The sequence below is a fragment of the Corynebacterium spheniscorum genome (assembly GCF_900113445.1).
Classification (GTDB): Bacteria; Actinomycetota; Actinomycetes; order Mycobacteriales; family Mycobacteriaceae; genus Corynebacterium; species Corynebacterium spheniscorum.
Genome location: NZ_FOPJ01000017.1, coordinates 1 through 47,616, shown reverse-complemented (window position 1 = coordinate 47,616; position 47,616 = coordinate 1). Strand labels below are relative to the sequence as shown.

Sequence of the window (47,616 nt, the reverse complement as noted above, 5' to 3'; positions counted from 1 at the left end):
TGTAGGTGGGTGTCTAGGGGTATGACGAAAACATTTTCCTTAACCGAACAACACATCACAACGAGATAAAACCCCAGCTCAGAGGCTGTGGATAACGCCAACTTATCCACAGGGCAAAGGAAAAGGGCCCAGTCTGGCGACTGGGCCCTAGGAGTGTAGAAGGTTACATAACCGCGGAGAGGCTCTGGGCAGCAGAACCAATATTGGCGATAGCGGAGCCAAGGGCCGGGAGGTTACCGGTGGCCAGTGCGGCAGCGGCAGCGGCAATATTGTGAACCAGGCCGATGGCGGGGGTCAGGAAGTTCAAAGCAGCCAGGATTGCGTCCATGAAGTTAGCTCCTCAGGTTAAGAATTGGGGGGTTAGGTACGACTAAAGATTATAGGGAAAACACACAGTTGGGGACAGAGAAGGGTTAAATACATTTCTATGAGCACCCTGATCCGTGAAGCTACGCCCGAAGACATCCCTCAAATTCTGGAATTGATCCGTCTACTCGCAGAGTATGAACGCGAACCGGATGCGGTGGAGGCGACCGAAGAAGGGTTGAGAAAACTTTTCTTCGGGGAGAATCCGGCGACGTTCGCTCACGTGATTGATGATCCTGAGGCGGAAAGCGGCCGCTTAGCGGGGATGGCCATCTGGTTTTTGAACTTTTCCACCTGGACCGGACGGCACGGTATCTGGCTCGAGGATCTTTATGTCCGCGAAGAGCTACGGGGGCGTGGCTACGGTCTGGCGCTGATGCGGCATCTAGCGAAGATCTGCGTGGAGCGTGGTTATGGCCGCCTGGAGTGGACGGCCCTGGATTGGAATGCGCCGGCGCTTGGTTTTTATCACTCCTTGGGGGCGGTTCGGATGGAAGAGTGGACGACCCTGCGCCTCGCTGGCCAGGCGTTGGAGGATCAAGCAAAATAGCACCATAGGAGACATATTGAACAGCGTTCAATAATGCGGCTATGCTGAGGCCCAAGAAACATTTTTCTTGTGGGCCTCGTCCCGCATGCACTAAGGAAGGCAGCCCCCTCACCTTGAACACCACTGAACTCCCCGAAGTATTTGAACGCGCACGCCAGCTGGCTCTGGAGAAGGGCGAAGGCCTCAAGGAAGCGGATCTCATCGAGATTATGAAGCTCGAGGAGCGCTTCATCCCGGAGATCCTGAAGCTTGCCCATGAAGTTCGTCTGCGCTGGTGCGGCGAAGAAGTAGAAGTTGAAGGCATTATCTCTTTAAAGACCGGGGGATGCCCAGAAGACTGCCATTTTTGCTCGCAGTCGGGGCGCTTTGAATCACCGGTTCGTTCGGTGAACCTGGACATTGCGGAGTTGATTGAAGCTGCGAAGCAAACGGCAAAAACCGGTGCGACGGAGTTTTGTATCGTCGCGGCGGTTAAGGGCCCGGATGAGCGGTTGATGCGCCAGGTGGAAGATGCGATTGCAGCCATCCAGGCTGAAGTGGATATTAATGTGGCGGTCTCGATTGGCATCCTTACCTGGGAGCAGGTCAAGCGCCTCAAAGCTGCTGGAGCGCACCGCTATAACCACAACCTGGAGACCGCGCGATCCTACTTCCCGAAGGTGGTGAGCACGCACTCTTGGGAGTCCCGCCGAGAAACCTTGGAGCTGATTCGCGAAGCAGGGTTGGAAGTGTGCTCAGGTGGCATCTTGGGCATGGGGGAAAGCATTGAGCAACGTGCCGAGTTTGCGGTGCAGTTGGCTGAGGTGGAGCCCGAAGAGGTGCCAATGAATTTCTTGGATCCCCGCCCGGGTACGCCCTTGGAGAATCAGGAATTGCTCAGTTCTGCGGATGCGTTGCGAGCTATTGCGGCCTTCCGGATGGCGATGCCGAAGACGACGCTGCGCTTTGCTGGTGGCCGGGAATTGACCTTGGGCGATGATGGTGCTGAGCAGGGCTTATTGGGTGGAATGAATGCCATTATTGTAGGTAATTACCTGACCACCTTGGGTCGACCCATGGAGAAGGATCTGGATATGTTGGGCAAGATCCAGCTGCCGATCAAGGCACTGACGCACACTATCTGATGAGCGACCTTTTCCTCGCGCTTTATGGCGGACAACCCTGGCGATTCCACCCCAATACCGGGCAGGACCTGGAGCAGGGTGCGCCACGGTTATCGCCATCAGCGCAGGCCGGGTTGGAAGCGCCACGCTATTGCCCGCTGTGTGGCAGAAGAATGGTGGTGCAGGTGCGACCAGAAGGATGGTCGGCGCAATGTTCGCGCCATGGGAAGGTGGACTCCAGCGAAGCCGAACGTTAGCGAAGGACGTGTTTGCCCAGCTTGAGGAGCGTGGTCATGGTGGAAGCGGGAAGGCCATCGCCGAGGGTGAGGCCGCGCTGGTGAGCGATGGTGCGCGGGCGAGTGTAGTGGAGTAGCCCGGACGCGCCATGTCGACCGCCGAGACCGGAATCCTTCCACCCACCGTGTGGGGCATCAATGGAACCCCAGGTGGCGGCGTAGCCTTCGTTGATATTGACGCTGCCACTTTCGAGTTGTTTGGCAATAGACCAGGCGGTAGCGCGGCTCCCAAAAACACTGGCATTTAAGCCGAAGTCGGAGTCATTGGCACGCGCAATGGCCTCGGCGTGGCTGGCGACGGTCTCGAGGTAGACGACGGGACCGAAGACTTCATTGCGATAAAGCTTGGCGGACTCGGGGACATTGCGCAGCACTGTCGGGGCATAGAAGGTATCGCCTAGCTCGGGGAGAGCATGACCACCGCAAAGAATTTCGGCGCCTTGCTCACGAGCATCGCGAACGAAGGCGTCGACATGCTGCAGGTGCGCGGGGGTGATCAGGCCACCCATGTCGATATCCCAGCCGGGGCCCGGGCCGATGTTCATGTTCTTGATGAGTGCGAGGAAACGCTCGGTGAACTCGGTGGCGATGCTGCGGTGCAGCAGGATTCTTTCAATAGAGACGCAGAGCTGGCCGCTATTGCTGAAGCACGCGTTGATGGCTTGGTGTGCGGCGAGTTCGATGTCAGCATCTTCGGCGATGATCATGGGGTTCTTGCCACCGAGTTCCGCGGCGAGGCCAATCAGCCGCGGACCGGTGGTTGCGGCTACCTTGCGGGCGGTGCGGGTGGAACCGGTGAACATCAAGAAACTCGCGTTATTCGCGACCGCAGTGCCTGCCTCAGCCCCTCCCTCGAGCACCTGAATGAGATCGCGTGGAATGCCGATCTCGGAGAGCAAAGCAATCCCCAGGCGGGCAGTGCGCATGCCCAATTCATCGGGTTTGAGGAGGATGGCGTTGCCGGCCATAAGAGCCGGGAGCATCTCGGAAAGAGTGAGGGTAAGGGGGTAATTCCAGGGGGAAATGATGCCGATAATGCCGAGCGGCTCGCGCGTGACTTCGGTGCGGGTGAGCAGCGGAAGGGCACCGCGGGCGCGGCGGGGGCGCAGCAGCGTGGGGCCGCGGTGGGCGTAGTAGCGGGCGGTGATGGCGACATCCATGACCTCCTCGAAGGCGCTGCGACGATTCTTGTGGGTGTCGGCCTGGATGGCGTCCATGAGTTCGTCTTGGCGATCGAGCACGAGATCGTGAAGGCGAAGGAGAATCGCGGCGCGTTCTTTGAGGGGGACCTGCGCCCAGCGGGCTTGGGCGCTAAGGAGGCGGGGGATGTCGGGAGTGCTCATAAGCGCCAGCCTAGTGATCCCAGCTGGCCTCATCGAGGATGCCGGCGCGGCGGGCGACCACCACGCTGACAAGCGCCTGGCCGGTGACATTCACGGCGGTACGACCCATATCCAAGATGGGGTCGATGGCCAGCAGGAGGCCGGCGCCGGCGAGCGGGAGGCCGAGGGTGGACAGCGTAAGAGTGAGCATGACGATGGCTCCGGTAGTGCCGGCGGTGGCGGCGGAACCGAGGACCGAGACCGCGATAATGAGCAGGTAGTCGACCGGGCTTAAGGCGATGCCGAAGAATTGGGCGACGAAAACGGCGGCGATGGCGGGGTAGATGGAGGCGCAGCCATCCATCTTGGTGGTGGAGCCTAGGGGAATGGCGAAAGAGGCATATTCCCTGGGTACGCCGAGTTTTTCTTCGGCGATGCGTTGGGTGACGGGCATGACGCCGAGGGAGGAGCGCGTGAGGAAACCAAGGGAGGTGACCGGCCAGACGCGTCGGTAGAACTCAAGGATGGGCAGGCGGTGGTAGGCCAGGACTACTGGGTAGATGATGAGGAGAACCACTGCGAGGCCGAGGTAGATGGCGATGGTGAATGTGCCGAGCGAGCCGATGGCATTCCAGCCATAATGTGCGACCGCGTGGCCAATGAGGGCGGCAGTGCCGATGGGGGCGAGGCGGATGATCCACCAGAGGATGACCTGCACGATCTTCAGCAGGGATTCGGCGACTTTGAGGAAAGGTTCGGCGTCTTTGCCGGCTTTGACGGCGGCAATGCCGATGGCCAGCGAGATCACCAAGATTTGCAGCACATTGAAGTTAATGGCGACGTGGTCGGTGTTGAGGGTGGCGCCGATGCCGAAAATATTGGTGGGTAGGACGGATTGGAAGAAGGCGAGCCAGGAGCCGCTGGTGCTGGGCTCCTTGGTGGCGGCGAGATCGAGGTGCGCGCCGATGCCGGGGTTGATCAGTAGCGCAACGCCAATACCGGCCAGGACTGAGAAGAACGCAGTAATGGCGAACCAGATGAGGGTGGAAACTGCGAGTTTGGCGGCATTGGTGACCTGGCGTAATTGCGCGACGGAGGTGACGACCGCGGTGAAGACCAGGGGGACCACCATGATGCGAAGAAGCTGTACATAGGCGCTGCCAAGCCCGCCGAGGAGGGTGCCGGAGGCCTGCGCGATCTGAGCGAGGGCGTCGGTGCCAGCGGAATAGTGGCGGGCGAAAAGGCCGAAGATAATGCCGATGACCAGGCCAATGAGGATCTGGGCGCCGAAGTTATGCCACCAGGCGGGCTTTGGGGGTTGCTCGGGCGTTTCTGCGGTCTGATTCGTTTGTGCTGTTTGTGTTTTTTGTGTTTTGTGTGGAGCGGTCATGTGTGGGTTGGACTCCTTGATGCGTTAAGGACTAAGTGGAGATGTAGTCTAAGCGGTCTATCAAAAGTAGACCAACTGGTCTAGTTGTGGAGGGTGCGAGGAGTCCTGGGGCGCTGCGGGGCGTTCAGAAAGTTGAGCCGAGGGAGAGCGGGGCGCGCAGCAAACGATCAAGGGCCACGGCGCGGGCAATGGCTTGCACCATGTCTTGGTGGCTGCGGATCATCCTTAATTCCGGCTGGCAGTGCAGGGAAGAGCTGCGAATAACTTCAGCAAAAATTTTTGGGGCCCGCGGATCCTCTGAAAATGCGGAGCCGGCTAGGACCACGGTGGCGGGTTGGTGTTCGGCGCAGAGCTCGCGTGCCACTTCGCCTAAGCCGCGGGCGCGGGCATCGAGAACCTCGCGAAAATGCGGGCTTTGAATCGCAGCACTCAAACTGACGCTGCCTAGACAGCCGCTGGTGGAGAGCACTTCTTCTGCGGGGCCGCGCTTGGTACTGGGCAGGGTTGGGATGGAGTGCACGCCTAGTTCATTAGAAAAGGCAGCGCCGATGGAGTCATCAGCGAATAACACCAGCACCCGCGGGGGCGTATCCGTAGCGGCGGGGAGATCCTCGCTTTGAATTTCGCTGGCCAGGATTGCTGGAACCGCGGAAGTAACACTGACAGGTAAGGCAAAGTGATAGCGCAGACGCTCCGCCAAATTCATGTGATGCCAACCCAAGTTCGGGGCATCAACACAGCCCTCCGGGCTGACATAACCAGAGGTGGTGACACCCAAACTCATGAGCGTGCCACCGGCGTGGGTGCTCAGGCGGTGCACCGCGGCAATAATGTGCTCCAAGAAATCCGAGTCTTGGGTTTGCGCGACCCGGGAATGCACCACGGTATCGGCAATAATGCGGCCGTGAATGTCATAAAGAGCCACAAAAGTTTCGCGTGTGCCCACCGCAATGCCGGCAAGGCGCCAATCATTCGGGGCGATCTCTAGGGGTGAGGAAGGCCGACCGCGACCTTGGACCTCGGCTAAATCCGGGCGCTCTCTTAAGAGTCCTTTGTTTAATAGTGCGGTTACGGCGCGCGCCACCGTTGGTTGGGAGGCCCCGGTGGCTGCTACGATCTCATTCCTCAAAGTTAAGCGACCGGCGTGGTTGAGCTTGTTGAGGCGAATGATGTGCAGAGCTTTAGCCGCGGGCGTCAAGGGACGCGAAAAAATCGGGGGCTCCGGCGGCGGCGTGAACATGGCTTCATAGTTTAGGTCTTGGGGCATGTGGTGCTGTGGGCTACCCCCGGGCGCGGAGGTGCTAGGGGAGGCAACAGCGTTCTTTTACTAAAGAAAATACTGTGACTTTGGCCATGGCTCATGCGGGTTGAATATTTTCAATAAGGTTGTGCTGAACGAGCTGACCAGCGCAAACCACTGCCTAATAAAAATCATTATAAATAGCGCTTGACCTGCGGAAATTTCCGGGGAAATCGGTTCAGGATCGTGGTTTTACGGGCGTAGAGTGGAATGTGGAAACCCCCAGGATATGTTTTCAATAAGCACTGCTGGGTTGGGCGCCAGGAAAGCGCGAAAACTCAGCAGTTTTTTGGGGCAACCACCAAAAAATGATCCACAGATGCCTTATAGGAGGCCTACAAAATGAGTTGCTGCACCGATACCAAGCACAACCCAGCCGCTAATTGCGATTGCAAACTCTGCTCGCACCCCGCCGGCGAAGTCTGCACCTGCGATTGCTGCTCCCACGATGAGGGCTGCGGCTGCGAAACTAAGACCTGCTCCTGCCAGTGCGATTGCTGTACCCACAAGCACAACTGCGATGCTTCCTGCGATTGTGATTGCGAATGCTGCAAGCACGACACCACCAACGAAAGCACCTGCACCTGCGCCAATGAAGAAGGAACCGGCACGTGTGAGTGCGATTGCTGCACCCATGATGCCCGAGGAACCTGCGTGTGCACCTGCGAGTGTGATTGTTGCAAGCCCGGCGAAGAGGATAAGTGCGAATGCACCTGTGCGGAAGGCTGCACCTGCGAATGCGCCTGCTGCCAGAATATGAACGCGGAATGCACCTGTGATTGCAGCTGCTGCGCCACCGGCGAACCGCACACCTGCACCTGCGATTGCGGCAGCAACTGTGCCTGTGACTGCGAGTGCTGCAACCACCAGCACACCTGCGAGTGCGCTTGCTGCTCCAAGGACAGCGCCCAGGCCTGTACCTGCCGCTGCTGCTCGCACCCGGAAAACACCGAGTGCGATGAGAATTGCTGCAAGCACGCCTAAGCCCGCGCAGCCCACGCAGCACTAGCTAAGTACCACAAGGACGCGGCCTGCCCGCGTCCTTTTTTGCTGCTTAAGGCATAGTCGCTGCACTGGTTCGGCAACGCCGACGATGTGGATGAAAAGCCTAAGGGAAGTAAAGTAACCAACCATGTCTGATCAGGTACTGAGTTTCCGCCCCATGACCCCGCAGGACCGCGAATTGCGGGCCACCGCCATTCGCGAGGAAGTGCGCCGCAGCGGTAATAACGAGCTCAGCGACCAAGACCTGCTCGAACACCCCTGGTGTGACTACCTCGAATTCGATGGTGAGCGCGGCGACTATGGCATCGTCGCCCTCCAAGACGGCACCACCGTTGGCTGCGGTTGGGCCGGCTTCTTCAACGGCCGCGCACACCTGCACACCGAAGTCCCAGAGATGATGATCTACGTGGCCGAAGCCCACCGCGGGCTTGGCCTAGGCGGCCAACTCATTGCCCAAATGATCGACCACGCTGCGGATATGGGCTGGCCCGGGCTAGCGGTATGGGTGGGACACACCAACCCGGCGCGCCGCCTCCATGCCCGCAAGGGCTTCATCGCCCAACCCTCAGACCCCTCGATCATGATGTACACCGTTAGCCCCAAGGTGCGCCGCGTGGCCGTGTATTGCGGTTCCGCTACCGGCGAGAACCCCGAATACGCTGACGCTGCCCGCGAATTAGCCCGCGGCCTGGCCAAAGCCGGCATCGGCATTGTTTATGGTGGCGGCAATATTGGGCTGATGGGAGTGTTGGCGGATGAAGCAATCGCCGCCGGCACTGAGATTATCGGCGTGATCCCCGCATCATTGATGAACCGCGAAATGGGGCATCAAGGCTTAAGCCGCCTAGAGGTGGTGGAAACCATGTCGGAGCGTAAAACCCGTATGGAAGCACTCGCCGATGCCTTCATTGCGCTGCCCGGTGGGGTCGGCACCTTAGAAGAATTCTTTGAGGTCTTCACCCTCCAACAACTCGGTTCCCTGAGCGGCCCCTTCGGGCTTTATAGCCCGGATGGTTTTTGGGACCCCATGGTGGATATGCTGCGCCACCTGGCCGAAGAGGGCTTCTTAGCCCAAAAATATTTAGACGCCATGATCCTGGCGGATAATACGGATGCCTTGATCCAATCGCTGTATCAATGGCGTGCCCCCGGCATTAAATGGGCCTAAACACAGTGCCAAGGGGGTGAGTACCCATAGTGCGGGCTGAGGATAGCTAGACTCAACCCTCATGAGCTCCCAGACCAGCAGCCGTACCCCCTCCATGTTGGACGCAGCCTGCGATTCCTTCGTGCAGGACCTTGCTGAATTATCACCCACCGAGGCCACCGCCTGGGGTATCCCCGGTTTCGACGACCAGCTCGAAGACTTCTCACCCGAACACTGGGAGAAGGTCGCCGAGCGTACCCGCGAAATGCTTGCCGATGTCGACGCCCTCGATGATGAAGCAGATGATGATGACATCAGCGAGGATGATGGCGATGATGATGGTGGCTTCGATGATGTTGACCACGTCACCGCCGCGGTGCTGCGCGATCGCCTCACCTTGCAGCTAGAACTCCACCACAACGGGGAGTTCCTCCGCCAGCTCAATAATATTGCCTCCCCGGTGCAAACCATCCGCGATACTTTCTCGCTGATGCCCACCGAAACGGAAGAAGATATTGCCACCATCCGGGCCCGCATGGCGCATATCCCAGCAGCCCTCGCTGGCTACCGCGAATCCCTCGCAGAAGCCGCCAGCCAGGGCAAATGCGCTGCGGTGCGCCAACTCAATGAAGTTATTGAGCAATGCACCGACCTGGCCGATAGTCAGCATTCCGCGCTGCTGAGCTTCGGTGTTCCGGCAGACGCCCCAGAATTAGTGGCTGCTGCCCGCGCCTTTGAAGAGATGGGCGATTGGTTAGCCGAACACCTCTGCTCCCATGCCCCGCATGAAGATGCCGTGGGCCGCGAACGCTATGAGCTTTTCTCCCAAGAGTTCGTGGGCGACCGCGTTGACCTTGATGAAGCCTATGAGTGGGGCCTGGCGGAATTGCAACGCATCACCGCGGAGCAAGAAGCCATCGCCCAGCAGCTTTATGGCGAAGGAGTAGGAGTACGCGATGCCTTTGCCCGCCTGAATGCTGAGGAACGCTACCGCATCGAAGGGGTAGATAACCTCCAGGCGTGGATGCAAGAAACCGCTGACCGCGCCATCGCGGACCTCGATGGCACGCACTTTGATATCCCGGAAAAGATCCGCACCATCGAATGCTGCATTGACCCAGCTGGCACCGGCGGTATTTTCTACACCCCACCAAGTGATGATTTCCAACGCCTCGGCCGCATGTGGTGGTCTGTGCCCCAAGGCCAAAACACCTTCCACACCTGGCAGGAATTAACCACCGTTTTCCATGAAGGTGTTCCCGGGCATCATCTCCAAATCGGCCAAACCATGTGCAACCGCGAACAGCTCAACCGTTGGCGTCGCGTCGCCTGCTGGAACTCCGGTCATGGTGAAGGGTGGGCGCTTTATGCTGAACAACTCATGGCTGAACTGGGTTATCACGAAGACCCTGGCACCCGCATGGGGCTCTTAGACGCTCAACGCCTGCGCGCCGCCCGCGTGGTGCTGGACATTGGTGTGCACCTGCAAAAACGCATCCCGGAGGGCACTTCCACTTGGGATGCTCCCTATGCGCGCGCCTTCCTTCGGGAAAACACCGCCATGGATGATGCGAACCTCAACTTTGAGCTCAATCGCTATTTGGGTTGGCCCGGCCAAGCCCCCAGCTATGCGCTGGGCCAAAAGCTCTGGATGGAGCTGCGCAGCGATGCTCAGGCGGCGGGCATGAGCCTGCCGGACTTCCACCGTGAGGCGCTCTCCTTGGGAAGTATTCCCATGTCGGTGCTGCGCAGCGCACTGCTGGACTCCTAAACACCCGCCCCCACAGCGCAGCCCCGGCAACAGCGCAGCCCCGGCAATAGCGCCCGCCCGACACTACAAACCCACACCCCCGCTACTCCTCCGGTAAGGGAAACACTCGCAAAATCAAGCGCACCACCTGCGGCAATAATCCGGCCAACACCACCACCGCGATGAGCCGCACCACCTGCGTACCCACCACCTCCGGCCCGGCACCGCCTTCATTCGACAACGCCAACACCGTCTCCAAGGCCCCCGGGCTGGTGGCCAAATACGCCTCGAAGTAGGGGATCTGCCACCACAGCGTCAACAACCACGCCGTGCCCGCACAACCCACCAGCAGCGCCGCGATGAATAACAAAGTGGCCGGCAATTGGCGGGTAAAAAATTTCAATGCCGGCAAAGATAAGCCGCCCCCGCAGGCCCACCCAATGCTCAAGTAGGAAATAATCTTCAACCAATAAGGCGGCTCAAGGCTTAAATCCCCTGGCAATAAAAAGGCCACCACCAGCGCCAACACCATCGGCGCAAGCACCATCGGTGCCGGCATATGAATCAACCGCCCCAGCTTCTCGCCCACCAAAATAATCACCATAAGCAGCAACAAGAGCCACCAGGGCTGCGCCGTGTGCGGCAATAACGAGCCCCAAAAATGCTGCACATGTGAGATAAACCACGGCCCCGATTCCACTGGTGAGGGCGCTGCATGCCCAAAAGCCAAAGCCACCAGCGGCAAAGACACCGACACCACCAAAAGCCGCAAGTACTGGCTTAAGGTCACATAGCGATAATCCGCCCCAATCTCCGCCGCCAACGCCGGCATCATCGAGGATCCCCCAGCCAGCATCGACAAAATCCCGGTCTCCGGCGGGATCGAAGGCTCATGGCGGGAAAGCAAATATCCACCAATCACCCCAATCGTCAATGTCAACCCCGTCGCCACAATCGCGGCCGGCAAAAAGCGCGCCAGGTGATCCGCCGGTACCCCCAACAGCGGCAATCCCGCCAGCACCCCAATCGTGCCGCGCCCCAACCGATTCACCAAGGGATGCGCATGCAGCTCCTCACCACTAATTAATGCGCTCGCCGCCGCCGCAATAATCGCCGCTAAAATCCAGGCAGCCGGCACATTCGCTTCACTAAACACCATCCCCAGGATCAGTGAAGCGATCACCACCACAATCCAGCGCCGCGCGCTACCTCCGAGCGCGCTCAACGCACTAGCTCATAAGAATCCGCACTAATCTTCAACGCCGGCAGATCACGATCCGCCCCCGCACTCTTCTCAAAGCGCATCACCACCTCCCCAGGAGTCCCCAAATCCACCTGAACTCCCTGCACATTCGTGGTTTCCCCAGCCGGAATCATATCCGGCAACGCCGCCGAAGCCTCCGGGGCATGACGCTGCGCCAACCCCTGAATCTCCGGGGGACCATCCTTCACCCGATAGGTCACCCGCACAGCCTGCGGCGGATTCGGATCATTCGTGCGCATCTTCCACGTCGTCGGGAAATCCGCATCACAATCCACATACACCGGGCCCTGCCCAGAAATCTCGCAGAATAAATTATGTTGCGGCCCCAAGGGCAAGCGATACAAAGGCTCCTGCGCCACTACCTCCCGCGGCGCTGCCCCCCGCGGGGTCGCCAAATCCAACGCCGGCACCGTCGGCCAGCCCTCCGGCTGCGTCGACACCTCGCCGTTCTCCACTTTCACCCGAATCGCCTTCCCCCCGCGCGTCACCTCCAATTCATTATCAGCCACGCGCTTGACCTGCGGCGCAGCATCCTCCAGCACCGGCGGCAGATCCACAATCATCTGATTCCCACGGAATAACAACAAGGAATACGCCGTGCGATTATCGCCGCGCGCCCCACTTAAAAGTACCCAGCTTAAATCCAAACAGGGGTTATAAAAATTTTGGTCAATCACAAAACTAAAAGGTTCCTGCCCCGGCACTGCTGCCTGTCGAGATCGGAGCAACGACGCTGCATCACTGGTGTGCACGTCGCGACCTTCCGCGCATTGCCGCGCCTGCTCACTTTCTTGGCGCGAGTCGCCCTCACTAGCCTCCGTCGTCGGCTCCACCACCTCAGTAACCGTGCTGGTCGGCGTAATAGTTGTCGGAGTTGAGGTACCCGGCTGGCAGCCCACTAACGCAGCTGCGCACACCACAGCCATAACAATGAGAGATCCACGAGTCATGATCCACACCTAAAGGGGGTAAAAAATTTTTCCTAACTGCACCCCAGAGTAATGACTTTCCGCTCCCACAGTTCTAAAATTTCCAAAAATCAACCCACCCCCAACCCAAGGACAACCCCCCGCACTATGGCCACCATTAGCCTCCCCATGTGGGTCACCCTCATCCTTGGTGCCCTGGGAGCCGGCTGGATCGACGCCGTCATCGGTGGTGGCGGACTCATCCTCATCCCCCTACTCATGGCCACCCTCCCCGGCCTAGCACCAGTCACGGTCCTAGCCACCAACAAGGTTGCCGCAGTAAGCGGCACTGCCAGCGCTGCGGTCACCATGGTGCGCCGGGTACGTCCCAACCCCCGCCGACTCCTCATCTACGCCCCACTCGCTGGCATCTGTTCCGCTCTCGGCGCCAGCGTTGCCGCCATGGTCAATAAAGACACCATGCGCCCGCTAATCATCCTCCTGCTTCTGGCAGTGGGGATCTTCGTGGCCCTCAAACCCAGCTTCGGCACCACCCCCGCCGCCGGGTCAAACCTGTCCACCACCCGCTTGGGGCTTGCCATCTTAGGGGTAGGGTTCATCGGTTTTTATGATGGCATCTTCGGCCCCGGTACCGGCATGTTCCTCATCATGGTGCTCACCGCTGCCTTAACCCAAGATTTCTTAACCTCAGCGGCCATGACCAAAGTCATCAATACCGCCACCAATATCGGGGCCTTAAGTGTCTTCATTATCGGCGGCCATGTGTGGTGGTCCCTGGCACTCATCCTGGCCATCGCCAATATCGCCGGTGCCCAATTAGGTGCCCGCACCGTTCTTGGCGGCGGGGCGAAACTCGTGCGCTGGGCCTTACTCGGCTTGGTGGTGGTTATGGTTTGCTACCTCAGCTACCAGCAGTGGGGCGGGCTAGGGTAGAACCCATGACAAACGAGGACACCCAAGACCAACAAGACCGCGCCGATTTCCAGGTCGGCGGCCACGAGCGCACCTTAAGCAAAGAAGAACAACTCACCCAATTAGGCAGCTACCTCGACGCCCACTACCCACTCCCAGACTTCCGCCCACCCTGGGCCGGTGGTGATGGTGACCCCAGTGCCGCCGACGCTTATATTGCCCGCCTACCTGATCGGACCACCCACGCCGCGATGCTCATGTTGGGTTCTGCGGTTGACCACACCATGCCCGGGGTGGTGTACCTCGGTGAGGTGAGCTCCACCGAGGCCCCTGAATTATCCGCTCGCATTTTCCACCCCTCCCAGCCCACCCCAGGGGTTTGGGCCATTAGCCTGCACTCCGGTGGTTGGTGGCGTGGTGCTGCTGATGCCCTGGAGTTCAGTTGGCGCCCAGAAGTGGCAGCCGCAGCGGAGCTTTCCGGCACCACCATTATTGACCTCGACCACCCGCTCGCTCCGGAACACACTGTCGCGGAGATGTGCCAGGCCGTAGAAAAGGCCGTTGATTATGCCCGCGCGCAGGGTGCTACACACATCACCATCTGGGGTTATTCCTCCGGTGGGGCTTTGGCGGCGCTCAATGCCCAACACGCCAACGCCCTGGTGCTCACCTTCCCGGATTTAGGGTCCTTAGCGAAACTCCCGGAAGAAATTCGCGCCGGGAAAACCTTGCCGGAGCCGCACACCTGGCCAGAAAGCTTGGTGCAGGTGGCCAGCTTCGATGAGATTGCGGCAGCCCCGGAGGGCCTAGCAGAAGAAAAGCAGATTGAGGTGCGCCACTATGTGTCGCGGCACCGCATCTCCACCCCAGAGGTGGCGCGCGAAAAGATTCGAGATATAGCCGAATTCCTACGTAACGTGAGCATGCACCGTTAATCTTCGAACTCGGAAAGATCCAGGTTATGAAGGGGGTCGGATTCGCGGCCCTCTTCTACTGCTTCGGCGACATCGCAGAGCACTAATTGGGCGCCATAGGGGTCCGCGATAATGCAGAGCCGCCCAAAGGGAGTCTCCGTGGGGTTCATAAGAACCTGGCCGCCGAGCTGCGGGGTTTTCTCGGCTACTTCATCAACGCTGTGTACCCCGATAAAGGTATTCCACTTACCCGGGGTATCTTCAGCGGGGCTATGCGCAATACCGGCGATGGAAAAACCTTCCCCATTGGGGGCGGCTACCGCGTAGCCTTCATTGATGGTGAAATCCCAGCCGAAGAAGCGGGTATAAAACTCGTAGGTTTCCTGGAAATTGCGTGGGCAGGCCAGCTCATGCCATACCGCGGTGCCGGGTTCCCCGGCGGCGATGAAGGTATCTTCACCGCGGGGTTGTAGTAGCCCAAAAATGGCGCCACAAGGATCGGTGGCTAAGAAAAAGGTGCCGGTGGTGATCTCTGTGGGTTCGCAAAGCGCATGGGTATCGCGCTCAGAGATGTCTTTGAAAGCCGCCTGGATATCGGTGGTGAGGAAATAGGTGTACCAGGAGTTATTGAGGGGGCTAGCTGCGTCACCTTGGATGAATCCCGCCACCGGGAGACCCTGGCAGCGCGCCATAATATAGCCGCCGTGTTCTGGGTCAGCGGAGGTTTCCCACCCGAGAAGCTGGGAATAAAAATTAGCTGCGGCAGCGGGGTCTTCGCTGACGAGATCCACCCAGTAGGGCATTCCGGGGTTGGCTTCGAAAGCTGGCATGGCTTAGAGATTCCTCCACTTCTCGGGATCGAAGTCATCATTAGCGGTGGCTTCATCAAAATAATCATCTTCGCCATCCGGGGCGGCAACACGGGCTGCGTGGCCGTGGACTTCCACCACATCGCCTTCGCGAAGCCGGCGGCCGCGGCGGGTATCCACCTGGCCATTGACCTTCACTTCGCCTTCGGCAATGAGTTCTTTCCCCTCACCACCGCTGGCCACCAGGTTCGCCAATTTAATGAATTGGCCTAGCTTGATCTCTCCGCTCACTGAGACATCGGTGTATTCAGGGTTATTCATGCCGGCCAGTGTAGTGCCAAGCCCGCGGACTGCTTAGCCAAGAGCCCACTAAGCCCCTGGTACAGCATCACCACACCAACAGCTAGGAACACCACACCGCTGAGCATGTCGATAATCGGGGAGTACTTCTCTAAGTGCGTGGCCATAGTATTAACCGCCAAGGCAACCCCCACGAACCAACAAAGCCCCACCACAATCAACACGATGGCCACAATCGGGGCGGGAATATAGTCGCCATTGACATGGGCGGCGGGGCGAACGAATTGAGCGAACACGGAGCCGAAGAACAAAATCGCCTTAGGGTTCGCCAGGTTCGTCGTCACCCCGAGCCGCAGCGCCGCAGCATCGCTTAGCGAGCTGTGTCCACGATCTCGGAAAGAGCCCGGCACTGCGACCGTAAATTTTTGGGAGCGCCAGGCCCGCAGCCCACCCTGGAAAGCGCGGAAACCCAGGTAACTCAGGTAGGCCCCACCAATGAGTTGTAGGGTGCGCAGGATCGAAGGATATGCGTCGATCAAGGCAGAAAGCCCAGCTAGGGATGCGGAAATCCAGAGCGTATTGCCGAGCATAATGCCGATGGCCACCAGCACCCCGGCGCGGCGGTCTTTAAGGCCCGTGCGCAGGATCTGCACCACATCAGGGCCGGGGGAGGCGATCGCTGCGACCCACACCAGGATGAGGGTCATCAGTGTTGATAGGGACATAAAAGCTAACGCTACACTGAGCGCATTATGTTCGACCTCGAGCGCATTGGTCGCGGCCTGGCGGTACAGGCCATCCTCCCGGAATTGCCCAGCAGTGGGGCGCAGGTGATTCAAGCACCCCCAGGTACCGGTAAAACCACGCTCATCCCACCGGCCTTGGCGAACCTGCATCCGACAGGGCGTGTGCTGGTGGTAGCTCCGCGCCGGGTGGCAGTGCGTGCCGCGGCGCGGCGACTCTGTGAGCTCAGCGGCCTGCGCTTGGGGCGAGAGGTGGGGTTTTCGGTGCGTGGGGAACACCATGAGGGTTCCGCGGTGCATTTTATGACGCCCCGGATTTTGTTGAATCGGTTGATTGCGGACCCGGAGCTGGCAGATGTGGCGGCTGTGGTGATTGATGAGGTGCATGAGCGCTCCATTGATACCGATGTGTTGGTGGCGATGTTGAGTGAATTACGCCAACTGAGAGAAGACCTGCAGCTGGTGTGTATGTCTGCCACCTTGGATTCGGGGGAGTGGGCGAAGCTGATTGGGGCGGATTGTGTGCTGAAGACGGAGGCGCAGACGCATCCTATTGAGGTGGAGTGGGTGCCGACGGCGGATGCTTCGCGGCTGCGGTGTGATGAAAAATTTTTAGATCATGTGGCGCGATGCGCGCGAGAGGCGGCGGCAGTACAGGAGTATTCCGTGTTGGTGTTTGTTCCTGGGGTGCGCGAAGTAGAAGAAGTATGCCGCAGGTTGGGAGATAAGGCCTTGCCTTTGCATGGGCGACTTGGGGCACAAGCGCAGGATGCGGCGCTAAAAGATACGCCAGGGCAGCGCATTGTGGTGGCCACCGCGGTGGCGGAAAGCTCGCTGACCGTGCCGGGGGTGCGGGCGGTAGTTGATAGCGGGCTATCGCGGGTACCCAGGCGGGATCGCGCGCGGGGGATGAGTGGGTTGATCACTATTTCGGAGGCGCGGGCAACCGCTACTCAAAGAGCTGGGCGTGCAGGACGTGAAGGCCCGGGCCGCGTGTGGCGGTGCTTTAGGGAAGAAGAGTTCCGGCACTTTGCCGAACACCCCACCCCGGAAATTAAAAGCGCGGATTTAAGCGATATTGCCCTGCACCTTGCATGTTGGGGCACTCCACGTGGGGAAGGTTTAGCGCTGATGGATGCCCCACCGGAAGCGGCGATGGCGGATGCGGAAGCGGTGCTGCGGGCCATTGGGGCGGTGGATGAGGCCGGGTTGGCTACCGAGCATGGCCGTGAGCTGGCGAAAATTCCTTTGGATCCGCGCCAAGCGCATGCGTTGTTGAACTTAGGTGCTGGGGCGGCTGAGACTTTGGCGATTCTGGCGGAGGGCGTATCGGGGGAGATCCGGGTGGTGCCGAGTAAGCAGGCGAAGCGGGAGGCCAGGAGATTAGCCCGCATGGTGGATGATGCCGGGAAGACGGATGCCCAGAAGGTGGATGCCGGTGTGGTGGTGGGTACCGCCTACCCGGATTACCTGGCGCGCCGAGTGGCAGGTAGCGATGAATATTTGCTGGCCAGCGGAACCCGAGCGAACCTGGGGCGAAGCGGGTTGGCGCCCAGCCCGTGGCTGGCGATTGGGGAGATTAATCGCAGTGGGTATAAGGCCACGATCCGTAGCGGCACAGCTATTTCTGAGGCCGCAGCCCTGGAGATTATTGGGGTGGAGGAAACCCTGGAAGCCACAGTGGAGAAGAATAAAATTTCTGGGGTGAAGATTCGCCGCGCCGGGGCGATTGAATTAAGCCGCACGAATGTGGCGGTACCGGCCGATAAAGCTGCGGCGGCACTTATGGAATTAGTGAAAAGCGCTGGTGTGCAGGCACTTTTTAGCCCGGAGGGCGAGGTCTGCGCGCTGCGGGATCGCTTGGTGTATCTGCACCAGCATTGTGGGCAACCCTGGCCGGACCCAGATGCGGTGGACCCAGAACTCTGGTTAGGTCCAGAAATTGAGCAGGTGGCAAGCGGGAAAGCCCCGGGGAAAATCAGGCTGTTGGATGCGTATCGGCGGCTTTTGCCCTGGCCAGAGGCGGCGCGCCTAGAGGAATTAGCGCCAGCACGCCTGGCGGTACCTAGTGGACGCAGTGCGCGGATTGATTATTCCGAAGGCCGACCGATCGTGCAGGTGAAACTCCAAGAATGTTTTGGGTTGGCCAGCTCCCCGGAGATCCTTGGGGTGCCGGTGCTATTTCACCTGCTCAGTCCCGCTGGGCGGCCGGTGGCGATCACAGATGATCTCAAAAGTTTTTGGTCTGGGCCCTATACGCAGGTGCGTGCGGAGATGCGGGGGCGTTATCCCAAACACCCGTGGCCAGAAGATCCTTGGAGCGCGCAGGCTACGCATAGAACTAAAGGGCGCGGCAAAGCTTAAGCCGCGCTGCCGCACGCGATCTGTGGCGACGTGGGGCAGCGGGTCTCGAGTAAAGCTAAAAAATCACCAGATTTCGACGCGGTCCTTGGGATCAAGCCACATCGGTGAATCCTCGGTGACCTCGGGGAATGCCTCGTAGAATTCCTTGATATTTTGGGCAATGATATTGCAGCGGAACTCATTCGGGGAGTGCGGGTCGATGGCGAGGAGCTGCGCGACCAGTTCCGGGCGCACCTTGCAGCGCCACACGCGCGCCCAGGCGAGGAAGAGGCGCTGCAAGCCGCTGAAATCGTCGCCGGGAAAGCCCTCGGCCTCGAAATGCGCGGTGGGGGCGTCGGCCAGATCAATGCCCTGCTCAGCGAGGTGATTGCGATAAGCGATCACGGCAATACCGAGTCCACCTAAGTCACCGATGTTTTCGCCGAGGGTGAATTGGCCATTAACGCCCTTGGATTCGATGCCGGCTTCCTTCAAGACGGTAGGGACGAGGCCATCGAATTGCTTGGCGAGTTTATCGGTGAGCTTGGTGAAGGCCTCGCGGTCGGAATCCTCCCACCAGGAGTTGAGGTTGCCTTGGCCGTCATAGCGGGAGCCCTGATCATCGAAGCCGTGACCGATCTCATGGCCAATGACTGCGCCGATGGCACCATAGTTTTCGGCAAGGTCGGCCTGCGGGTCATAGAAGGGTGGGCGCAGGATGGCGGCGGGGAAAGTGATGTCATTGACCATGGGGTTATAGCAGGCGTTGACGGTCTGCGCAGTCATGAGCCACTCATTGCGATCATCCGGGTTGCCGATCTTGGCGAGTTCATAATCATGCAGGTTGGCGCAGGCATTGCGGACATCCTGCATGAGATCGCCCTTGATCACCAGGCCCTCATAGGTGCGCGGATTATCGGGGTAACCGATCTTGGCTTTGAAGGTGCCGAGCTTCTCCAGGGCGCGCTGGCGGGTAGCTTCGCTCATCCAGGAAAGGTTGCTGATGCGCTCGCGGTAGGCCTCGATGAGGTGATCGACCAGCACCAACATTTCTTGCTTGGAGGATTCCGGGAAGTGCTTCTGGGAGAAGAGAACGCCGACCTCATGGCCGATGAGGGATTCGCAGAGGCTCACGGCGCGCTTCCAGCGATCGCGTTGCTGCGGGGTGCCGGCTAGGCGGGTGCCATAGAATTCGAAATCCTTGGCGCCGACAGCTGGGGGCAGGAGGTTCGCGCGGGCATGGAGAATATGCCAGGTGCCCCAGAGCTGCCAATCGCTGAGGCGTTCTTGGCGTAGCAGGCCGGCGAGATGCTCAATATAAGAAGGCATCATGGCGATGGCGGCGCCGTGGTCGAGGCCCGCGCCGGCAAGGAGGCGGCGGATAATGGCTGGGAGTTCCTCAATGCTGGTGGGGTTATAGGTTTTCACTGCATCGCGGGTTTGGACCACATCCCAGTGCCCGGCGGCGATCTCGGTTTCTAAGTTGACGATGCGCTCGGCGGCATCCTCGGGGCGAAGGCCCTGGAGGCGGGAGGCATCGAGTAGGGCCAGCATCTCGGCGACGTGGGTGCGGTAGGCCTGGAGGGTTTCGGCGTGGGATTCTTCGCGGTAGTAGGCCTCATCGGGCAGACCCAGGCCGGATTGCACGAGATAAGGCACCGCAATATCGGAGCCGCCGCCGGAATCGCGGGTGACCCAAAAGGCCAGTGGGGCGGAAACCCCGAGGCGGTCGAGTTCACCCAGGGCGGTGGCTAAGGCCTCAATATTTTGAACGGTGAGTTTATCGAGGTCCTCGTCCAGGGGTGTCATGCCGGCGGCTTCGATGGCATCAACATCCATGTAGGCGTCATAGAGTTTGCCGGGGCGGCCGTCGTTTGCTTCGAGGAGTTCGTGGACGTCGGCTTCGGCGCGGTCGCGCAGGGCATGGAAGGTGCCGTCGATGCTGCGGTCGGCGGGGATTTCGTGCTGCTCGATCCAAGCGCCATTGACATAGTGGAAGAGGTCTTTCATGGGAACCACTTTAGGGGCAATGGTGGGTGTTGTGTGCTGAGAGGGTGGTGGGGGATTTGCTTGGTGCGTTGCTCAAGGTAGGGCGAAGCCCCGCGGCCTGTGCGGAGGAGTGTGCAGGGCGGCGGGGCTTAGCTGGAGATGGTTGGTGCTGGTGAGTTATTTCTTCTTCTCGTCGTCGATCATCATGTGACCGGGGCTCCACCAGCCCATCCGCTTAATCACCTGATAATCAATCTTGGCATCAGCTGGGGGCTGGCCCTGGGAGTTCACGCGACGCTGGTAGACCTCCATGGAACCCCAATCGCGTTGCCAATCATGGTTGAGATAAGCCGGCAGCTCATAGGAAGAATTCACAGCCTCAGCGGTGCCCATAATGCCGCCACCAGCATGATCCTGGAAGGCAGTCAGAGTGGACTTGCCATCAAAATCCGGGGAGATGCGGTACTCCGGGATCTCCGCCACACCGGCATAGTGATTGAAGGTGCGCTGGCAGGGGAATTGCAAAGCCACCGACCAGTCCAATAACCCTGGCTTCTTCGGATCAATCAGCTGAGCAATGGGCTTTAAGGTGGGGACACGCGGCGGGGTGAAAGCCACCCACTCTTCTGGAGTCAGATCTGTATCCTCAGCGGAAATGCGCACCACATTAGCCGTATCGGGGAGCTGGCCGAGCGGGAGGCGGAGGTTACGCCACGCCTTCTTCGGCCCTGTTTCGAGCATCTCGGTGGAACCACGCTTGGTGATATTGCCATCAGCATCGAGATGCGCGTACTCCAAGCGCAGCTTCTGGCCTTCTTGTTTCACACCATTAATATCGTGGTGCTCAATCCGACCAGCAGCCGACACCACAATCAGCGGCTGCTCCGGGGAGTTTTCTTCCGGTAGGCGATACCACTGCGTGGTAATGCGTGCCGCATATTGTTCGGCACTATCCTGCCAAGAACCAATCACAGGGACGCGGGTGTAATCCAACCCGAAGGGCAGCCGCGCGGTGGAACCATTAACGCCCACCTCAGTGCGGGTACCGCCGGTAACACCGGTGGCTTGGCCGGTCGCTTCTTCACTACCGCCGGGGCCCACGGAGTCCGCGAGCGCGCCGGGAGCGGTGTCCTTTTCATATTCGGCGCTAATGCTCTGCGGAATATTTTGGGCGCTGAAGTTCACCGAATCTCCATCATCAATGGAGTCCGCCAGGTTGCCTTTCACCGGGGTGAGGAAGGAATCATTCGAGTTGGTTTCCGCCAACACATCAGAAGCCAACTCGCAGGAATCCCCAGCTAGGGAACGTAGATTACCTAGTCCAATGGAATAGGCCGGGTACTGCGCAATAAAGCCCTTACCCAAGCTCAGCATGGAGAAGACCACAATCAACGCAGCCGATACCGCCAGCGGGGAAGTAGTTAGTGCTGTGACCTTCTCCTTGCCGCTGGTGGTCAGCCCACGGCGGGCAATAATGCCCGCGCGGCGACTTTGGTTGAGTTCTTGCATGCGCTTATCGGAGGCATGCGAATGCACCGGGGCACCAGCGGCGGCAGCTTCTTCTGCAGCGGTTTCTTCCAAGCTGGGGGCATCTTTACGGGTGGCTTTGAAATCAGCGCGGAAGGCGTAAACCGCACCGATTGCCAGCACGATGAGGGTGATCCCCAGCATGACGGTGGAGGCCTCAATGCCGCGGTATTGCACGGACTTATCCCACCAGGGCACCCCATAGCTGGACACATACCACCAACCATTCATGCCGGCGAGACCAATGGCGAAGAGGAAGAGCATGCCGCCGATAAAGAAGATCCGCGAACGTACCGAACGCACCGTGATGGTGGCTAGTGCGACTGCGGCGAGCGCGGCGATGGCACCAGCGATGCCGGCATAAACACCGAAGTGGTGGGTCCACTTGGTGGGGGTGAACATCATGAAGAACATGGTTCCGAAGATGATGAACACCAGGCGGTGGCTGGGTCCGCGGCTAGCGCCGGGTACCTTGCCATTGCGGATCATGGCGGCAATCACCAACACCAGGCTGACCATGAGTAGCAGCACCGCGAAGCGGCGGGTCATGGAACCATCGACGGACAGCTGCAATAAGGATTGGTAGCGAACCCACTCGTCGTACCAACTTAAGGCGGGACCCTTCTCTGCGCGCACGCGGATGGATTCCAGCACCGTGGCCAGGGTTTGATCACCGAACACAGCAATCAAAATGGCGGTACCAGCAGGCAGGAAGGGGAAAATTTGGGCGCAGGTGGCGCGCGCAATCTCACCCTTGGAGGCGGTTGCGGGATCCGCACCTAAAAGCGGTAGCCGCAGATAAACGATGCGCACCAGGGCAGGAAGTGCCACCAGCAGCGCAGCTACGGCCATCAACCCGGTAGGCCCAGCACCCAAAGAGATGGTCGCGATAATCACGCCAATGGCGGCAGGAAGCAGCCGCGAGCTAACAATGGCGCGTTCGAAGCACAGCCAGGTGGTCAGGGCACCGAGGGCGATAATGGGTTCTGGGCGGGTGCCGTTATTAAAGGGCAACCAGAAGGCGAGGAACACAAACGCTGCGGTCCAATTCGCGGTACGGCGTTGCGCCACCAGCGCGCCGAGGCGGGGCAGTGCTGCCCGTGACAGCAGGAACCAAATAGCAAGTCCAGAGATCAGTGCCGGTAAACGCATCCAAATGGATGCGGTGCTGACATGGGTCATGAGGGCGAGCAGGTCATAGTAGGGCGCGCCGAAGGGGGATTCGGGTACGCCATACCAGCGGTAGTAGTTCGCCATATAGCCGGCTTCGCGGGAAGCACGGGCCATGGTGAGCAAGAAGCCATCATCGGAAGTATTAGCGCCGAAGACATGCCAATACAGCAGCACTGCGCCCACAATTCCATCCAGCGGGCGGGGGCGCCACCAATTCTTTGGCAATAAGGGGCGCGGGCGCGCGCGGTCTAAAATATCCAGGCGGTGCAGGCAGATCAGCGAAATAATCAGCGAGAGCACACCCAGGCCCATGCTTAAGAACTTCGCGATGCTCGGGGAGGAGCTAAAGCGGGAGTTAATATCCACATGCACCTTCATCCCCAAGTCGCTTAATGCCTGCGCATTGGCGGGGGTGTCATCTAATTCGGTGTAGATGCCGGTGATTTGTGGGCGCATATCTTCGTCTTCGCTATCGCGATAATCCGTTCCGGATAGTGCGATAGTGGTTTCTTCATCAGTGAGATGAAGGGAGAGGACAGCGTCTTTGGGGGCCTTGGCAATGGTGTCTTTCGGGATTTGGAAGGGCACCTTGCCGCGCAAAATAATGTCCAGGCCATTGTCGGTAGTGCGCAGGAACATGCCACGTTGGGTGGCTTCGGTGGAATCCGGTGGCAAGGTCCCCAACACCATGTTTTCGCCCTCGCGCAGGTATCGGGTGCTCGCTAGCGGCAGCTCCACCTCTAGGCGGTCCGGCGCATAAGACATCAGTGGCGCATTAATCGACTCCAGGTTCTGGTTTTGGGGCCAGTTAAAGGAGGATTGGGTTTGCTGCACCGGCATAAAGGGGGTGGCAATAAAAAGCAGGAAACCAATGGCGCCGCTAATGATGGCGCCAAGTTTCGCGGAATTCATTGACGTGGTGCTGGGGGAGCTCATGCGCTGGTCACGGTCCTGAGGATGAGGTGGGTTCTTAAGATTCGTGGTGGGCGGCTTCATGCTAGCGGCCGGCTGATTCTTACTCGGCACGGACCACCACCACGAAAGGTCCTACCTGAGCAACATTCCACAACCCATCGGACTTCACCACATGGGCGGAAATATCCTCATCGTTCAGCTTCGGTTTTTCCGCTGCCGAAGGTTGAGTATCCCCCATAAAAGCGGCGGGGTTGAAGTACAACCCGCGGAAACGCACATTCGGGTCACTGGGGTAAATATCCTCCGCCACGTGGAATTTCCACCCGGCCTTCGCGTCATAGGCATTACCGCGCAACACAAACGCCTGGGGGGCGCGCCAGGGGGCATCCTCAAAGGCGGCGGTGAGTTTTTCTGGGGTATTCAAGGGCCCCCAAGAATCCTGCGCCCACTGTTCTAGCTGCTCATTGCGTTGCCCGAACTCACCCAAGGGGTTGGCATAGTGGCTGGTGAAAGCCTGGAAAGCCAGGTAGGGGTGATACACCATGAAGTTGGCTTCATCGCAGAGCACCACTGTCTCAGTGGGTACATGGCCATGGGATTGGATGAATTCATCAATCGCAGCATGGTATTTCCCGGCATCCGCGCTGAAGCGATCCGCGCGTTCCCCGAAACCATCGGTCCCGGAGTAAGCCAAATCAATGCTGTATTGGTTCTTGCGCGGAATATCTTGCACATAATGCAGCCCTGCGAGCGCTAACACCACGGTGAGTGCGAGGGTGAGGCTGCGGCTCATTTCGGTGCTTAAGGTGTGCGGGTACCAGCGCTGAATGCCATCGCGGCGTAACCATCCAATACCTAAAGCACCGGCAACGCTAAGCTGCAGAACCACCAACACATCCAGGCGGAATCCCAATAAGGTGCGCCCGCTAAGTGTCACCAGCATGGAGCCTAGGATCCAGGTGTAGAACACGATCAGCCCGACCGCCATGGCCCGCACATCAGCTTCGCGGATGCGCACCACTAGGTAGATCAACCCAATGAGACTAAGTGCCCCAATCACGGATGCAGCTAAGAAGGGGACCGGCACTTCGGTGCCTTCGGCGGGTAGGTAGTGCATGGCGGTGGCACCGGAATGCGGGGCGCCGCGCACGATCGCTAGGAAATACGGACCCCAGGCAACCGCCGCGATCAGCATGGAGCTAAGCCCCACAATCACCAAGCGCGCGATGGGGGCGAAGTGGAAACCGCTGCGCCCCCCGCGGCCCGCATGCTCAGAACCAACCGGAACAGCCGGCCGCTCGAAGGCGACCACAAAGGCAATCACCACTACGCTCAGCGCAATCGCACCGGTAAACAGCGTGTACATAGAGGCCGAGACGCCTAAGAAAATAGCCACCGCCAGCATCGCATGAAGCGAACCCCGCATCGCGCGGCCCGCCAGCACGGTAGCTGCCGGTGCACCCAGCGCAACAATGGCGGCATAGGGTTCTTCCGGGGTGGTCACTAACACCACCGCAATCTCAATGAGGGCAATGGCGGTACCCAGCGCCAAAGATCCCGTAAGCCGCTGCCACACCGGTACTAATAAGCATGCTGCTGCGGCGATACTCACCAAAGCCCAGGGCTGGAAAACCTCCCAGCCGGGGATACCCAGAAGCTGCGCGAGCCTGCCGCCACCCCAGAACCAGCCCACGGGGTAGTAGGTGGGAATATCGGCGTAGGCCATATCCACTGGCTTCCAGGTGGTTGCCATGCGGGATAAGAACTGGGTGCGAAAACCCTGGTCCACTTGAACGCCATCGAGATAAAGCCGAGTGGCGGCCAAGGGGATCGCGGTGGAAGAAACCACCAGCGCTGCGGGGGATAGATATGCTGCCGCATACGTTAAGACCCGGCGCCACATGGGAATCTGGGGGTGTAGCTGCGCCCATGCCAAAAGCAGGGCGACCACTGCGACCACCGCGGCGCTGCCGAAGGTGGCCAGTGCGCGGGAGACCTGCGACGTATTAAAGGCCGGAAAGTGGGTGTGCTTGAGGATTAACCAGCAACCCAGGGTCAAAAGCGCACCGCCTAGGGTGGCGGCGAGCATGGCTATCAGGGTGCGCGCAAGGGACGTGGGCGTACGAGCCTGCGTTTGCCGAGGGCGCACCTGCACCTCAGTGTGAGACATGCCCTTAAGTGTTCCACATCTGCCCCTCCAGCCACAGGAAGGGTCGCTATGGCTTTAGCCATTCTCCCTGCTGCAGGCCACCGGCGCTCACATTTCTCAGCGGATTACTAGGCCCCACCCAGGCCTTAGCGAGGACACCTTGGGCATAAAACACCTGCCCAAGGCCCCCTCCCAAACCGCTAAACGAACCCGCCAACCCCCACAACACACCAACTAGAAGGGCAACTTCCGGAAGATCGCCTGCGGAATCACATTAAATACCGCCGTCACCGCCTGGAAAGCCGGGTGCACAAAGATGGAATCCTTGCCATCAAGCACGGCCTTCACCGTTGCTTCCGCAACATCTTCCTTATTCACCGTCAACGGCGCTTCATCCACATCCGCGCTCATCTTGGTACGCACCTGTCCGGGGCGAACCACCAGCACCTTCGCACCAGAATCACGCAATGCTTCACCCAGGTTCAGGTAGAAGGCATCCAACCCGGCCTTCGAGGCGCCATACACAAAGTTCGAGCGCCGCACCCGCATGCCCGCAACCGAGCTCAACGCCACAATCGTGCCATGGCCCTGGGCGCGCATCCGCTGGCCCAAAAGCACACCAACAGACACCGCGCCGGTGTAGTTCACCTGCGCGGAAGCCACCGCCTTAGCGTGGTTTTGCCACAGCTCTTCTTGATCCCCCAGGGAACCAAAGGCCACCACCGCAACATCAATATCGCCCTTGGCATAGGCCTTCTCAATGACCTCCGGGTGCGAGTCACAATCCATGGCATCAAAGTCCAGGACCTCCACCTCAGAAGCACCGGCTGCCTTCAATTCCGCCACGGCACCTTCCACCCGTGGGGATTCCGCCCGCGCGGCCAACACCACGCGCGCCGGGCCGCGGGAGAGGAATTCTTTAATAATGGCCACACCAATTTCGCTGGTGCCGCCAAGCAGAAGCAGGTTTTGGGCTTGGCCCACTGCATTCAACATCTTTTAAATCCAGACCTTTCTTAGAAGCAGATGATTAGGTGCCAAGCGCGCTAGTGCAATTCCAAGCGACGCGACATATCGGAGGCAAAGACCCCGTTCGGGTCAATTTCATTCCGGGTCTTCAACCAACCGGCCATACCGGGATACATCTGGTGGAATTTCTCTGCGGAGGTACGTGATTCCTTCGCCAAATACAGGCGACCACCAAACTCCATCACTCGATCATCCAGCTCATCGAGGAACTTATTTAGCCCTGGCTTGATCGGGAAGTCCACGCACACATTCCAGCCCGGCATCGGGTAGGAAAGCGGCGCACGGTTACCTTCACCGAAAAGCTTGAACACATTCAGTGCCGAATAGTGCCCAGATGCTTGAATATCGCGCACGATCTGCTTGAAGGGCTCCACTGCTTCCCGCGGCACCACGAATTGGTATTGCAAGAATCCTCGCTTGCCATAGCCGCGGTTCCATTCCCCAATCAGGTCCAGGGGTTGGTAGAACTGCGTGAGGTTCTGCACTTGGTTGCGGTAGGTGCCGGACTTCAGCCACCACAATTCCCCAATCGCAATCATGGAGAGCTTATTCATGGTGAAGCTGGGGAAAATATCCGGAACGGTCACCAGCTGCGGGGCATTGAACTTTAGCGGATCCTTCGCCAATTTCGGCGCCAATTCCTGCAGCTGATCTAAGGTCGCCAGGGAACCACGCGAAATCGCGGCGCGTCCCAGCTTCGGTTCCGGAGAGATCGCATCAAACCAGGCAGAAGAGTAGGTGTAGTTCGCTTCCGAACCGTCCGAGTGGAATTCCACCGTCTCATCTAGGTTCGCGGTGAGGTCACCATCGGCAATGAAGTACGCCGTTTCGGTGCGCGTCATCTTGATCTGCGCGCGCAGAATAATTCCGGTCAAACCCATACCACCCACGGTGGCCCAGAAGAGCTCACCTTCGGGATCATCCGCGGAACCCTCCGGTTCCAGGTGCAGCACTCGACCATCTGCAACCAGCAGTTCCATGGACACCACATGGTCACCAAAGGAGCCGGCGGAGTGGTGGTTCTTGCCGTGAATATCCGGCCCAATCGCCCCACCAATGGTTACTTGGCGGGTTCCCGGCAGCACCGGCACCCACAAGCCATAGGGCAGTGCGGCTTTCATCAGTTGATCCAGGGTCACGCCACCATCAACATCGACGATGGCGCTATCTGGATCAATGGAATGAATCCGGTTCAGTGGCTGCATATCAACCACAATGCCGCCGCCGTTTTGCGCTGGGTCGCCATAGGAGCGCCCCATTCCGCGCGCAATAATGCCGCGGCGTAGGTGGGCTGGCTTCTCAGAATTTTCATCGGCAACCCGCTTGACCGCCTCAATGACGCTTTCCACGTCATTAGCTGGCAGGACATGTGCGGTGGTGGGGGCGGTACGACCCCAACCGGTCAAAGACTTTTCGGTGGTCTGGAGTTCCATTCCCGTTTCTTCTGTCTCTTCGGTGATCTGTGGGCGCAGTCTGAAGGCTTCAAGACACCTCTATATAAGGCATTGGCTATGCAGCCCTCTCAGCGTCACAGCCTACTCCACAATCGCCATACCAATGCCCGGTTATGCCCGATTCCCACGTGATTCTCGGCAAGTTCTTGCTGTTTTCCCTGCTTCAGGGGTAGTGCCCGTTTCCCAGGGCTTAAGCCTCCCCCGAGACCCGAGGGCCCACGGTTATTCCCTCCGGCTGAGGTTCGGTGCGGGCCTACCGCAGACGACGCTCTTTCTTCCTTGGCGCGAGTAGTCCGGCGGTGCCTCGCACCGCCAAAGTGCCTCTGACCTGCCGAAGCATTCTCTGGGTACTTTTCCGTTTCTTCCTGGAGCTTGGCTTAATCGCTTCGTAGTGTGTGTTATCTCACATACATGAAACGCTCGGTGGGGACTTGGCGATAAGAGACTTTTACGCTAAGGTACTTCTCAGATAGTTGATTTAAGTGCCAATCTGATTCCAGCCCTGCCTTAGTCGCCTGAGGCCTAACTTTCGGCGCTTAAACAAACTCGCTACCCCCTCAACGGGGTGAAAAGTGAGCCCATTTACGCCTGGGGGTAAAAGAATTTTTCGGGCTATCTGCTTCTCCTTAGTTTCTCTCGTAAACCCTGCTCAGAGCTATGTTAAAGGGTCGCTCAAGGGTGAAAAAATCGGCCTTGTGGGGCTGGTGTGACGGAGATTTTCGTCCGACGGGTTGGTCTATCGTTGTCAATCTGTAATACTCGTTCATGTCGAGGCACAGCCGCCTCGCCCCTCTAGAGAGAAAGGCTTTTACACATGCAGCAATTCATCACGGATCTCGTTACCCTCGCCATTCAGTACTTCGACGGTCTCTTCGGCCTCGGCCTCAAGGGTGCCATCGCCGGTAACGTTCGCACCGAAGACGCCTTCGCTGAGCTGGAGAACGTGCTGTCCTCCGCCATCCACGGTGGCTACGCTAAGTAATCACGAATCTCTCTTAGGCACCGGTGTCTAAGTAGTAATTCTCTCAGACGTATAACTGAGAAACACCCCTGTTGGGTACCCAACAGGGGTGTTGTGCATTTTAAAGGTCCATAATCTGGCGCACTTCTTCCGGTAATTGCTCCTGCGAGCTAATAATGGGCCCCTCATACTCGCGCAATAGCTCATAGATCCGCTTGCGATCCGCGCTATCCAATACCGGTAACTCTTGGGCCACCAAGCGCGTCATAAAGTCATCCAGGGGCAAATTCGTGTGCTCCGCAGCCACATGGCGGGAGGGCTCTTCTTTCTTCTTAAAAAAATTGAACATGCTCTTCAGGCTAGCGCCTTGTTCGCTTCCGCATAGCCATGAGCCCGCACATCTGGCTACCCTGGTAGGTATGCCTCAGTATGCAGTACCCACCGAACCCGGGTTAGCACCCGTGATCTCACTTGGGGCTGCCCAAAAGCACCACCGCGGCCAGGTTCAAAGCCAACAAGGCAGCACCGTTATCCTCCGTAGCTCTAATCTCCAGGCCGACCGCGAGGTCCACCGCCACATCGGAATCAACGCTGACCTGCACCTCAATGACCTCCACCGCGTCATCGACACCTGCTTCGAACTCCCCGGCGCCGGCGAAGGCGAGGACTCCGAACCCTGGTATTTTTCCCAACCCGGCAAAGACAATTCCGAAAGCGAACAACTCGACCGCACCCGCCGCATCCGTGATTACCTCGGCGAACCCGGCCAACAATTGCTCTACCACTGGGGTCTCTGGCGAATCACTATCGAAACCATCGATAGCTATCCTCGCGATGCCGGCACCCCCCAAGCACTCTGCGTGGGCGGTTCCGGAGGCTTCGATGATGCCGACTTCAACCCCAGCATCATTAATGCGCGACTCACCGGCAAAGACACCATCCGCCGCGTGCTCTCCCACGCCGTCCCCAATATCCGGCGCATTATCGAGCGCACCCGCCTCTTCGACTTCGTGGCTCTACTCCAAGCCATTGATTTAAGCCGCGATGTCTCCCTCACCCCAGAGGCAGAAAAAATTTGTCGCCAGCTTCCGCTGGAAACTGAGCCGCGCAGAATCGACGCCTTCTGGTCCACCATCTTGGGGCTTAGCTGTCTTAGCGGCGATGAGCTCGGCGATGAAGTCACCGAAACCACCATGGCGGCTCTCGGCTGGGGCTGCCCACAAGGCGGAAAACTCGCTGGCCCCGCCATCCGCGAGCTCTGCCGCGATTCCCTCCAAGCCCTTAGCAGCATCGGCGCCTACCGCAGCGATGCACTTTCCGTAGTCGATCGCCTCGATATCTATCGCCGGCTCCTACGCGGTGCTTAAAAAGACCCCTGCTCTTTAAAGGAGCAAGGGCCTTCTTGGCGGAGGCGGCGGGATTTGAACCCGCGGATAGTTTCCTATCGCTGGTTTTCAAGACCAGTGCATTCGGCCGCTCTGCCACGCCTCCACAAACCCGCATTATTCCCAGGAAAAAAATTTCCACCAAGAATCACGGGGCTGTTGGCAGATAGTAGCGCATCCTCAGGACCCAATAAAAGCTACGCTGGACAGGCATGAAGGCAATCATTGTCCAAGCCGAAAAAGAAGACCGCGACCTCATCTACACCGACGTAGAAAAACCCACCCTCCAATCCGGCGAGGTATTGGTCAAAGTAGCCGCCGCTGGCGTCAACCGCGGCGATATCCTCCAAGCCGCCGGACACTACCCACCACCACCCGGAGCCTCAGAGATTATGGGCCTGGAATGCGCCGGCACCATCGTCGATGCCGGTGATACCAACCAACAAGTTGGCACCGAGGTTGCCTGCCTCCTCGCCGGTGGCGGCTATGGCGAATATGTTGAGGTCCCCGAAGGCCAACTCATGCCCATCCCGAAGGGCTTTAGCTTAAGTGAGGCTGCCAGCGTAGTGGAGGTAGCCTGCACCGTCTGGTCCAACCTCGGGATGCTCGCCAAGGTCACCGAAGGCCAACGCGTGCTCATCCATGGTGGTTCCGGTGGTATTGGCAGTTTCGCCATCCAACTATGCAAAGCCCTCGGCGCTGAAGTAGCGGTCACCGCGGGTTCCCAAGACAAATTGGATTATTGCCGTAACCTCGGCGCCGATATTCTCATCAACTACCGCGAAGAGGATTACTCCGAGGTGCTAAAAAATTCTTGCGATGTCATCCTCGACATTATGGGCGCAAAATATTTACGCGGAAATATGCGGGCCCTGGCCAATGATGGCATCCAGGTAGGCATTGGCCTACAAGGCGGCACCAAAGCCGAAATTAATCTCGGTTTACTCCTCGCCAAGCGCCTGACTATCGCCGGCACCACCTTGCGGGGGCGTTCCTTGGAAGATAAGGCCGCCATCTGCCGTGACACCATTACCCATGTGTGGCCGCTCTTAGAAGATGGGCAGATCCGACACCACATTTATGCCAGCTACCCCATTGCGGAAGCCGCCCAAGCACACCGCGACCTCGTATCCGGTGAGGTAACCGGCAAATTGGTCCTCGAGTTTTAAGGCGCGCTACCACGCCAAGGAAGCCAACACCCTGGTCAAATGATCAATATCGGCCAGGGTATTAAAAGGCGATAGCGATATGGTGGTCGCACCACCACACTCCTCATCTTCTACCCCCATATCCCGCAAGAGTGGGGTCACCTTCGCGGGGGTGCTCACCAGCTGATTATCAATCAACCGCTGCTGCACCGTGGCAGCAGGCACATCGCGCACAATAAAGGTCACTCGCGGTAGGCGATCATCCGAATGCCCACCGGCAGCCTCCCCAGTCACACCCAAAATATGCACTGCGGCTAGGGACTCCAGGGAGTTATAAAGGTGCTGGCGTAGCTGCTCATAGTATTCCGCCAATTGCTCTTGGCTGGTGCGCAAACGTGTACGCCGGGTACCGCGCAATTCATCGCCACCCAAGCTGGCATAGTGATCCACCAAGGGCCCCACCCCAGCAGCCAAACCTGCCGAGACTGGAATATCAAAAATTTCTGTGCTGCCTTCATCTACCGGTGCAAGGCGCCGCAACATCCGTGGGGAACGGAACACTAAGGCCGCCATATCCGGGCCACCCAGGGCAGCTAAATCAATGGCCAGAATATCGCAGCCAGATTCCTCAATATCCACCCGGCGGTGCGCTAGATAAGCACTCACATCAGCAAGCACCCAGGCTCGCGAACGCGCATGAGCTTGCTCCACAATCGCCTCCATCGGCGCAATGGTGCCGAGGGTTTCCTGGGCCGCAGAAAAAGCCACCAGGCGGGTAGAACCATCCACAAGTTCCCCGAATTGCCAGGCCGGTAGCTCCCCGGTCCCTAAATCTGGTTGCGCCCAACGCACCTGCGCGGCACTGCGCTGCAAAGGCCAGATCACCCGCGGATCATCCAGCCGTGATAACACCACCGAAGAATTCTTCTTCAATAGTGGCCGCATCGCATCCGCCAGGTGCTGATACAAGGTTCGCACATCAGGGCCCAACACCACATGTTGCGCGGTGGCCCCCACCAGGTCGGCTACCCCCAGGCGAGCAGAATCAATCAGCGACTCTGCTTCCGGAACTCCAGTGTTGTGGCTCCTCGAGTGATGTCCCCCGCCGCTGGGGGCGAGGGGTTCTGGGCTGCTGAGGGTGGCAGCCAGCCGCACGCCGCGCGCCACCGCAGCAGATACCGTTTCCGGTAGCTGCGGGCGAGCATGCGCGTTCAGATAGGTCCAGCCTTCGCTTAAAGAACCATAGAGCCCGCGCACTCGGGCGACGTCATACATCGGCACTCCTTTGCCCCAATTTGTGGCCCCACGCAAGGCCAACCTCATCTCGCCATCATTGCACTAGAAGTTAGTTCATACCAGAACCGCAGGAAAGCCTAGAAAGCTATCGACTATCCGTCGGCTAGGGTGAATAACGTGCAACCTCGAAATACCACGAAGGATCTCCGCGCCGATCTTGCGCGCATGACCGCCCCAGACCCAGCAAATACGCTGGTCTCGCAATCCAAAACCTTGCGGGCTGCCTGGGCTGACCTCATGCGCGGCTTCCGCCAACACGAATTGTGGTTGCAATTAGGTTGGCAAGACATCAAGCAACGCTACCGCCGTTCCGTGCTCGGCCCCCTGTGGATCACCATCGCCACCGGCGTCATGGCGCTCGCCTTGGGGCTGCTCTATTCGGTGCTTTTTAAAATCCCGGTCGCCGAGTTCCTCCCACACGTCACCGTGGGCCTAGTGATCTGGGGTTTTATCTCCGGCTGCATTAAAGAAGGCGCCAATATCTTCATCGACAATGAGGGCCTCATTAAACAATTGCCCTCCGCACTGTCGGTGCATGTTTATCGCCTGGTGTGGCGCCAAACCCTCTTCCTGGCCCACAACCTCGTTATTTGGGTCATCTTGATCCTGGTATTCCCCCGGAACCTGGGGTGGAACCTCGCACTCGCCATCCCCGCCATGGCGCTACTGATCATCAATGGTGTGTGGGTCACCATGTTCTTCGGCATTGTTGCCACCCGCTACCGCGATGTCGCACCACTGCTCGAAGCCCTCGTGCAATTGCTCTTTTATGTCACCCCCATCGTCTGGATGACCTCCACCCTGCATGACCAAGGCGGCGAGATCGCCAACCGCGCCCGCCTCGCAGAACTCAACCCGCTCTATCACTACATGGAAGTCATCCGCGCGCCCTTAATCGGCGCCTCCTTACCGGCCTATCACTGGTGGGTGGTGATCGGCTGCACCATCGGTGGCCTCTTCCTCGCGCTGATGGCCATGCGCCAATGGCGCTTCCGCGTCAGCTACTGGGTCTAAACCCAACCCCGCCCACACACACAGCCCAACTCTTCACCCCCAGAAAGGCCCCGCACCATGGTTTCTATCGACACCTACGGCGCCTGCGTTGATTTCCCCATCTTCGACGCCAAGTCCCGTTCCATGAAAAAAGCCTTCCTGGGCGCAGCTGGCGGCGCCATCGGCCGTAATACCGATAATGTGGTGGTTGTCGAAGCCCTCCGCGATATCAACCTCCACCTGCGCGAAGGCGACCGCGTAGGCCTGGTCGGACACAATGGCGCCGGCAAATCCACGCTGCTGCGCCTGCTTTCCGGAATCTACGAACCCACCCGCGGCGCCGCCGATATCCGCGGCCGCGTGGCCCCCGTCTTCGATCTCGGCGTCGGCATGGACCCCGAAATCTCCGGCTATGAAAATATCATCATCCGCGGCCTTTTCCTGGGGCAATCCCGCCGCCAGATGAAAAAGAAGATGGATGAAATCGCCGAATTCTCCGAGCTCGGCGACTACCTCGCGATGCCGCTGCGCACCTACTCCACCGGCATGCGCATCCGCCTCGCCCTCGGCGTGGTCACCAGTATTGAACCTGAAATCCTCCTCCTCGACGAAGGCATCGGCGCCGTCGACGCCGCCTTCATGGCCAAGGCCCGCGCCCGCCTCCAAGAGCTCGTCGCGCGCTCCGGCATCCTCGTTTTCGCCTCGCACTCCAACGACTTCCTCGCCCAGCTCTGCAACACCGCGCTGTGGATCGACCACGGCGAAATCCGCAAAGCCGGTCTCGTCGACGAAGTCGTCGAAGCCTACGAAGGCAAAGACGCCGCCAACCACGTCCGCCGGCTCCTCAAAGACATGGAGTCAAAGTCCTAGGCTGCGCCTCCCCGAGACCCGCCTCCCGTACCGCCGCAGTTCCTCGCCGATGTCGGGAGGCTGAGCTATGCCGCGCCTGGAGAGACGGGGGAACCTGAACCGCTGTTCATTGATCTCTCACTCTGATTTCCCAACCCACGGGCAGGCGGTAAACTCTCTCGGGTGCCACAACCCGTAGAAGGAAAACCCCAAGTCCGCGCCGCCAACGCCACTGGCCTGCAAACCCAGGCCTCGCGCTTTATTATCTCCGGCGGCATTTCAGCGGTTTTCGACTATGGGCTAACCACCATCTTGCAAAGTGGCTTCGGCTTCGCTCCCACCCCGGCGCGCGCCGGCGGTGTGCTGCTGGGCACCGCAGTGGCCTACCTGATTAACCGCCGCTGGACTTTCCAAGCCGCACCATCGGCTCGGCGTTTCTTAGCGGTGGTGGTGCTCTACCTGCTGACCTTCTTCCTCAATATCGGGCTGTATAAGGTCGCTTTCCACCTGCTGGAATCCTGGGGCGTTTCCGAATGGATCGCGATTACCGCCGCCTTCGTCTTCGCCCAGGGCATTACCACCGTGGTGAACTTCCTGGTGCAAAGGATCTTCATCTTTAAGGTTCGTTAAGGTGCGCTATGCGCTATGGGCGCTCGAAGTGCTCCTTGCGTCCCATCCGGTGTAACCGCAACCATTCCATAAAGCCCTTGGGGTCTTTTTCCTGCACTAGGAAGAACCACGCAAAACGCGCATACTCCTGCGGCAAAAGGCGCCGCATCCCCGGCTGATTCATCAGATAACCGCGATTGCGGTAGGTGAAGAAACGCTTCGCCTCATTATCTGGGTATTGGGTATGCATCCGCCCACCCAAGATGGGCCGGAACTCCGCGGAACCATCCGGATGCAAATAGGCGGTGCTTAAACAGGTGCCAAAAGGCAGGCCGCTGCGCACCAGACGGCGGTGGTATTCCACCTCATCGCCGCGGATGAAGAGCCGATAGTCCGGAACCCCGATGCGTTCCATGGCGCTGGCGGAGATTAACGCGCCATTAAACAGACTGGCGATACCAGGAAGAAGGTCATCTTCGGGGTGTTTGGGGTCGATGAGCTCAGCGCGTTTACGGCGCCACTCCACCCCGCGGCGAAGCGGGAAAGCCAGGTTCTCTGGATGGTCCAGGTTGCAGACCACGGGGGAGACTTCTTCTAAACCATGGCGCTGGGCGCATTCTTGAAGGGTGGCGAGCACGTGGGTGTCTTCGGGGTGGCCATCATCATCAGCGCACCACACGGCATCCACACCAAGTGCGAGGGCGTGGAGGAAACCATAGGCAAACCCACCGCCGCCGCCTAGGTTGTGCTGGGAAGCTAAATACACCCCGCGATCCCCGCAGACCTCTTCTACCAGGTCTTTTACCGCTTGCTCATTGCCATTATCGACCACGATGATGTGCTTGAGGGGGCGTGGTTCTTGGCCGGCCACAATTTTTAGAGAATGAGCTAATTGCTCTACGCGGTGGTGGGTGACAATCACTGCGGCAACGGAATCCTGGGTGCTTAGGGGCATGCGGATTATTGTGCCAGACGCCTAGCCAAGGGCTAGTCCGTGGCCTAGGAGAAAACTAGGTGCGGCAAACCCCAAGTCCCCGGGCGAAAAAATTTTTTAGGTGCCTGATTGCGGGTCTCGGGAGGAGCTCCAGAATTCATAACCGCCGCGGAGGTGGAAAAGCTCAGCGGGGTGAGTGCCCAGCAGTGCGCGGAGGGCGCGTTCGGAGCGTTTGCCGGTTTGGCAATAAAGCAGCGTGGGGTTGTGGATGGGTAGCGGGGTGCCGGCGAGGATCTCATCAAGCGGGATGTTCTGCGCGCCGGGAATCATGCCGCGGGCGCATTCCTTAGGTGTGCGGACGTCGATAATGAGGGCGCCGTCAGGGATAGTGTTCAGCGTGGGGACGTCTTTTTCGAACTCCGGGAGGACGCCGCTGTGCACGCGCTCAAGGACCTGCGGGTTGGGTTTTAAGGGGATGTATTCCCAGCGGGCGCTGAGGGCATCATAGTAGGCGATGGTGCCGCGCAGGGGCTTGCCGATGCCGGCGATGAGTTTGATGGCTTCCATGGCCATGGCGCAGCCCACCTGGCCCACCACCGGGCCAAGCACCCCGGCTTCTGCGCAGCTAGGGACGCTGCCGGGGGCTGGGGGTTGGGGGAAAGCATCCTCATAGATGGGCCCGCCCGCGGCAGCATCGAAGACCGATAATTGGGCCTCATAACCCAAAATGGAAGCCCAAATATGCGGGATACCTAGTTGCGCGCAAGCCGAAGACACCAGGTGGCGAGTGGGGAAATTATCGCTGCCATCAAGCACCACCGTGGAGCCGCGTACTAACTCCACATGATTCTCCGGGGTAAGTTTTTCGCGCAGCGGCTCTAGCTGAACCTCCGGGTTGAGGGCAGAAAGCCGCTGGTAGGCGGAATCCACCTTCGGGATGCCGATCGCCTCTGTGGAGTGCAACACCTGGCGGTGCAGGTTCGTCAGCTCAACATCATCATGGTCGAGGAAACGCACCCGCCCGACCCCTGCTGCCACCAAGTAGAGTAGGGCAGGAGAACCCAAACCACCACACCCCACCGCGGTGACTGTGGCCTGGCTGAGCTTTTCTTGAGATTCTTCGCCGAAACCGGGGAGCCCGATTTGGCGAAGATAACGCATAGTGCTCACTCCGTGCCCACCCATTGGACACCGCCATCGCTTAAGGTTTGTTCCTTCCAAATGGGGACCTCAGCTTTGACGCGATCCGCGAGGTTTTCTGCCGCGGCAAAAGCAGCGCCGCGGTGCGCGGAGGCTGCGAACACCACGAAGGCAAGATCACCGATCTTCAGGGCGCCGGTGCGGTGCGCGGTCCACAGGCGGACATCCGGGTGCGCGGCACTTACCGATGCGGCGACCTCTTCGATGAGCTGCTGTGCGCTGGGGTGCGCGGAGTAGGTGAGGGTCCGCACCCGCTGGCCACCATCATGGTCGCGGACAATGCCTTCGAAGGTCACCAGCGCACCCATTGCTTCGGTGAGTGTTGCGGCGCGGGCGGCGGGCATAAGCTTCTCGAGTGGTTCTGCGCTGATGAGCGCATCAAGTACGACCCCGGTTTGCTCCCGCACATAATCCGGATCGGCGCTCATGCACGCTCCAACATCGTCATAATGTGCGGCAACACTGGGCGCAGCGTGGCGATACCATCTTTGACCGCACCCTTGGACCCCGGCAGGGTCATGAGGAAACTGTGGCCACGGGTACCAGCGACCGCGCGGGAAACAATCGCCAGCGGGGTTTGTTCCAGGCCGCGGCGGAAGAAGTCATTGACGATGCCCGGCATAGCCCTTTCGATATGCGGTTCCACTGCCTCCACGGTGCGGTCATCATGGGTAATGCCGGTGCCACCGGTAGTAAGCAGCACGCTGGGCATGCGATTACGCACAATCTCTTCGATGGCGCTGGCAATATCGGCATCAGCAACGATGATTGGTTCCGGGGTATCGAAATCTAATTCGCGGAGGAACTCCACCAGGCGGGGGCCGGTTTCATCTTGGTACTCCCCGGCAGCAGCGCGGGTGGATACCACCACCACGAGGCCAGTGCGTTGGTTACTCATGCTCACCACTCTTCCAGCGGGTAGATCAAGGCAGTATCCCCAGCTTTAAGGGCAGCCCCAGCGGGGATGCGCAATAGGCAATCAGCGGGAACTGCTTGGGCAATGAGATGCGAACCAGCACCACCAATGGGGGCCACACGAACCTCGCTGCCCTCATCAACGCGTTGGGCGCGTAGGAATTGATCGCGGCCGGGCAGGCCGGTGACATCCTGGGCCAGCACCGCCTCGCGGGAAGGTTCTGCCACCCCCAACACTGGGGCTACGAGGGTACGGAAGCTGACCAACGTGGATACCGGGTTACCGGGCAAACAGATCACCGGAACCCCACCGAAGGTAGCTAAACCCTGGGGACCACCGGGCTGTTGAGCAACATGGCCGAACCAGGCATCATCGGTGCCTTCTAAAAGTTTGCGGATGACCTCGAAACGGCCATGGCTAATACCACCGGAGGTAATCACCGCATCCGGGGAGCTGACCGCCAAGGTGTCTTTCACAATGGTGGCCAGAGAATCAATATCATCGCTGGTGTGCAGGCGGGCAACAACCTCCACGCCATGTTGCCGGGCTAAGGCATCCAGCATGGGGCCATTGGCATCGGGGATGCTGGCTGGGCCGGGGCCACCAATTTCATCACCACCGGTAATAATGGCGATGCGGGCGGGACGATAAACCCGAATATGTTCAATACCCTGGGAAGCTAAAAGCGCAATCGCAGCGGCATTAAGACGCGTACCGCGGGAGATTAGTTCCGCGCCTTCGGCGAGATCCTCACCAGCATGGCGAATGAATTGGCCGGCCGGAGCCTCTGGGAGCTGAACTTCGGCGCCTTCATCTTGAAATTCACCGGGCTCGCACTTTTCGACCGGGATAATGGCGGCACAACCCTCCGGCACCTTCGCGCCGGTCATGATCGGCACAATGCGATCGTGGATGCCTTCGGGATAAAGCGTGGCGGGGTCAGTGCCGGCCGCTAAGGTGGGCCCTAAAGTGAAGGTGGCGGGGAGGGCTTGGCGTTGGGTTTCATTCAGCGCATAGCCATCCATCTGGGAATTATCGAAACGCGGCGAAGGCTGCGTGGCCACCAAATCCTCAGCCAACACCAAGCCCACAGCCTTATCGCGGTGGATGGACACCGACGGGGTAGGGGGTGCTGACTCAGGATTCTGCGCAGACTCAGGGTTGGCGCTGCGGAAGAGTTCCCGAACCGCAGTTAGATGTTCTTCAGGAGTTCGCGTATGCATGACTTCTAGGGTACGTCTTTGTACCCCATGATTGGCATATTCAGGAGGAAACACCCCAGATGCAGGTTCATTATTTTGCGGCAGCGCGGGCGGCGCGCGGGCTGGCGGAAGAAGAAATTAACGGCCCTCAAACCCTCGGTGAGCTGGTAGAAGAACTATCCCGCATCGAAGGTGCGACCGCTGCGGGTACCTCCCTAGCGGAGGTACTTCAACGATGCACCTTCTTAGTCGACGGGGAATCTACTAGCGACTCGGGCTATGTACTAGCCGGCGCGGCACGCGTGGATGTCCTGCCGCCTTTTGCCGGCGGATAAACCTTCACCCGCCGGTCTCGGGGAAAGCTCTAGCTTTGCTGAGCCTTTGCCCAGGCAGCCAATAATTGTTCGGATTCCTCCGGGGTTGTGACCGTAACGCGGATGCCTTCAGGGAAAGGCCGCACAATGACCTTTTCTGCCAATAATTTTTGGCCGAAGGCGAGCGGGTCCGGCAGGGAATCGCCCTTGGGGAACCACACGAAATTGGTGCGGGAGGGCACCGCGCCGAGCTCGCGGGTAATGCGTTCGCGCTCACCCTTGGTAATAGCGATGCGCTCCTGCATGAGGGACTGTTCGCGCAGCGCAGCGATGGCAGCCTCGCCGGAACCCGCGGCCACGGAAAAGGGAATGCAGACCTTGTTGAGCGCCTCGATGAGCTCCGGGGCGCCGAAGGCATAACCGACGCGCGCGCCGGCTAGGGCATAGGCCTTGGAGAAAGTGCGAAGCCCCACCAGGTTCGGCCAATTCTTGATCTCCTCGAGGGCATTGGGGGTGTCCTCGGCATCATTGAATTCGCCATAGGCCTCATCCAGGGCGACGACCACATCCTTGGGCACCTGCTGCATGAACTCGGTGAACTCCGCACGGCTAATGGTGGTGCCGGTGGGGTTATTGGGGTTGCACAGGTAGATCAGCTTGGTGCGATCTGTAATGGCGGCGGCCATGGCGGGCAGATCATGGCGATAATCCTCGGTGAGGGGGACCTCCACGGGGGTGGCGCCGGTTACGCGAGTGAAGATGGGGTAGGCCTCGAAGCTGCGCCAGGCGTAGATGATTTCATCACCCGGCAGCGAGGTCATTTGCGCCATCTGCTGGCATAAGGCGGAGGAACCGCAGCCCACCGCAATCTGCTCGATGGGGAGATTCAGGTGCTCGGCGAGTGCTTCCTTGAGATCCCAGGAACCCATATCTGGGTAGCGATTAAAGTGCTCAGCGGCCTGTTGGGCGGCTTTAATGGCGCTGGGGGCTGGGGGTTGGGTGGTCTCATTGGAAGCGAGCTTCAGGCAGCCGGTTTGGGACTTTCCGGAAGCATAAGCGGGGAGATGAGTCAGGTCCTTACGAATCATGTCGACGAGTCTATACCGCGCTGTACCTGCCAGGTTTTGCCAGAGATGGGTTAACCGCTACACTCACTAAGGATTCTGCACGCGCGCTTTCGCGGGTGTGAGGGATCATGTGTGGAGACGTGCCAGAGCGGCCGAATGGGGCTCACTGCTAATGAGTTGTCCACTTAACGGTGGACCGGAGGTTCAAATCCTCTCGTCTCCGCCACGCGCCCGTAGCTCAACGGATAGAGCATCTGACTACGGATCAGAAGGTTGGGGGTTCGAATCCCTCCGGGCGCACGCTAGCTAAGCCCCCGCGCTCCTCGCCACAAGTTGAGGGGTGCGGGGGCTTGATTGCTATGTCAGATTTTATTCGCCTGGGATTGCCAAAAATTTTTTTGGACAGCCCCGACACCTTTCCCCCCTGCGGGGCAGATGCGGGAGGTAGCAGATGAGCAGCCATGAAGCGCTGACCGACCAAACCATGGAGCGCATCGAGGACCTGATCCGCGATAGACGGCATGCCACCGCCACCGACACCCGCGAATTAACCGCGCTCTTGGCGCAGCCACCCATCCAGGACATTATTGCCCTGGTGGAGCGCAGCCCCGTGGTGCGCGCAGCGGTGGTGCTGCGCCTGCTCTCCCGCAAACGATCCATCGAAGTTTTTGATGCCCTGGATGCCGCACACCAAGCGGACCTCATCGGTGCCTTGCAGCACGAAGATGTGGTGGACTTCTTCGGCGAATTAGATCCCGATGACCGAGTCTCCCTACTCGATGAGTTGCCGGCGGAAATCGCCGATAAGCTGCTGAGCAACCTGGACGCCTCGGAACGCGATATCACCGGCATTGTGCTGGGCTACCCGCGTGGCTCGGTGGGCCGCCGCATGTCCCCGGAGGTGCCCTTGGTGCACCCCGATATGACCGTGGCCCAAGCCACCGAGTACCTGCGCGATGTCGCCCACGATGTGGAAACCATCTACACCCTGCCGATTACCACCCGGGATCGCCGCCTGGTGGGAGTGTGCTCCCTGCGCCAACTTTTTACCGCCGCGCAGGACACCAAAATCGAAGCGCTCATGGAATACGCAGTGCGGGCGAATGCACATGAAGATGCTGAAGAAACCGCGCGCTGGTTCCTGCCACTGGACTTCCTGGCCATGCCGGTGGTGGATGATTCCGAACGCCTAGTAGGCATTCTGACCTGGGATGACGCCCAGGACATTGTGGAAGAAGCCGACACCGAAGACACCGCGCGTTCCGGTGGTCATGAACCACTGGCACAGCCCTACTTGGCAACCCCACTTTTGAAGGTGGTGCGTTCGCGCATTGTGTGGCTGCTGGTGCTGGCACTTTCTGCACTGCTGACGGTGCATGTGTTGGATACCTTCGAAGGCACCTTGGCTAAAGCTGTGGTGCTCTCGCTTTTCATCCCGCTTTTGACCGGTACCGGTGGTAATACCGGTAACCAGGCCGCCACCACCGTTACCCGTGCCCTGGCTTTGGGTGATGTGCGTAAATCAGATGTGTTAGCGGTGATGTGGCGGGAACTACGCGTCGGCTTGATCCTAGGAAGCCTGCTGGGCGTGCTGGGTTTTGTGCTGGCAACCGTGGTCTATGGCCTACCCATTGGCATTGTGATTGGTTCGACGCTGCTGGCGGTGTGCATGATGTCCGCCACCGTGGGTGGAGCGATGCCTATTTTGGCGAAGGCTGTGGGTGCTGACCCCGCGGTCTTCTCTAACCCCTTCATTTCCACATTCTGCGATGCCACTGGTCTGATTATTTACTTCCTGATTGCCAAGAGCGTGCTCGGGATTTAAAAGAACTATTGGGGCTGCTAGCGGCGTTTTTCTGCCCGCCGATACGCGGGAAGAAAGAATTACCGCTATGTGGCCCCGGGGGTGGTATGGGGTGAACACTTAGGAGCGACTCGGGGGCCTCGTTATGATGAGAACGATTGTCCCACTGAATCGGTGATGTGGGTCATAAGAGGGTGCGTTGAGAGCGTCTGCAGTGGGATCCTGCGGCGCGAAAATCTCCACCCTTAATTTTCTGACTAAGGAAGGGAAGTTGCGCCCCTATGACAACTCCTGCGATTCACGAAAGCACTGCAGAAGCTGAAGGCACACACGCGGAAACCCGCGACTATTGGGAGTGGCGTCGTCAACTCATTGGGATGATCGCAGGCATCATCCTAGCGCTGATCATCTATTGGATCTTCCCGGCTTCAGCCATTGATGTGGTTAACGAAGCTCACGGCAGCGGGGAAGATGAGTTCAGTTATGAAGGCATGCGCGTTACCGCCGCAGTAGCGGTGCTGATGGGCACCTGGTGGATGACCGAAGCCATTCCACTGGCCGCCACCGCCTTGATCCCGCTGGTGATCTTCCCCATCATGCAGGTCGCCAAGATCGGTGAAGTGTCCTCGCCCTATGCCTCGCCCACAATCTTCCTCTTCATGGGTGGCTTCATCCTGGCGTTGGCCATGCAGCGCTGGAACCTGCACCGCCGACTAGCACTGAGCGTGGTGCTGATGGTGGGTACCAAGCCCAAGCAGCTGATCGCCGGCTTTATGATCGCCACCGGCTTCCTTTCCATGTGGGTGTCTAATACCGCCACCGCAGTGGTGATGCTGCCCATCGGCATGTCCGTGCTGCACCTGACTGCGGAAACCGTGGGTGGTATGCGCAACCAGCGTAAATTCGGCACCGCTTTGATGCTGGGCATTGCTTACTCGGCCTCTATTGGTTCGTTGGGCACCATCATTGGTACCCCACCGAATGCTCTGCTGCGCGCCTATATGGAAGAAAACCACCAGATTGAGATTGGCTTCGGCCACTGGATGTTAGTTGGTGTGCCGCTAGCTGCAGTGTTCATGGGTATCGCTTGGTTCTGCTTAATCACCGTGTTCAAACCGGAGGTAGACTCCATCCCCGGTGGCCGCGAAATGATCCGCCAGGAACTCAAAGACATGGGCAAGATGGGGCGCGCCGAAATCCTCACCGCGATTATCTTCTCCGGTGCGGCAGTGTGCTGGATCTTCGTCCCGCTGGTGATTGATTGGTTGGGCCTGAAGATCAGCGTTGCTGATGCCACCATTGGCCTGGCCGCAGCTGCTCTTATGTTCATGATCCCGGTGGATGGCAAAACCGGTGTGCGCATTATGGACTGGAAGACCGCCAATGAACTGCCCTGGGATGTGCTGCTGCTCTTCGGTGGCGGCCTGGCACTGTCCAAGATGTTCTCCGGTTCCGGCCTTTCGCTGTGGATCGGTGAGCAGGCTAAGGGCCTGCAGCACCTGCCGCTGATCCTGCTGATTGCTGCGGTGGCTGCACTGGTGCTGATCCTCACCGAATTCACCTCCAATACCGCTACCGCTGCTACCTTCCTGCCGATCCTGGCCGGTGTGGCCATTGGTATTGGCCTGGATGCTGGTGGCCCACAGAACATTATGGTTCTGACCATCCCGGTTGCGCTGTCCGCTACCTGCGCGTTTATGCTGCCGGTTGCTACCCCGCCGAACGCTATTGCCTACGGCTCTGGTTATGTCCGCATTGGCGACATGATCAAGGGCGGTGTCTGGCTGAATATCATCGCGGTGGCGCTGGTGACTATCACCACCTACTTCCTGGCGGTGCCGGTCTTCGGCATGGTCTTCTAAGAACAACGCACGCCCCCTACTGCTCCTAAATAGGGGGCGTGAGCTGTGTGTTTGGTGGATGCGGGAACGAAGGAGTAAAGTTTTAACGCGTTGCCAAGCAAGCGCCCGTAGCTCAACGGATAGAGCATCTGACTACGGATCAGAAGGTTGGGGGTTCGAATCCCTCCGGGCGCACCACTATCCCCGCAGTTTTCACCGCGGGGATTTTGCTTTTCCTACAACAGCTGAGGCTCTAGAACACCTCGATGCGAGCCCCGAGGTTCTCCGCCTGGATGAGCTGCCCAATCCAGCCTGGAGCACCGGGGCGAACCCGCAGCACCGGGCGGGTAGAAACAGGTGCGGGGCTCACCGAATCGGTGCGGCCGCGAGCCCCGGAACGCGCCTCGAAGCGGATGCGCGAACGATAACCGGCATCCACCAGCTCCTCGAGGTTCGCATTGGGGGCATCTAAATTAGTGCGCGCATCAGTGAGCAAATTAATGGCCTCATCGAGGGCCTCACGCAATGCCTCCGCATTGGTTTCGCACATGGCGCGCACCAGGGAAGGAGCGGAACCAGCGACCCGCGTGCCGTCGCGGAAACTACCGGCGGCCAGGGATAGGGCCAGCGCCCCGCCATTATCGCCGACAATGGCCAACGCCTCGGCGAGGATATGCGGCAGATGAGAAATGCGGGCAACAGCGCGATCATGATGTTTCACCCGCGAGGGGATGGTTTCTGCGCCCACTAGGCGGGCGAGGTGCGCGACATCCGTCCACAGGCGGGTCCACTCCTCGGTGGGGCTGGAATCGCCTTCATCGAGGGCGTGGTCGAAGGTGATTACCCAGGCGGCCTTATTAAAAAGCCCGGTATGTGAAGCTTTCCAGCCACTATCTGCGGTACCGGCCATGGGGTGCCCGCCGACATAGCGTTCCTGCATGCCGCGTTCTTGGACGAGGTCCCATACGCGACCCTTCACTGAGACCACATCAGTGAAACCACAGTGCGGGGCGTGCTCATTAAGCGCATTGAGCAAGGTGGGGATCGCCCCCATGGGGGTAGCTAAGACGATGAGCGCGTTGTCCTTTTCGGCGCGCTGCAAGGTGGCCTCTAAGTTATCGCTGACATCGAAGCCATCTGCCGCGGCGGCGCGCGCACCGGAAGGCGAACGGTTATAGCCATAGGCTGTGACCGCGGTTGATGCGAGGTCACGCAGGAGGGATCCGCCGATCAACCCAAGACCAAGGATGCAGACCGGACGGCTAAGTGCTGGTTTCATCATTCATTTAGTGTGGCACACTGCAAGCTATGGTTCTTCCTCCAACGATCGGTGTGGCACGCGCAGAAAAGTTGATGCGCCAAGCAATAGCGCATGCGGCGCACACCCCAGTCGAGGATGTACCGGTAGCAGCACTGGTCTTTGGCCCAGGTGATGAGCTTTTAGCCGCCGCCACGAACCGCCGGGAAGCAGATGGGGATCCCACCGCGCATGCCGAGATCTTGGCGATTCAACAGGCCGCAGCTTTGGGACGCGATGGTTGGCGTTTAAGCGATTGCACCTTGGTGGTGACCCTGGAGCCCTGTTGCATGTGCGCCGGGGCGATTATGGGGGCGCGGGTAAAGGAAATAATTTTTGGGGCTTTTGAGCCGCGCACCGGGGCCTGCGGCTCGGTGTGGGATCTCTTGCGCGACCCGGGCACCCTGCATCACCCGGAAGTCCGAGGTGGGGTATTGGCGGCGGAGTGTGAAGAATTATTGACGGAGTTCTTCTTAAATTTACGCTGTGAATAATGCGATTGGCCTGGGAATTTCCGGGGAAGTGCTCGGAGATGGGATACCTGCAAGCTTTTTTATGCGTACACTTTGAATTAGTCACTACCCCCTGATGGAAGGAACGCATATGGGCGACATTGAGAACAAGTTTGAGGACCTGGGCGGAAAGGCCAAGGAAGGTTTCGGCGAAGCCACCGGCAATGAATCCATGGCTGATGAGGGCCGCGCCGACCAGACCAAGGCCGACATTAAAGATGCTGTGTCCGACGCTGGCGACAAGATCAAGGATGCCGCCAACAAGGTCATGGGTGCCTTCCAGAAGGACGACAAGTAAGTCGGTGTCCTCAAACACCTGGGATTTTGGTCAGGCCGCTGCTCTCCATTAACCTGGAGCGCGGTGGCGTGTCCGAGCGGCCGAAGGTGATCGCCTCGAAAGCGATTGTTGGGTAACCCCCAACCGCGGGTTCAAATCCCGCCGCCACCGCCAATCCAAAAACACACCGTGAATCTTCACGGTGTGTTTTTCTATTCGCGCCCCCACACAACTAGAGGGTTAAGTAGCAAAATGTGTGTCTGGTCGGTGTGTCGCCGGTTGGGACACACGGCTTGTTGTTTCAGGGGTGCTTTGCGAATGTCTATCGAGTA

General features: G+C 59.2%; 43 protein-coding genes and 5 tRNA genes. 23 read left to right on the top strand and 25 right to left on the bottom strand.

What is annotated here, in order from left to right; all coding sequences use genetic code 11:
• Window positions 1-163 precede the first annotated feature (163 nt).
• The gene (locus BMZ01_RS11275) at window positions 164-328 is read right to left on the bottom strand and encodes a hypothetical protein (RefSeq protein ID WP_177180157.1); all 165 of its coding nucleotides are present in this window, start codon (window positions 326-328) and stop codon (window positions 164-166) included.
• A gap of 99 nt (window positions 329-427) precedes the next feature.
• On the opposite strand from BMZ01_RS11275, the gene BMZ01_RS10335 reads away from it, so the two are divergent.
• From BMZ01_RS10335 to bsaP, 3 genes are all read left to right on the top strand, one after another.
• Entirely contained in the window at window positions 428-916 is a 489-nt protein-coding gene (locus BMZ01_RS10335; protein WP_218140954.1) for a GNAT family N-acetyltransferase, read from the top strand.
• Window positions 917-1,029: 113 nt separating this feature from the next.
• Complete coding sequence (gene bioB, locus BMZ01_RS10330; protein WP_223846012.1) at window positions 1,030-2,040, top strand: biotin synthase BioB; 1,011 nt, start codon at window positions 1,030-1,032, stop codon at window positions 2,038-2,040.
• Window positions 2,040-2,276 carry a biotin synthase auxiliary protein BsaP gene (gene bsaP / locus BMZ01_RS10325; protein WP_092287105.1) on the top strand — a complete coding sequence of 79 codons (237 nt, stop codon included), beginning with the start codon at window positions 2,040-2,042 and terminating at the stop codon, window positions 2,274-2,276. The genes bioB and bsaP overlap by 1 nt, the downstream gene beginning before the upstream one ends.
• Here the strand turns inward: bsaP and BMZ01_RS10320 are convergent.
• From BMZ01_RS10320 to BMZ01_RS10305, 4 genes are all read right to left on the bottom strand, one after another.
• A complete protein-coding gene (locus BMZ01_RS10320; protein ID WP_244887609.1) occupies window positions 2,273-3,658 on the bottom strand; it encodes a succinic semialdehyde dehydrogenase in 1,386 nt (461 codons plus the stop codon). The two genes, bsaP and BMZ01_RS10320, sit on opposite strands and share 4 nt — an antisense overlap.
• Window positions 3,659-3,668: 10 nt before the next feature.
• On the bottom strand, window positions 3,669-5,027 hold the full coding sequence (locus BMZ01_RS10315) for a dicarboxylate/amino acid:cation symporter (protein WP_092287101.1): 1,359 nt from the start codon (window positions 5,025-5,027) through the stop codon (window positions 3,669-3,671).
• Window positions 5,028-5,151: 124 nt separating this feature from the next.
• A complete protein-coding gene (locus tag BMZ01_RS10310) occupies window positions 5,152-6,294 on the bottom strand; it encodes an ROK family protein (RefSeq protein WP_223845979.1) in 1,143 nt (380 codons plus the stop codon).
• A 368-nt stretch (window positions 6,295-6,662) separates the two neighbouring features.
• Window positions 6,663-7,301: a hypothetical protein gene (locus BMZ01_RS10305; RefSeq protein WP_143067496.1), complete on the bottom strand. Its 639-nt coding sequence runs from the start codon at window positions 7,299-7,301 to the stop codon at window positions 6,663-6,665.
• Window positions 7,302-7,459: 158 nt separating this feature from the next.
• Here BMZ01_RS10305 and BMZ01_RS10300 point away from each other — a divergent pair, with 158 nt between their 5' ends.
• Complete coding sequence (locus BMZ01_RS10300; RefSeq protein ID WP_092287097.1) at window positions 7,460-8,500, top strand: TIGR00730 family Rossman fold protein; 1,041 nt, start codon at window positions 7,460-7,462, stop codon at window positions 8,498-8,500.
• A gap of 61 nt (window positions 8,501-8,561) precedes the next feature.
• Window positions 8,562-10,250: a DUF885 domain-containing protein gene (locus tag BMZ01_RS10295; RefSeq protein WP_092287095.1), complete on the top strand. Its 1,689-nt coding sequence runs from the start codon at window positions 8,562-8,564 to the stop codon at window positions 10,248-10,250.
• 82 nt (window positions 10,251-10,332) lie between these two features.
• Here BMZ01_RS10295 and BMZ01_RS10290 read toward each other — a convergent pair whose 3' ends face one another.
• Together BMZ01_RS10290 and BMZ01_RS10285 are read right to left on the bottom strand one after the other, a co-directional pair.
• On the bottom strand, window positions 10,333-11,454 hold the full coding sequence (locus tag BMZ01_RS10290) for an AbrB family transcriptional regulator (RefSeq protein WP_223845978.1): 1,122 nt from the start codon (window positions 11,452-11,454) through the stop codon (window positions 10,333-10,335).
• A complete protein-coding gene (locus BMZ01_RS10285; RefSeq protein WP_143067495.1) occupies window positions 11,451-12,443 on the bottom strand; it encodes an LppP/LprE family lipoprotein in 993 nt (330 codons plus the stop codon). The genes BMZ01_RS10290 and BMZ01_RS10285 overlap by 4 nt, the downstream gene beginning before the upstream one ends.
• Before the next feature lie 126 nt (window positions 12,444-12,569).
• On the opposite strand from BMZ01_RS10285, the gene BMZ01_RS10280 reads away from it, so the two are divergent.
• Window positions 12,570-13,355, top strand: a complete 786-nt coding sequence (locus BMZ01_RS10280; RefSeq protein WP_092287091.1) for a TSUP family transporter — start codon at window positions 12,570-12,572, stop codon at window positions 13,353-13,355.
• A 5-nt stretch (window positions 13,356-13,360) separates the two neighbouring features.
• Window positions 13,361-14,269, top strand: coding sequence for an alpha/beta hydrolase (locus tag BMZ01_RS10275; protein WP_092287089.1), 909 nt, complete (start codon window positions 13,361-13,363; stop codon window positions 14,267-14,269).
• Here BMZ01_RS10275 and BMZ01_RS10270 read toward each other — a convergent pair.
• Genes BMZ01_RS10270 through BMZ01_RS10260 form a run of 3 tightly spaced genes read right to left on the bottom strand, consistent with a single transcriptional unit; the run spans window position 14,266 to window position 16,082 of the window.
• Entirely contained in the window at window positions 14,266-15,078 is an 813-nt protein-coding gene (locus BMZ01_RS10270) for a VOC family protein (protein ID WP_092287087.1), read from the bottom strand. The genes BMZ01_RS10275 and BMZ01_RS10270 overlap by 4 nt on opposite strands.
• 3 nt (window positions 15,079-15,081) lie before the next feature.
• Window positions 15,082-15,378, bottom strand: a complete 297-nt coding sequence (locus tag BMZ01_RS10265; RefSeq protein ID WP_092287085.1) for an RNA-binding S4 domain-containing protein — start codon at window positions 15,376-15,378, stop codon at window positions 15,082-15,084.
• Entirely contained in the window at window positions 15,375-16,082 is a 708-nt protein-coding gene (locus tag BMZ01_RS10260) for a LysE family translocator (RefSeq protein WP_092287083.1), read from the bottom strand. The genes BMZ01_RS10265 and BMZ01_RS10260 overlap by 4 nt, the downstream gene beginning before the upstream one ends.
• 27 nt (window positions 16,083-16,109) lie before the next feature.
• On the opposite strand from BMZ01_RS10260, the gene hrpB reads away from it, so the two are divergent.
• A complete protein-coding gene (gene hrpB / locus BMZ01_RS10255) occupies window positions 16,110-18,464 on the top strand; it encodes an ATP-dependent helicase HrpB (RefSeq protein ID WP_092287081.1) in 2,355 nt (784 codons plus the stop codon).
• A gap of 63 nt (window positions 18,465-18,527) precedes the next feature.
• Here hrpB and BMZ01_RS10250 read toward each other — a convergent pair whose 3' ends face one another.
• From BMZ01_RS10250 to dprE1, 5 genes are all read right to left on the bottom strand, one after another.
• The gene (locus BMZ01_RS10250; RefSeq protein WP_092287079.1) at window positions 18,528-20,453 is read right to left on the bottom strand and encodes a M13 family metallopeptidase; all 1,926 of its coding nucleotides are present in this window, start codon (window positions 20,451-20,453) and stop codon (window positions 18,528-18,530) included.
• A gap of 156 nt (window positions 20,454-20,609) precedes the next feature.
• Window positions 20,610-24,128 (bottom strand): arabinosyltransferase domain-containing protein, encoded by a 3,519-nt coding sequence (locus tag BMZ01_RS10245; RefSeq protein ID WP_244887608.1) that lies wholly within the window; start codon window positions 24,126-24,128, stop codon window positions 20,610-20,612.
• A 19-nt stretch (window positions 24,129-24,147) separates the two neighbouring features.
• Window positions 24,148-26,217, bottom strand: coding sequence for a galactan 5-O-arabinofuranosyltransferase (locus BMZ01_RS10240; RefSeq protein ID WP_092287077.1), 2,070 nt, complete (start codon window positions 26,215-26,217; stop codon window positions 24,148-24,150).
• 213 nt (window positions 26,218-26,430) lie between these two features.
• A complete protein-coding gene (gene dprE2, locus BMZ01_RS10235) occupies window positions 26,431-27,192 on the bottom strand; it encodes a decaprenylphospho-beta-D-erythro-pentofuranosid-2-ulose 2-reductase (protein WP_092287075.1) in 762 nt (253 codons plus the stop codon).
• A gap of 50 nt (window positions 27,193-27,242) precedes the next feature.
• Window positions 27,243-28,658, bottom strand: coding sequence for a decaprenylphosphoryl-beta-D-ribose oxidase (gene dprE1 / locus BMZ01_RS10230; protein ID WP_092287073.1), 1,416 nt, complete (start codon window positions 28,656-28,658; stop codon window positions 27,243-27,245).
• An 835-nt stretch (window positions 28,659-29,493) separates the two neighbouring features.
• Here dprE1 and BMZ01_RS11270 point away from each other — a divergent pair.
• On the top strand, window positions 29,494-29,661 hold the full coding sequence (locus tag BMZ01_RS11270; RefSeq protein ID WP_177180156.1) for a hypothetical protein: 168 nt from the start codon (window positions 29,494-29,496) through the stop codon (window positions 29,659-29,661).
• Between the two features lie 100 nt (window positions 29,662-29,761).
• Here BMZ01_RS11270 and BMZ01_RS10225 read toward each other — a convergent pair whose 3' ends face one another.
• Window positions 29,762-29,989, bottom strand: coding sequence for a hypothetical protein (locus tag BMZ01_RS10225; protein ID WP_092287071.1), 228 nt, complete (start codon window positions 29,987-29,989; stop codon window positions 29,762-29,764).
• A 70-nt stretch (window positions 29,990-30,059) separates the two neighbouring features.
• Between BMZ01_RS10225 and BMZ01_RS10220 the strand changes: the two genes are divergently transcribed.
• Window positions 30,060-31,007: a plasmid pRiA4b ORF-3 family protein gene (locus tag BMZ01_RS10220; RefSeq protein WP_143067494.1), complete on the top strand. Its 948-nt coding sequence runs from the start codon at window positions 30,060-30,062 to the stop codon at window positions 31,005-31,007.
• 36 nt (window positions 31,008-31,043) lie between these two features.
• Here the strand turns inward: BMZ01_RS10220 and BMZ01_RS10215 are convergent.
• Window positions 31,044-31,131: transfer RNA gene (locus tag BMZ01_RS10215), tRNA-Ser, on the bottom strand.
• Window positions 31,132-31,237: 106 nt separating this feature from the next.
• On the opposite strand from BMZ01_RS10215, the gene BMZ01_RS10210 reads away from it, so the two are divergent.
• Window positions 31,238-32,194, top strand: coding sequence for an NAD(P)H-quinone oxidoreductase (locus BMZ01_RS10210; protein WP_092287067.1), 957 nt, complete (start codon window positions 31,238-31,240; stop codon window positions 32,192-32,194).
• A gap of 6 nt (window positions 32,195-32,200) precedes the next feature.
• Here the strand turns inward: BMZ01_RS10210 and BMZ01_RS10205 are convergent, their stop codons facing one another.
• Window positions 32,201-33,448, bottom strand: coding sequence for an aminotransferase class V-fold PLP-dependent enzyme (locus BMZ01_RS10205; RefSeq protein WP_092287065.1), 1,248 nt, complete (start codon window positions 33,446-33,448; stop codon window positions 32,201-32,203).
• A 186-nt stretch (window positions 33,449-33,634) separates the two neighbouring features.
• Here BMZ01_RS10205 and wzm point away from each other — a divergent pair, with 186 nt between their 5' ends.
• The 3 genes from wzm to BMZ01_RS10190 all read left to right on the top strand — a co-directional run bounded on the left by wzm (window position 33,635) and on the right by BMZ01_RS10190 (window position 35,941).
• Window positions 33,635-34,483 carry a galactan export ABC transporter permease subunit Wzm/RfbD gene (gene wzm, locus BMZ01_RS10200; RefSeq protein ID WP_177180158.1) on the top strand — a complete coding sequence of 283 codons (849 nt, stop codon included), beginning with the start codon at window positions 33,635-33,637 and terminating at the stop codon, window positions 34,481-34,483.
• Between the two features lie 57 nt (window positions 34,484-34,540).
• Window positions 34,541-35,332, top strand: coding sequence for a galactan export ABC transporter ATP-binding subunit Wzt/RfbE (gene wzt, locus BMZ01_RS10195; protein ID WP_092287061.1), 792 nt, complete (start codon window positions 34,541-34,543; stop codon window positions 35,330-35,332).
• Between the two features lie 162 nt (window positions 35,333-35,494).
• Window positions 35,495-35,941 (top strand): GtrA family protein, encoded by a 447-nt coding sequence (locus BMZ01_RS10190; protein WP_092287059.1) that lies wholly within the window; start codon window positions 35,495-35,497, stop codon window positions 35,939-35,941.
• Between the two features lie 13 nt (window positions 35,942-35,954).
• On the opposite strand, the gene glfT1 is transcribed toward BMZ01_RS10190, so the two are convergent.
• The 5 genes from glfT1 to BMZ01_RS10165 form a co-directional block, all read right to left on the bottom strand.
• Complete coding sequence (gene glfT1, locus BMZ01_RS10185) at window positions 35,955-36,875, bottom strand: galactofuranosyltransferase GlfT1 (protein WP_092287057.1); 921 nt, start codon at window positions 36,873-36,875, stop codon at window positions 35,955-35,957.
• 96 nt (window positions 36,876-36,971) lie between these two features.
• The gene (locus tag BMZ01_RS10180) at window positions 36,972-38,015 is read right to left on the bottom strand and encodes a ThiF family adenylyltransferase (RefSeq protein ID WP_223845981.1); all 1,044 of its coding nucleotides are present in this window, start codon (window positions 38,013-38,015) and stop codon (window positions 36,972-36,974) included.
• Between the two features lie 5 nt (window positions 38,016-38,020).
• Window positions 38,021-38,482 (bottom strand): molybdenum cofactor biosynthesis protein MoaE, encoded by a 462-nt coding sequence (locus BMZ01_RS10175; RefSeq protein WP_092287053.1) that lies wholly within the window; start codon window positions 38,480-38,482, stop codon window positions 38,021-38,023.
• Entirely contained in the window at window positions 38,479-38,952 is a 474-nt protein-coding gene (locus tag BMZ01_RS10170) for a MogA/MoaB family molybdenum cofactor biosynthesis protein (RefSeq protein WP_092287051.1), read from the bottom strand. Before BMZ01_RS10170 ends, BMZ01_RS10175 begins: the two co-directional genes overlap by 4 nt.
• Window positions 38,953-38,954: 2 nt before the next feature.
• Window positions 38,955-40,193: a molybdopterin molybdotransferase MoeA gene (locus BMZ01_RS10165; protein WP_092287049.1), complete on the bottom strand. Its 1,239-nt coding sequence runs from the start codon at window positions 40,191-40,193 to the stop codon at window positions 38,955-38,957.
• 59 nt (window positions 40,194-40,252) lie between these two features.
• On the opposite strand from BMZ01_RS10165, the gene BMZ01_RS10160 reads away from it, so the two are divergent.
• Window positions 40,253-40,507, top strand: a complete 255-nt coding sequence (locus BMZ01_RS10160; protein WP_092287047.1) for a MoaD/ThiS family protein — start codon at window positions 40,253-40,255, stop codon at window positions 40,505-40,507.
• A 29-nt stretch (window positions 40,508-40,536) separates the two neighbouring features.
• Here the strand turns inward: BMZ01_RS10160 and hisC are convergent, their stop codons facing one another.
• Window positions 40,537-41,574 (bottom strand): histidinol-phosphate transaminase, encoded by a 1,038-nt coding sequence (hisC, locus tag BMZ01_RS10155; RefSeq protein ID WP_092287045.1) that lies wholly within the window; start codon window positions 41,572-41,574, stop codon window positions 40,537-40,539.
• Window positions 41,575-41,687: 113 nt separating this feature from the next.
• On the opposite strand from hisC, the gene BMZ01_RS10150 reads away from it, so the two are divergent.
• The 5 genes from BMZ01_RS10150 to BMZ01_RS10130 all read left to right on the top strand — a co-directional run bounded on the left by BMZ01_RS10150 (window position 41,688) and on the right by BMZ01_RS10130 (window position 45,396).
• Window positions 41,688-41,779, top strand: a tRNA-Ser gene (locus tag BMZ01_RS10150).
• A gap of 1 nt (window position 41,780) precedes the next feature.
• Window positions 41,781-41,853, top strand: a tRNA-Arg gene (locus tag BMZ01_RS10145).
• Window positions 41,854-42,004: 151 nt separating this feature from the next.
• The gene (gene mgtE, locus BMZ01_RS10140; protein WP_092287043.1) at window positions 42,005-43,378 is read left to right on the top strand and encodes a magnesium transporter; all 1,374 of its coding nucleotides are present in this window, start codon (window positions 42,005-42,007) and stop codon (window positions 43,376-43,378) included.
• 260 nt (window positions 43,379-43,638) lie between these two features.
• Complete coding sequence (locus BMZ01_RS10135) at window positions 43,639-45,219, top strand: SLC13 family permease (RefSeq protein ID WP_092287041.1); 1,581 nt, start codon at window positions 43,639-43,641, stop codon at window positions 45,217-45,219.
• 101 nt (window positions 45,220-45,320) lie between these two features.
• A tRNA-Arg gene (locus tag BMZ01_RS10130) sits at window positions 45,321-45,396 on the top strand.
• A 55-nt stretch (window positions 45,397-45,451) separates the two neighbouring features.
• Here BMZ01_RS10130 and BMZ01_RS10125 read toward each other — a convergent pair.
• Window positions 45,452-46,480, bottom strand: a complete 1,029-nt coding sequence (locus tag BMZ01_RS10125) for a prephenate dehydrogenase (RefSeq protein ID WP_092287039.1) — start codon at window positions 46,478-46,480, stop codon at window positions 45,452-45,454.
• 26 nt (window positions 46,481-46,506) lie between these two features.
• Between BMZ01_RS10125 and BMZ01_RS10120 the strand changes: the two genes are divergently transcribed.
• From BMZ01_RS10120 to BMZ01_RS10110, 3 genes are all read left to right on the top strand, one after another.
• A complete protein-coding gene (locus BMZ01_RS10120) occupies window positions 46,507-46,989 on the top strand; it encodes a nucleoside deaminase (RefSeq protein WP_092287037.1) in 483 nt (160 codons plus the stop codon).
• Window positions 46,990-47,098: 109 nt separating this feature from the next.
• A complete protein-coding gene (locus BMZ01_RS10115) occupies window positions 47,099-47,305 on the top strand; it encodes a CsbD family protein (RefSeq protein ID WP_092287035.1) in 207 nt (68 codons plus the stop codon).
• A 62-nt stretch (window positions 47,306-47,367) separates the two neighbouring features.
• A tRNA-Ser gene (locus BMZ01_RS10110) sits at window positions 47,368-47,458 on the top strand.
• Window positions 47,459-47,616 lie beyond the last annotated feature (158 nt).

Coding starts and splice junctions, on each gene's coding strand:
- BMZ01_RS11275 (WP_177180157.1), bottom strand. CDS start 328: ATGGACGCAATCCTGGCTGCTTTGAACTTCCTGACCCCCGCCATCGGC.
- BMZ01_RS10335 (WP_218140954.1), top strand. CDS start 428: ATGAGCACCCTGATCCGTGAAGCTACGCCCGAAGACATCCCTCAAATT.
- bsaP (WP_092287105.1), top strand. CDS start 2,040: ATGAGCGACCTTTTCCTCGCGCTTTATGGCGGACAACCCTGGCGATTC.
- BMZ01_RS10320 (WP_244887609.1), bottom strand. CDS start 3,658: ATGAGCACTCCCGACATCCCCCGCCTCCTTAGCGCCCAAGCCCGCTGG.
- BMZ01_RS10315 (WP_092287101.1), bottom strand. CDS start 5,027: ATGACCGCTCCACACAAAACACAAAAAACACAAACAGCACAAACGAAT.
- BMZ01_RS10310 (WP_223845979.1), bottom strand. CDS start 6,294: ATGCCCCAAGACCTAAACTATGAAGCCATGTTCACGCCGCCGCCGGAG.
- BMZ01_RS10300 (WP_092287097.1), top strand. CDS start 7,460: ATGTCTGATCAGGTACTGAGTTTCCGCCCCATGACCCCGCAGGACCGC.
- BMZ01_RS10295 (WP_092287095.1), top strand. CDS start 8,562: ATGAGCTCCCAGACCAGCAGCCGTACCCCCTCCATGTTGGACGCAGCC.
- BMZ01_RS10285 (WP_143067495.1), bottom strand. CDS start 12,443: ATGACTCGTGGATCTCTCATTGTTATGGCTGTGGTGTGCGCAGCTGCG.
- BMZ01_RS10280 (WP_092287091.1), top strand. CDS start 12,570: ATGGCCACCATTAGCCTCCCCATGTGGGTCACCCTCATCCTTGGTGCC.
- BMZ01_RS10275 (WP_092287089.1), top strand. CDS start 13,361: ATGACAAACGAGGACACCCAAGACCAACAAGACCGCGCCGATTTCCAG.
- BMZ01_RS10270 (WP_092287087.1), bottom strand. CDS start 15,078: ATGCCAGCTTTCGAAGCCAACCCCGGAATGCCCTACTGGGTGGATCTC.
- BMZ01_RS10265 (WP_092287085.1), bottom strand. CDS start 15,378: ATGAATAACCCTGAATACACCGATGTCTCAGTGAGCGGAGAGATCAAG.
- BMZ01_RS10260 (WP_092287083.1), bottom strand. CDS start 16,082: ATGTCCCTATCAACACTGATGACCCTCATCCTGGTGTGGGTCGCAGCG.
- hrpB (WP_092287081.1), top strand. CDS start 16,110: ATGTTCGACCTCGAGCGCATTGGTCGCGGCCTGGCGGTACAGGCCATC.
- BMZ01_RS10250 (WP_092287079.1), bottom strand. CDS start 20,453: ATGAAAGACCTCTTCCACTATGTCAATGGCGCTTGGATCGAGCAGCAC.
- BMZ01_RS10245 (WP_244887608.1), bottom strand. CDS start 24,128: ATGAAGCCGCCCACCACGAATCTTAAGAACCCACCTCATCCTCAGGAC.
- BMZ01_RS10240 (WP_092287077.1), bottom strand. CDS start 26,217: ATGTCTCACACTGAGGTGCAGGTGCGCCCTCGGCAAACGCAGGCTCGT.
- dprE2 (WP_092287075.1), bottom strand. CDS start 27,192: ATGTTGAATGCAGTGGGCCAAGCCCAAAACCTGCTTCTGCTTGGCGGC.
- dprE1 (WP_092287073.1), bottom strand. CDS start 28,658: ATGGAACTCCAGACCACCGAAAAGTCTTTGACCGGTTGGGGTCGTACC.
- BMZ01_RS11270 (WP_177180156.1), top strand. CDS start 29,494: ATGCAGCAATTCATCACGGATCTCGTTACCCTCGCCATTCAGTACTTC.
- BMZ01_RS10225 (WP_092287071.1), bottom strand. CDS start 29,989: ATGTTCAATTTTTTTAAGAAGAAAGAAGAGCCCTCCCGCCATGTGGCT.
- BMZ01_RS10220 (WP_143067494.1), top strand. CDS start 30,060: ATGCCTCAGTATGCAGTACCCACCGAACCCGGGTTAGCACCCGTGATC.
- BMZ01_RS10210 (WP_092287067.1), top strand. CDS start 31,238: ATGAAGGCAATCATTGTCCAAGCCGAAAAAGAAGACCGCGACCTCATC.
- BMZ01_RS10205 (WP_092287065.1), bottom strand. CDS start 33,448: ATGTATGACGTCGCCCGAGTGCGCGGGCTCTATGGTTCTTTAAGCGAA.
- wzm (WP_177180158.1), top strand. CDS start 33,635: ATGACCGCCCCAGACCCAGCAAATACGCTGGTCTCGCAATCCAAAACC.
- wzt (WP_092287061.1), top strand. CDS start 34,541: ATGGTTTCTATCGACACCTACGGCGCCTGCGTTGATTTCCCCATCTTC.
- glfT1 (WP_092287057.1), bottom strand. CDS start 36,875: ATGCCCCTAAGCACCCAGGATTCCGTTGCCGCAGTGATTGTCACCCAC.
- BMZ01_RS10180 (WP_223845981.1), bottom strand. CDS start 38,015: ATGCGTTATCTTCGCCAAATCGGGCTCCCCGGTTTCGGCGAAGAATCT.
- BMZ01_RS10175 (WP_092287053.1), bottom strand. CDS start 38,482: ATGAGCGCCGATCCGGATTATGTGCGGGAGCAAACCGGGGTCGTACTT.
- BMZ01_RS10170 (WP_092287051.1), bottom strand. CDS start 38,952: ATGAGTAACCAACGCACTGGCCTCGTGGTGGTGGTATCCACCCGCGCT.
- BMZ01_RS10165 (WP_092287049.1), bottom strand. CDS start 40,193: ATGCATACGCGAACTCCTGAAGAACATCTAACTGCGGTTCGGGAACTC.
- BMZ01_RS10160 (WP_092287047.1), top strand. CDS start 40,253: ATGCAGGTTCATTATTTTGCGGCAGCGCGGGCGGCGCGCGGGCTGGCG.
- hisC (WP_092287045.1), bottom strand. CDS start 41,574: ATGATTCGTAAGGACCTGACTCATCTCCCCGCTTATGCTTCCGGAAAG.
- mgtE (WP_092287043.1), top strand. CDS start 42,005: ATGAGCAGCCATGAAGCGCTGACCGACCAAACCATGGAGCGCATCGAG.
- BMZ01_RS10135 (WP_092287041.1), top strand. CDS start 43,639: ATGACAACTCCTGCGATTCACGAAAGCACTGCAGAAGCTGAAGGCACA.
- BMZ01_RS10125 (WP_092287039.1), bottom strand. CDS start 46,480: ATGATGAAACCAGCACTTAGCCGTCCGGTCTGCATCCTTGGTCTTGGG.
- BMZ01_RS10120 (WP_092287037.1), top strand. CDS start 46,507: ATGGTTCTTCCTCCAACGATCGGTGTGGCACGCGCAGAAAAGTTGATG.
- BMZ01_RS10115 (WP_092287035.1), top strand. CDS start 47,099: ATGGGCGACATTGAGAACAAGTTTGAGGACCTGGGCGGAAAGGCCAAG.